Source organism: Corynebacterium matruchotii (assembly GCF_011612265.2).
In the GTDB taxonomy this organism is placed as follows: Bacteria; Actinomycetota; Actinomycetes; order Mycobacteriales; family Mycobacteriaceae; genus Corynebacterium; species Corynebacterium matruchotii.
In genome coordinates, this window is the sequence record NZ_CP050134.2 from 1,786,918 (window position 1) to 1,844,588 (window position 57,671).

Here is a 57,671-nt window from a genome sequence, read left to right on the forward strand (position 1 = left end):
CGTGGCCGGCGGCCCCGGAGCTGGTGATAAAGGCACCGGCTGGGGCAATAACCAGGTCGCCGGCAAGCACGGAGATAATGCGGTCGGGGGCGTTCACGATCGCGGTGCCACTATGGCACCAAAAGAGCGTGGATGTCACAGTGTTGGTCAGTGCTGAAGAATTCATAAGCTTATGGGTCGACCTTCCTCGAATTGAGCACACCCTAACTATGTACCTTGTGTGGTGCAGAATTTCAATCTCTTGGCATGTTGTAATCATCAATTCTAGCGAGGTACAAACGGGAAAATCCGCAACCAACTGGGATTGTTTCACACCCCTACCCCCGGCCACGTGTCGATCATCACATCATTTTATGCGTAAAAACCCGTTATTATTTCGCCACTTGGGGCCGCTGGGGTTCGGGGTATCGACCGCCTGCCTCGGACGAAATCAGACCCCACGCATGCGTAATGCCCGCCACCATTGCGAGCAAGAACAATGGTAACGGGCCTTATGCACAAACTGGGAAAGAAGGTTGTGAAGGCTTGTGGCCTTCACCTGTCAATGTCATTCGAAGATACTTTATTCGGCTTGGTGACCCTCGCCGCAAAATAATCGTGTTGGGGGTGATTATTTTGTGTTGGGACCGGGAAGGTCGTTATCCGATTAAAGAGAAAGAGAAGAAGAGAGAAGGAAAGGAAAAACTGAAGGAGAAAGAAGGAGAAAGATGGAGGAGAAGAATGCATTTAAAGAAAGTTGTTGGGGATTTTCTTTAAACGTCATCCTCTTTCAAGGAGAAACATGAATTTTTGGCTCTGTGATTTTAGCGGTGACGCACCCTCCCTGCTAGGTGTTCCGGAGCAGTCCCACGAGTGCGAGGCCGCAAGCTGGTGACCGTGTGCTCTACCACGCGCGGTTCGGATCGCTGTCGCACATAGAGGGAAGAACCGCTATCATAGGGGTTCATGTCGCCCAGGTAGTACACGTCAGCGGTGTCCAGGTCGCGGGAATAAAGGTCAACGGTTTCCAATTCCACGAAGGGATTGAAGATTGCTTCTGCGGTGAGAACGCTCATGGGATGCTCCTTGCTTGAAAGGGGGTCTGGCTTTCTTGTTCGTCACAACTTTTTCCGTCTCGCTGTAACTACTTAAGTAATGTAATGTTCCTTTCTGGAAGAGCGATATAGCCTACCTGTCAAGTCCCTGTGAGTTACCGTGTAGTTGCATGTGCATGGTAAAACCCAAGCTAAAAACCAACTTTTGGCTATAGTTCTAGTTGTAAAACTATTACGAGGTTTCCTCGAAAGCGTTAACCCACATAGTACGCTCATCAAAGCCCATGGTGAAAGCGTCATTTGGTGGTTTTAGCAGCGTCAAAGGTTAGGGCGTTGACCAGTACTTTTGGCTAACAGCATCTGTGCCTCACCGGCGCCAGAAACACGTCGACAAGCAAATATCCCCAGCCGACGCCGGGGATACCTTTATGCGCTATCAATGCCCCCAGTGGGACTCGAACCCACACTGAATTGATTTTAAGTCAACTGCCTCTGCCGATTGGGCTATGGGGGCAATGAGGACATTGTAATCGACGCTGGGGATAAAGCGAAACTGAAGCTGGACGATTGGCGATTTTTAGGGCATTACGCTGCGGAAATAGCCACTCTACCATTATCTACAATTCTCTATTTATTAGCCTAGTTCTTTTTAGATTCATCAATTAATTCTGCAACGATGCCATCAAGAATATCCATTTCGGAGATGACGATCTCCCGCACCTTGGTCTGCTCGGTAATCATGTCCACGATGCCATCAACCACCACTGCCCCACCGGCGATCACATCGGCGCGGCCAGGGTGAATCACCGGATTAGCGCGCCGCTCCGCGGAGGTAATCGAAATCAATTCGCGGGTGAGCGCCCGCAACCCATCAAACCGAAGATGACAGTCGTGAATGGCCTTGGGCTCGTATTTCTCCAGCCCCAACACCAGTGCGGCAATGGTAGTAAACGTGCCGGCACAACCCACAAACGTTTTCGCCGATGCGATCGGCACGATCTCTTGCACCTCTGCCAAGCGTTCCGCAACATACTGCCGCGCCGCCTCCACCTCTTCGGGGGTAGGCGGGTCGGATTGCATGATGCGTTCCGAAATCCGCACGCACCCCATCTGGGAGGAATAGGATCCCAAAAGCTGACCGCCGGCAACCCCCACCACAAACTCGGTGGAGCCGCCGCCCAGGTCAATGACACAAAACGGGCCCTGTTCCTTGCTGAGGTACGCCACCGCGCCGATAAAACTCAGTTTTGCTTCTTCCTCCCCGGTAATCACCTGGGCGCGCGCCCCCGGGCGGATCTGGCCCAATAGCTCGGCGGTCATAGCGAAAAACTCGTCCTTGTTGCGGGCATCACGGGTGGCGGAGGTAGCAACCATGCGCACATCCTGTACTCGCTCCTGCTGCATGAGGTCCACGTATTTGGTGAGCACCTTCCGGGTGCGCTCCAACGCCTCAGGGGCGAATTCGCCGGTGGCGTCCACGCCCTGACCCAGCCGCACGATCTCCATGAGCCGCACAATCTCCCTGGGGCGACCATGATTGTCTTCAGAGATCAGCAGTCGGAGTGAATTGGTACCGCAGTCGATTGCTGCATAACGGGCCATGAGTTATTTCCCCTTGGTAGTGTTTAGTGTTTTTGGCGCTTCGGCATTGCTGAAGTCGAAGTCGGACAGGGTGATTCCCAGCTCCGCGCAGGTGGGCCAGGTGGCGGGTATGGCGGTGCCACGCAGGTTCGCATGGTCAGCGGCAAGGGCGACGGCTTCGGTGCCGAGCCGGAAATGGTCCGGCCCTTCCGCCAAGGCGTAGGCGATGAGCACGTGCAGACATTTGACCCGGTCGGGCATGCCGCCGCCGGAGAAATCAGTGCCCAAATCCGCCAATGCGTTACGTTTGGCCAGATAGTAGTCGTGTGCGCGTTGGTAGTCGGCGCGGAGCTCCAAGTCGGTATTGAGCCGATCGGTCATCCAGTTCATGACGTGCGCGACCTCCAAGCGGGAGGCTTCCGCGGTGAGCCGGGGGTCGGTCAGGTAGTAGAGGGTGGGAAACGGCGTGCCGTCGGGCAGTCGGGGTGAGGTGGTGACCACACCGGGCACACCATCGGGACAGCGATAGGCTATGGCTATTACACCGCGGGGTTGGCGGCCCAGCTGGGCGGCAATAATAGTAAGGTCGTCGGAAGATACAGGTGATGGGGGTACCGGGGTTACGTCCATGGGGTTCATTGTCTCACGAACCCGCAAATTCCCAACCTCTGTGGCGCAATCCGACCCTATTCGGCGGCGGAATCCTCCGGGGCGAGGGGTTGCAGTGGCAGTTTGTCGTTTTTCGGCGTCGACTGTTCCGGTTCGGGGTTATCGGGAATAGTCAGCGAATCCCATATCGTGGTGTACCAGGCGGGGGTGGTCTCGGTGGCCTGCGGCGTCTCGGTGTGGTTTTTGGTCTCCGCATCGGGGTCAATGATGCGGAACGCAGTCTCCCCCGGTTCGATGACCCCCAGCCGCCGCCTGGCTTGTTCCTTAATATATTCCTTGGAGTGGTATTTTTCCAGGTCGGTTTCGATTTGGGTTTTCCGGTTTTGCAATTCGCTTATCGACGCATCCAGCCGGGCGATTTCCGCCCGCTGCTCCATATAGTTCCGCAGTGGGACGGTAATCATCACCAGCACCATGATGGTGACCGTGACGATAAACAGCAGCGGAACGTATCCGAGGTGCACCCGGGGTAGCCGCAGCTTGGCGGGTTTTTCGGTCTGCACACGGTTTTCGATGGGAACGCTTCGCCGAGTTTTCCTTGCCATAGGTGTTATATGGTAGCCAATAATTCGACGCAGTCTAGGCAGCCACTCGGTGTCAAACGTCGTGACATTGACTAAATTATCGGAAACACATTAACGCCGCATCACGTAGCTGGTGATGCGGCGTTAGGGAGATGTGACCCACTAGTTAGAAAGGAATCACAACGCTATTTTAGCCCTTGAACCGAGGGAAAGCGGAACGGCCGGCATAGACGGCGGCGGTGCCCAGCTCCAGTTCAATACGCAGCAACCGGTTGTACTTGGCCACCCGCTCGGACCGGGCCGGGGCGCCGGTCTTGATCTGGCCGCAGCCCAGGGCCACAGCGAGGTCGGCAATGGTGGTGTCCTCGGTCTCACCGGAACGGTGCGACATCATGGTACGGTAGCCGGCACGGTGTGCCAGGTCCACGGCGTCGAAGGTTTCGGTGAGGGTACCGATCTGGTTCACCTTCACCAAGAGGGCGTTGGCGGCCTTCTCCTCAATGCCCTTAGCCAGGCGGGCGGGGTTGGTGACGAAGAAGTCGTCGCCTACGATCTGCACCCGGTCGCCAATCTTGGCGGTCAGATTGGTGTAGCCTTCCCAGTCATCTTCCTGCAGCGGGTCCTCGATGGAGACGATCGGATAGCTGCTGATGAGGTCTTCATATACCTTCACCATTTCCTCGGCGGTATGCTCGCCGCCTTCGAAGTGGTACTTGCCATCCTTATAGAATTCGGAGGAGGCAACGTCGAGAGCGAGAGCAATGTCCTTGCCGGGCTCCAGGCCGGCCTTCTTGATGGCCTCAACAATCAGGTCGAGGGCTTCCTTGGTGGAGCCGACGGAGGGAGCGAAGCCGCCCTCGTCACCCAGGCCGGTGGACAGGCCCTTGGACTTCACCACGGACTTCAAGGAGTGGTACACCTCGGCGCCCAGGCGAAGAGCCTCAGCGAAGGTTTCGGCACCAATCGGGGCAATCATGAATTCCTGCACATCCACGCCGGAGTCGGCGTGTGCGCCACCGTTGACGATGTTCATCATGGGCACGGGCAGGAGGTGGGCATTCGGGCCACCAATGTAGCGATAGAGCGGCAGGTTGGAGGACTCGGCGGCTGCCTTGGCCACGGCCATGGACACGCCCAGGATGGCATTAGCGCCCAGCTTGGACTTGTTTTCCGTGCCATCGAGCTCAATCAGGGTTTGATCAATAACCCGCTGGTCGTCGGCTTCGAAGCCGACAATTTTATCGGCAATTTCGTTGTTGACGTGCTTCACGGCCTCTAGGACGCCCTTGCCTTGGTAGCGATCCCCACCGTCCCGAAGTTCGTGTGCCTCGTGAACACCGGTGGATGCACCCGAGGGAACACCGGCGATACCCACGGAGAAGTCATCTAGGTGAACTTCCGCTTCAACGGTGGGGTTACCACGGGAATCCAGGATCTCGCGGGCAAAAACGTGCATGATATCAGCCACAGTGAATCTCCTACCTGTATGAGGTGTGCTGTAAATACAATTTCAAGCGTAAAAATGTTTGGTTGTTTTTGATTCGACCAAAAACTCACGCCACACGTACAATTATGCCAACAAAAACACGCTCATGTGGGTGAGATATAGTGAACATTTACACAGGAGCACGTGACACATCACATCATTCCCCCCAAATGAGATTTTCACCACAGACTTGGGCGTCGTCAAGCAAGTTAAAACGCTGGCTGCCGCAGCGCATATGACGCCGCAGCGTTACGCACATTCGCTAAATATTCGTCGGAACTATTATACGAGCCTATTGCCTGCTTCCATCCCTCGGCAGTAGCAAGATCACGACCATCACATAGCAGGTTCGCTGCCGCTAGTGCTGCGTCATCAATCTGGTTCGGATCCGCCACCCCGTCACCATTGGCATCCCGACCGTATTTTTCCCACGACGTAGGGATAAACTGCATCGGCCCCACCGCTCGATCGTATTCCTTATCACCGTCCATCTTGCCCTGGTCCGTGTCTTTAATCTCGGCGAACCCCGGCGAACCATCCAACGGCACCCCAATGATCGCCGGGAGCACATACCCGTTGTCGTCAATCTTGCGGGCATTAAATAATGTACCCGTATAGGTGCCGTGCCGGGTTTCCACATACCCAATGCCCGCCAGGGTTCCCCACGACAGGTGGCATCCCGGCCACGACTGTGCCGCGATCAGCTCCGCATTCCCATACGCCTGCACCGCCGCTTCGCTTATCGACGTGTCTGCCGCAATCGGCGCCGCCCACTCGGCAAGCTGGTTCGAAGTCCTGCCAGCCGCATTCAGGTCGATCTGTGGGACCTCCGCGGCCCGAGCCGGTGGCACATCCCGGGGCACCGGTTTCAGCTCTCGAATCGGTGAGCTGCCCTCCAACAAAGACATGCTCCACCCCACAAACGCCACTACCATGATGACTGCCAACACGACGCCGCAACCACAACCAGCAACTCTGCGAACTCCACCTATTGAACCCATGGCGACTGATATTACCTAACTTTTCCTTAGGGCAAGCCAGGCTCAGGGTTATCCCCAACCCCATCCCCTACCGGCACTTACTGCCCCTTACTTACGCGTCGCCCCTCCACATGTTTACCCAATTCCCACAGTCGTTTCTGTTCCGATTGCGGCACCACCGAGGTAGTCCCATCAAATAAATAGGGGGAACGACGTCGCATTTTCCCAATGAAACTCCCCACCACATCACCGAAATCAAACGCGCCCCGGCGCGCCGCAATCTCCGCGTGAAACAGCACCTGGAGGAGCACATCCCCTAGCTCCGCCATGAGTTCCGCATCGTCGGCTCGGGTGGTGATGGCCTCGGCCAGCTCGGTGGTTTCCTCCCGCAAATAGGGAAGGAGGGTTTCGTGGGTTTGTTCCCGCTCCCACTCCCCCACCGTGAGGGCGCGCCGCATAATGTTTTGCGCCTGCCAGGTGGGGTCATCCCGGCTGGGGGCCCGAAAAATGCGGGTTGTGGTTTCCTCTGCGGTTTTGGCGGGTTCCGTCAGCCGCGGGTCGGCGTCATCGCTGGTGATAACGAGCCGCGCCACCGGCTGCGACAATGATGGTGCTGGTAGGGCAGCGAGCTGGTGGTAGTGGTCGCGGGCCGCGGCGGGAATGTCCGGGGTTACTTCCAGGCGGGATGACCCCACCCCATAAAGATAGGGGATGATCCCCAAGGGGATCTGGTCGGGCCATCGGGGATCAACGAGCACAATAATAGTGAGGGCGGTCATATGTGCCGATTATAATTTCCCCAATTTCCGGCCATGGTGCGTGCCGGGTTTACGCATAGTACCCCAAGCTCACGGCCATGATTCCGGTTTCCCGGGCGGGCCGTCAAGTGTGAATAGACTTGTGACTGACCGTACATTAGGGTTAATGCGGTGACGGCTAACTCCACTCCCCCACCCCCGACGGCAGATTCGACAGATTCGGCAGGTGCGCAGCGTCAACACACTGTGCGGGTCTGGACCCTGGTGGGCATTATTATTGGTTCCACCATTGGCTCCGGGATTTTTGCCCTGCCCCAGAATATTGCGTCTGCGGCCGGGCCGGGCGCCATGTTTATTGGTTGGTTCATTGCCGGGGTGGGCATGTTGTCCATTGCGTTTGTGTTCCAGATTTTGGCGTACCGCAAACCGCATCTTGATTCCGGGGTGTATGCGTATGTGCGGGCCGGGTTGGGTGACTACATTGGGTTTATCGCCGGCTTCGGCTACTGGTTGGGGTCGATCATCGCCCAGGTGGGGTACGCCACCCTGTTTTTCTCCACGTTGGGGCATTACCTGCCCATTTTTGACACGGAGCAGCACCGGTGGGCGCAGGCGCTGGCGGTGTCGGCGTTGACGTGGATTATTTTCGGGGTGCTCACCAGGGGAATCAAGCAGGCCAAGATCATGAATGCGATCACGACGGTGGCGAAGCTGGTGCCGATTCTCGCATTTGTGGTGTTAGTGGCGTTCCTAGGGTTTAATATCGACACGTTTACCATGGACTTTTGGGGCGAGTCCAGCGGTTTGTCGGTGATGGAACAGGTGCAGGGCATCATGCTGTTCACGGTGTGGGCGTTTATCGGTATCGAGGGGGCGTCCGTGTATTCGAAGCAGGCGCAAACCCGGTCGGATGTGGGCCGGGCCACGGTGTTGGGGTTCACCACGGTGTTGCTGCTGCTAGTTACGGTGTCTACGCTCAGCTATGGTGTGTTGAGCCAGGAAGAGTTGGCAGCGCTGCCGGATAACTCCCTGGCCGCGGTGCTGGAAGCGGTGGTGGGCCCCTGGGGTGGGGCGCTGATCTCGGTTGGGTTGTGCCTGTCCATGCTGGGGGCGTACGTGTCGTGGCAGATGTTGTGCGCGGAGCCGCTGGTCATGATGGCGTTCGACGGGTTGCTGCCGCGTCGGATTGGGGTGATTAATGCGGCGGGTTCCCCCTGGATGGCGCAGCTGATCTGCACGGTCCTCATCCAGGTGTGGATTGTGGTTTTCTATGTGAATGAGACCGCATACACGTCAATGGTGCAGCTGGCCACGATGCTGTATTTATCCCCCTATATTTTCTCGGCCCTGTACTTGATACTGCTGGTGGTACGGGGCCGGGGGTTCAACACCGCCGAGCTTGACGACGGCGTTCCGCAGGATAAGGCCAATAATCGGCGGCACCTCATTATCGGGCTGATCGCTTTTGTGTACTCCCTGTGGCTGGTGTATGCGGCCGACCCAAAGTATGTGCTGTTGGGGGCGTTAGCGACCTTCCCCAGCATCATCCCGTATGTGTGGTACCGCCACCACCTGGGGCGGCGGATCTTCACCATGTATGAGTGGGGTGTGGTGGTTGTCATCCTGGTTGGGGCGATCATTGCCGCGTGGGGGTTAGCGTCGGGGACGATCACCCTCTAGGAAACTCACCACGGACCGGCCGCCCACTGCGGGTTTTTCTTCCCCAATGTGGCCGCCGCGAACATCGACCTTGTCCAGGTTGAACATGGCGGACAGGAAGTCCGCCACCCATTGGATGAGGTCCACGTCCCGCAGTTTCGGGTCGGTGACGGTGGTTCCCGCCTTGGGGATAGACACCTGGATGGCTTTCGCCACCGCCCGGTAGGTGGCCCCGGGGAAGAGTCGCTTCAGCCGCACCTGTTGGGAGTCTAATAATTCCACCGGGTGGATTTTGATCCGATTCCCCTGCACCCCAATGTCGGTGATCCCCGCCTGGCGGGCCAGGTGCCGCAGCCGGGCCACCGCCAAGAGCCGGCTGGCTTCCTGGGGTATGGGGCCGTAGCGGTCCTCCATTTCCTCAACGATGAGCCGAATGTCCGTCTCTGAGGTGCTGGCCGCCAGTTTCTGGTACACCTCCAGGCGGAGCCGCTCCGCATTAATATAGGACTCCGGGATGTGGGCGTCGACCGGTAGGTCAATGCGGATTTCTTTCGGGGATTGATCGGTTCCGTCCACCGGTTTGCCGTCGGCAAGCGCCCGATAGGTGGCCACCGCCTCCCCCACCAGCCGCACGTACAGGTCAAACCCCACGCCAGCAATGTGCCCGGACTGTTGCGCACCCAGCACGTTGCCCGCGCCCCGCATCTCCAAGTCCTTCATGGCCACCGCCATGCCCGCACCTAAATCATTATTTTGCGCAATCGTGGCCAGGCGGTCGTACGACGTTTCGGTCAGGGTGGTCCCCTTCGGGTACAGGAAGTACGCGTAGCCCCGCGACCGGGAGCGGCCCACCCGACCCCGCAGCTGGTGGAGCTGCGACAGGCCCATGTGGTGCGCGTTCTCCACAATCAGGGTGTTAGCGTTAGCGATATCCAGGCCGGTTTCCACAATGGTGGTGCACACCAGCACATCGTATTCCCGATCCCAAAACCCCTGGACCGTGCGCTCCAACACTTCCTCACTCATTTGGCCGTGTGCCACCACAATCCGGGCCTCCGGCACCAGGTTCCGCAGCTCGCGGGCCTTCTTCTCAATATCCGACACCTTATTGTGCACAAAGAACACCTGGCCGTCCCGCAACAATTCGCGTCGAATAGCGGCAGCAATCTGCTTCTCCTCCTGCGCCCCCACATACGTCAAAATGGGGTGCCGGTCCTCCGGGGGCGTCAAAATCGTTGACATTTCCCGAATACCCGCCATCGACATTTCCAACGTGCGGGGAATCGGCGTCGCCGACATGGTGAGCACATCCACATGCGACCGCATGGCCTTAATGTGCTCCTTGTGCTCCACCCCGAACCGTTGCTCCTCATCCACCACCACCAGGCCCAACTGTTTCCACTGCACCCCGGTCTGCAACAGCCGGTGCGTGCCGATCACAATATCCACCGACCCGTCCCGCAGCCCGGACAGGATCTCCTTCGCATCCGACGCCGACGTGAACCGCGACAATCCCTTAATCGTTACCGGGAAACCCGCCATCCGCTCAGCGAACGTTGCTAAATGCTGCTGCGCCAATAATGTGGTGGGCACCAACACCGCCACCTGCTTGCCGTCCTGCACCGCCTTGAACGCGGCCCGCACCGCCACCTCGGTTTTGCCGTAGCCCACATCCCCCACGATCACCCGGTCCATGGGCACCGGCTGCTCCATGTCCTGTTTCACCGCCGCAATCGCCGCCATCTGGTCCTCGGTTTCCACGAACGGAAAATTATCCTCCAACTCCTGCTGCCACGGCGAATCCGGGGCAAATGCGTGGCCGGGGGCGGTCGCCCGCTTCGCATACAGCTCCACCAGCTCGCTGGCGATCTCCCGCACCGCCGCCCGAGCCTTCTTCTTGGTGTTCTTCCAATCCGAACCACCCATCTTCGACAGGGTGGGCTTCTCCCCACCCACATAGCGGGACAGCAAATCCAAACTATCCATAGGAACATATAATTGATCGGCGGGTTGGCCGCGGCGGGTCGGCGCATACTCCAACACAATATATTCCCGCCGGGAGGTTTCCTCCCCCATCGTGATCGTGCGCTCCGTCATGCGCACAAACCGGCCAATACCATGGGTTTCGTGCACCACATAGTCCCCGCTCTTCAACGCCAGCGGGTCCACCCGGTGCCGCCGGCGGGCCTGCCGACGCTTCGCCCCGGCAATATCCCCCACCCGGTTACCGGTCACATCCGTTTCCGTCACCACCACCAGCGGCAACGCCTCCGCCCCCGGCAGTTTCCGTACCTTCGGAAACACCAACCCCGCGTGGCTGAGCGCCTGATACAAAGTCACCTCACCGGGTTGCGGCTCGGCGCCGGGCTGCGCCACCGCCGCCGCAATGCCCTGCTCCCGAAACCGGTCGACCATGCGTTTTATCGCACCCGGGGCGGGGGCGATAAACGCCGCCCGGCCGCCGGCCATGGTGTGCGCCAACAGCAGCGACATCATTTCCCCGATCTGGGAAAGATCCCCCCGGGGCGTGGGGCCAGGCTCGAACTCCAGCGGCAGCGCATCCTCCCCACCCATACCCGGCGGGGTGACCGACCACCACGACTGGCCGGCCTTCGTCGCCCCCACCACCAGCGAATCGTAGGAGCGGTACGAGGATGCCGACAGGTCCAGGTCTCGGGAATCCACCGGTCCCGCAGCCCCCATGGCGGCTGCCTCCCACCCGGCGGCCAAAAACTCCGCATCCGTGGCCTGCAAATCCGCGATCCGGGTGCGGATTTTCTCCGGGTGCACCGCCACCACGTGGGTTCCCGCCGGCATGAGTTCCGGCAGGGTGCGCATGGGAGTAGCCGTCAGGTCAGCCAGCACCGGGATGAGAGCCTCCATGCCGTCAGCGGGAATCCGGTCGGCAACCTTGGTCAAAAGCTCCTGCAAAGTGGGGTTTTCCCGGTGGGCCACCGCAAGTTCGGCGGCGCGGCCGGCCACGTCGTCGGTGATGAGCAGTTCCCGCGCCGGGTAGACGTCCACGGCGGGATAGTCCAGGTCGGGGAAGGCCCGCTGGTCGGCGACGCTAAACGCCCGCAGGTCGGTGAGTTCGTCGCCCCAGAATTCGGCCCGGATGGGGTGCTCGCCGGTGGTGGGGAATATGTCGATGATGCCGCCGCGGGTGGCGAATTCGCCGCGCCGGGCCACGAGGTCAACGTGTTTGTAGGCTTTGAACACCAGGTGGTGGGTGAGGTCGGTGAAGTCGTAGTCGTGGCCGACAGTGAGGGTGAGTGGGTCGCGGCCGGGGTTGGTTTCGAGTATGGGTTGGCACACGCCCCGGGCGGCGGTCACCACGATACGCAGGTTTGCGAGGTTGTGGAGGATTTTCGCGCGGGTGCCGGCCACGTCGGCGGCGGGTGAGAGTCGTTCGTGGGGCAGGGTTTCCCAGGCTGGGAACCAGGCAACCTGGTCTCCCCACATGGCTTTGAGTTCGGCGGTGAGGTCTTCGGCTTCGCGGCCGGTGGCGGTGACCACCAGGAGGGGAGTGTGGTGGGCCAGGGCGCCAATGGCCCAGGGTCGGGCTTGGTCGATGGTGGCGATGCTCAGGGTGGGGTCACCGACGTGGCTGATGAGTCCTTTGAGCTTGGGGTCGGTGGCGGCGGTTTTCAGCAGTCCGGAAAGCATGGCTGGGGTGGTGGCTGCGGTTGGGGCGGCAGGCTGGGTGCTCACGGTTGGTTGATGCTCCTACTTGGTGGTGTTGTTGGTGCTGGTGGGGCTGGTGGCTTCGGGGTTAGCGCTGGTGGGGCTTGCGGCATCAGCGGCGCCGGCGTTGGGCTGTGGGGGTTTGTCGGATCCGAGCCGAAGCGGCGGGGCATCAATGCTGGTGAGGCGGGGGTTTTTCTCCATGCCGCCCAGGCCTTTCCAACACAAATTCACAATGTGGGCGGCCACGGTTTCCTTGCTGAAGGCATCGTCGTTTTCGCGTTGGTCGAGCCACCATTGGGCGGTCATGGACACCATGCCGACAAGGGCCTGACCATACAGTATGGCGGTGTCGGGGTCGAGGCCGGAGCGGGTGAAGGCGTGCCCGAGAAGATGAGAGACCTGAGCTACGGCGTCGTTAAGCAGGGTGGAGTAGCCGCGACCCACGCCGGGTTGGGTGTCGCGGACCAGTATTTGAAAACCGTCGGTTTCGTCCTCCACATATGTGAGCAGCGCGATGACGGCTTGCTCGACGCGGGCGCGGGATCTTCCGGTGCGGAGCGCCTCGGTAATGGTGTGCTCCAGGCGGGTCATTTCGCGGTCGATCACCACCGCATACAGGCCCTCTTTGCCACCAAAGTGTTCATACACAACAGGTTTGGAAACCCCTGCTCGCATGGCTATTTCTTCCACACTGGTGCCTTCGAAACCACGTTCTGCAAAGAGGCTGCGCCCAATGGCAATGAGTTGTTCTCGCCGCTGTTTTCCGGTCATGCGTTGCCGTACCATGCTTTTAGACTACGTGGTACCCCGCAAATTTAGCGATTTGATTTTTTGGGTGGTTTTTCGTGTATGATATTCATCATCGCATCACGCGGTAATGGCCTATGGTGTAATTGGCAACACAGCGGTTTTTGGTACCGCCATTCTAGGTTCGAGTCCTGGTAGGCCAGCGGTTCCCGTCAGCTTCGGCTGGCGGGTTTTGCTTTTGCTTGTCTTGCTTTACGACGCCCACCTCACGGCAGGTGGGCATTTCTCTATTCGGTTGGTTATTGGGAGGTGCCCACAATGGCCACGAGGGTTATTTGGTGCCGTATTCTGATTTCGATCACGTTCTTCACCGCGAGACCAACCTGGGCGCACACCCGACGGGCCATTTCTTCGGACAGGCGTGGGGCGCCCGGCACCAGGTATTCGTCCTGGGGAATCACCGGGCCATTATTCAGGTTTATGAGGAAATCAATGGAGTAGGTGCCGTCAGGGTGGCGTTTGCTCCGCTCCACCCGGCCAATGGACACCTCCGTGTCGGGATGTCCTTCGCTCGCAAATGCATGCTCTAGCGCATCAATGAATTCGTTTAAATCGGTGGTCAGGTCGGTGGTTAACAGTTTGCTGTTCTTATTAGTATTCATGCACAATCCTCCTAATCCACCTAAAAATACACCACCTAACCACCCAGGGAGCGTTTTGCCTCGGCAAATACCCCAGCAAACCCTATTTCGGGGTCATGGATGATTGCCCGGGTTGCCGTGGCGTGGATTCGAACCCCCAGGTCACCGGACCGGGTTGCCGCATCCACCAGGTCCAGGGCCGGGGTGTACCAGGCGGCAAGGCTGGCGAGGGCCCGGGCCAGGCTGGTTTTCACTTCCATGTTTCCCCTATCGAATTGGCTGACGAGGACATCTGCCAGTTCGGGTTCGGAACCTTCGGGAACGATGGCAACGGCCAGCCGCCATGCGACCCGGACCACCTCGTCGTCGTCATCGCGCAACATGTGGGGGAAGATCCACGGCCAGGCTTCGGGAACCCGAATTTTCGACAGGGTGTGGAGTGCTTGGCTGCGTGCCTGTGGGATCGGTGAGGCGAGTTCCGCCCGCACTGTAGGGATGGTGATGTCGCGGGGCAACCGGGTGATAGCCCACGTGAGCATGTCCCGAACATAAAAGTCCGGCTCATGGGAACATTGCGCGACCAGCACATCCAGTGCGGCATCATCAGGGTGAGTGCCGGCGGCTAGCACCGCCTTGAGTCGGACCGATGAGTCCGACTGCGTTAACGCATCGCGCAATTGTTGAATATCCATGCCTACAGGGTAGCCAAACGTTTATAACATGCTGCACTAACGAGCATTTGGGATGGACTGCCTGGCCAGGATTCATTGGCGGGGGTGGGGTGCCAGCGTAGGGAGGCTAGTCTTCTTCTGGGTAGGGCGACAACGTTTCCAGCATTGTGCGTGACCACTCATACAGGAATGCTTTCTGGCCTCGGCCGGGTGCGCTTTCTACCACCCGCATACCATCACGGCCGAATTGGTTAAATACCTCATAATTTGCGATAAAAGCGCCATATACTTCACCGTCGCTTTTATCCACAAGACTGTTCAATTCTGGTTCAGCCTGGGCAGGAATCGCCACTACAAGAAACTGTGTTGGGGACTCAAACCCCCACTTATCAAGGTCAGCCATACAAAGATTCAAACTCTCTGATGCGGCTACGGCCCTGCGGGCGTCGTCTAATGAGTTAATCAACATAGCAATAACCCCCTGTTAGTTACTCATTATCCATGGTCTCACTAACAGGGAGTAGTTCGTTAACTATCACACACAACCCAGGGATGTGCTAATCATCGTAAACAAGTTTTACCTTCATTCCCCGCAGCGATTCTAGGTCAACTACCGGGTCCATGGCTGCGAATTTGCGTGCGTCTGAATTGGTAAGAATCTCAATAGGGTCATCTAAATCAGGATCATCGAAACTTTCATCATTCACCCATAACGCTAAAAATGGCCTTTTGAGTTCCAGGTCAAGCCACGCACCAGACTCTACTAAATCATTCAAAAGCACCTCAGGAAAATAATCAGGTATCCCTGGATACCGCCCCAACACCGCAGGCGGACGGGCTTCATCAGCAACCCGCTGAAATATATCTTTAGCCATCACCATCACTACCTTGAATAATTCTTTAGTTGAAAACTATCAAATCATAGCACTTTTGGATCGAAGGCAAGACACAGGGGATACAGGAAGGGTAGTCTTCCTCGGGGTATGGTGGTAGTTCCTCTAGCGTTGTGCGGTGTGTGGGATTTGCTGTGGACACTGGTGGTAGATTCTCCCTTTACACCAGAACCATTCAAAGAAAAAGAGGCTTTGATCATGCCTCCAACCCCTTTAGCCTAAAATAGCTTGTGTGAATAAGCTACCCACATGGTGATCGAAGCCCGTAAAAACCCCGTCAACTAAACCAGGCACCATCAACTCAGATCACTAGCCAACTCGGTATTAATCACCACACATCACCGACCCTTTAAGTAAAAGCAAGACTGAAAAACACCAACGCATAAACACGTAACCACAGGTCAGTGATGCTAAACAGAATCCGGGCAACCCGGGCGAGAGATCATCACAACTCCGCCAAACTAACACCATTTTCAAAGAAGGCGTCGGCTTTTTCGCAGCAGGGTTACACTACCCTTTAGCTTCTAGGGTTAAATTCATCAACCATTATCAAGGATGAACACGGTATTCGACCGAACATGTACAGCGTTAAAAGACACAGCAGTGCAGGCTGCTCCATCAACCTACTACCCACACACAAAACCATCCACCCCCCCTTTTTTCAGCCAGGCAAATGCGTGATAACAAGCTGGAACAAGAAATCACCCATATCCACCACCATAACCAAGGGTGTCTAGAGGCATAAGGAAAATCTACCACCAACATTTTGCGTGAAGGATTTCGTATTGTGAGGCACAACGTTAATTTGGCTGATGCGAAAAACTAGAGTCCAAAAGGGTGTAAACCTGCGGGAAGACTCCACGAACGACCAGGCCAAAAGCAGAAACCATGCGCCCAACTGACCTAGTGAAACCGATACTTTATAGCCGGATATCCGAACCAGTTATAGATAGCTGAATATTATGAAGCTTATTCAGCATCCCCAAACATGACTAGTCTCTGTAAGTAAGGAAGACCAAGCTAGATAGCATGTTCTTTCTGAATTTCCACCTGTTGGCGTAGATGGATTTTCCCAGCTGCTGAATAAGCTTCTATGTATGTAAAAACCACCTGCCGGGTGGTTGCATTACGGATATTCTTTCAAGAATGAGATTACAGGGTGGCACACTCTCACACGCTTATATTCCAAGCTAATGGTAGATGCGTTGAATACGGGTGTTATTTCACCGAAAAACGTGTTGGTGATGATATGACAGGTATGGTGCACCATTCAGGCCGGGGTGTGCAGCATCCATAAGTGTTGTCTACACCATTCGTTTAGATGAGTATGCGTGGTGGCATCTATAAGGATCTAAAGGAGCATTCCTTGTGATAATGCCCTGGTGGAAGCACTAATACTTATTAGTACAAAGCAGAGCTCATCTATAACACAGATCACCCATGAAAAGACCTAGCCGAGGTAGAAGCAGCAACCACGGGGTACGAGTAAGTGGTTTAACACTAGGCGCCTACATGTCCGAGGCTTGACTGCCGCACCCCAGCCGAGGCAGAAGCCGAATGGAGGTGCCAGCATGAGCCGGTAGCTGTTTGTATAAAGCACCATAATTTTTTCTGCCTACAAGTGTCCACAAAACCTGACGCTTGACAGGCTAAAGAGGCTACTGAGATGTGTTCATTGCTGGTAGTTATCGGTCAGCATCATTGGGGTCGAAGAATTGGTACATTAACGCTTCCCCACGTGCGTCACCAATGCACACGCTTTCTGAAAGAAACAACTCTCCCGGGGTTTCACCTTGCACGGTGTCAGAAATATTTAGCGAATAGACCAATAACGCGCCAGCTGCTAGTACCTTAGCCTCAATGGGATCTGGATCATCATCCTGTTCCTGAATCATAAGTAAATAATCATCGAAAGATTCCGGGAAATCAGCAGCATCTGGGACTAAAACTTCCTTGGCTTTCTCGGGGAAATCAACCGTATCAGCCATGATGGCTAAACCATCAAACGAAATATCTGTGGAGTAGAACGCGCCACCAGGATCAATGTCAACATCTTTTCCATCGAATTCCACAAGCCCGTCAAACGAATAAGGGTCCAGAGCCTCAAAGGGGCCTGTGCCAGCGGCATTGACAGCCCATACGATGCGACCGTGATGATGCTCTTGTATCGCCTCGAATTCGGCATAGTTTTCCAAAGTAAGGAAGAGATAGACCTTCATGTTGGTGTTGTGGTGAATATACGAGGCCATTTGATCCAAGGACTTGGTTTTTTCCTTGGTATTTCGCAAAAAATTATATATTGAATATGTCATGGCTCCCCTAGAAGCTTATTCAGGCGTTTGAAATTACGACCCCCACCACCCTGGTGAACGATCACCCCCGAAAACATAGGAAAACGAGGCCGGTAGTGTACTTATAGTAAGTGTGAACAAAAACAAAATACCCTATCGACCCCGCACCGCTGATGACTTACACACTCACCACGGATAATCTCCTCAACCCTAACAAACATCATCACCACATCAGAGATACCACAACCACCCACCAAGCCTCGGAGTGTTCACCAGTGTGCAAATCACCATGCTCTACCTGCAAGAAAACCTAAGGCAACAAACATTAGCCAGTATCTTTGGCACGTCCCAACCCACTATCTCCAGGGCGATCAATAACGTACTCAATATCCTTGACATAGTGTTACCGCCACCGCCAAGGCCGAAAGACCTTATGTCCCAACGGCTATACGTGTTAGACGGCACGCTCGTACCATGCTGGTGGTGAAAAAACACTAGAAACTTTGTGCAGCAAGAAACACCACAGGGCAGGGCATAACCTGCAAGTTTTAACAGACCAGGCAGGCCAGATCTTTTATATTTCCGAACCATCACCAGGATCAACCCACGACATCACAGCTCATAAGAAACACCGGTTTATTCGGCCACATGCAACCCCGGCATCACGCTGCGGATAAAGGATATGTGGGTTTAGGGTGCGCATGCCTTTCAAAAGAAGACCCGGGAAACCCCTGTTAGAATGGCAAAAACAATTCAACAAGGGTATCAACGCTATCCGCTATGTGGTCAAACGATCCATAACCCACCTGAAAGTATGGCGGATACTATCCACCCCTAGCAGGCTCCCCCAACCCACAACCATCCAGGCAATCAACGCGATACGAAAAATAATGTTCTACCAACCACCAGCCGAACCCCATTCCCCCAGCAACTGAGTAGGCTTCATGCTTGATGATTTATAATTTTTTAATACTTTCAGTTATCCTATCGAAATCCCAATCGTTATTTACCGCATCACAACAGGCATTATAGGGAAACTCTTCAATGGGTGCTTTTAACCCATCATAAATGCCCTCCATAACAGAAATGTTTACTACCAGCGTAATCTCTGCTGGTTCGCGCCTTTCATCCGAGTAAGCATCTTCACTATATTTATCGGTTAGTTGCTCAACTTTCGCTATATATTGGGGATCGCTATAGGAGGATTCCGAAAGTTCCGCTAGGCAATCCCATACTTCGCCATCGTGCACACCACTTTCAGCCATGAAGTAAAACAAAAATTTTTTAGCGCATTCTATGGGCCCAAACTTAGCAGTGGCAGCATCAATTGCATCTTCGAGCTCTTGCGGGAAAACATAGTCAAACATAAATATTCACCTCAACCTTTCCTTAATTGTTCTTCCTTAGCCGGATTCCCACCAATCCGAAACTCATTCTGCTTATAAGCAAGAAACGGCTTCAAAGGCAAAACAGGCATAACAACAACCTTTATAAAAACAAAAGAAGAATAATAAGGAAAGAAAAGATAAAGAAGAAGATGCGCTACAACAAGCAAGGATGGGGCGTTTTACTCCGAAAGCCTTCGAACACCCATACTGGTGAAACCACAAGAAAATCTAGGGCACCACACCACAACAATCTGCCGGCACAGCATCACGAGCCTCCAAGGACAGGTCATTCAACCAAAGTTTCAAAGAATATTACGAAGTAAGATAGCAGGCCCATCACCCACCATTGCCGGCTAAAACCAACCTTGACGCGGTTACTAGCTTCCCATCAGGAAATAACTACATAAAACTCTCGGGGCACTCATACATTGCTCATTATTTGCTATATCATTATCAATAAGCATCAGACTTCTTATGTATGAAGATCCCCACATCAACCAGGTTTCATTCACCCCATACCGTCACCCCAAAAATATTAAAGATGTGACATTCATCATGTAGATGGTATGCAGCCCTAAAATGCTTCTTCCCGAACCGAAACACACCCCCACAAAACACACTCCCCCTTGCCTGAATCTCAGCGCTTTACCCTCCTACCAAGAAGCACGTCGAAAAGCGAAACTCAAGCACACCAACAACCCCAACGCACCTCAGCACTCCGCACAAACCTAGCGCATAAACCCACCCTCGGAATGAATCACCTGTCCGGTCACCCACCGGCCGTCCTCGGACACCAGCCACGCAACCAAACGCGCCGCATCATCAGGCAAACCCCATCGGCCGAACGGGAACAGGGGCACAAGCGCCTCCCGCATGCCGTCGGTCACATACGAATCCGAATCCACCGGCCCCGGGTTCACACAATTCACCGTAAACCCGCGCGGAGCCAGCTCGTACGCAATCGTCTTTGTGATGCTCGCCAGCGCGGCCTTCGATGCGCCATACGCGATCTCGCCCGGCAGCGGCCCCAAATCCTGCCCGGAAGTCATAAACACAATCCGGCCGGGAACCCTCGGGTCCCGCACCTGCGCCACCGCCGCAGCCAACATGATACTCGAACGTGTGTTCACAGCCCAGTGGTGGTCTAAATCTGCCACGGTTATCGAGTCCAACGATCCGTCGGAACCAGACATCGCATGGTTGGCAACCAGCACATCCACGTGCCCAAACTCCCGCATCCCAGCGTCCACCACCGCCTCCGGCGCGTCCGGCTGGGAAAAGTCCGCGCTCACATGCACCAACCTGCGGCCCGGCGCCAGGCAGGAACGAAGCTCGGAAACCACTAGGTCTATGTCGTCACTCCCCCACGGCTGGTCCGCATCGTGCGGCACCCAATGCTGAATAACCAGGTCAAAGCCGGCCTCCGCCAGCCGGCGGGCAATCGCAAACCCAATGCCACCCCGGCGCGACACCCCGGTGACCAACGCAACACTGTTCACGGCACTGGCGCCGCTCGCGGCATCAGCCTCCCCACCTTGTGCGGAACCGCCCAACCCCGCAGCCCCACCGCACGTGCCATCCCCTGCCGCACCTGCACCGCTGAAACCATCGTTACTCATATTGTGATTCACCTTCCGTGCTCGATTCCGTACTATCAACGCTGCCTGTATCATCCGAATGCCCGCCGTGCCCGCCATGGGCGGTGTAGTCGGTTTGCAGGTCGGGTTCCTCGCCTGGCTCCACCATCATGTACTGGCCCATCATGCCTTTGTCCTCGTGGAACAGCATGTGGCAGTGATACATGTAGGGGTAGTGGTTATTCCGGTATTGGCCGAACAGTACGCCCAGCTTCACCGTCACCCCGGGCGGGATTGTGACCGTGTCTTTCCACCCGTAGGCGTCAAATTGTATGTTCGTGTCGGAGACCTCCAGCACCTTGAACGCGCAGTTGTGGATGTGGAAGTTGTGGATCCAGTCGGAGTTGCCGTTGGTCACAATCCAGGTTTCCGGGTCCGAATGGTCGATCACCACATCGACCCGGTTCATGTCCATGCTTTTCCCATTGATCTGGAACGTATTGAGTTCGAATTTACGTTCGATTGTTGCGGTTTTGATGGGGGCCGCGGCCGCGGGGTCGAGCACGTCGGGGGCGGCCACGTTGACGGTGACGTCTTCCCCCTGGTCGGCCCGTTGGATGGTTCCCGGCGCGTTCCCCGGAACCGGCCCGCGGATGGTGAGCAGGTCTACTTGTTCCTGAAGCTTGAAGTCGAGGGAGTATTCATCTTGGGGCACCCCCAGGTTATCGGCGTAGCCGAGGCTGCGGAGTTTCATGGTGCCGGTCACGTCGGCGACGATTTCTGCGCGCTCCCCCGGGCCCAGCCGCACGCTGGTGACCTTGCGGGGTCTGTCGAGCAGGCCGGAGTCGGTGGCGATCACCTGGAATTCCCGACCGTCGTCAAATCCGAGGTTATGAAAGCGCATGTTCGAACCGTTGAGCAGCCGAAAGCGAGCCCGGGGTTTGGTGGCGGTGAATTCCGGGTTAGTGATGCCGTTCACGTGGGGCACCGCCCCTTGGAGACCAAGGTTGGGGTCGAAAGTTTCGTCCAGCTGGCCGTCGTCGGTGAAGTTAGCATCCATGATGACGATGGGAATGTCGTCGACCCCATAGTCGTGGGGGATGTCGAGTGCCTGTTCCACGTCGTCGTCGATGATAATCATGCCGGCTAGCCCACGGTAGGCCTGCACCCCGGTTTTACCGTGGGGGTGGGGGTGATACCAGGCGGTGAGTGCCGGCTGGTTGACGGTGAAGGAGGAGGTCCAGGTGGCACCGGGTTCGATGGTGGAGTGGGGGCCGCCGTCCATGTTGGCGGGGAGGAGGAGCCCGTGGCAGTGGACGGCGGTGGTTTCGGGGAGTTCGCTGGTGAATTCGAGGTCTACCGGGTGGTTTCTTGATGCGTGGATGGTGGGTCCGAGCATGGCGCCGTTGAACCCCCAGGTGGCGGTTTTGATTCCGGGGAGGATTTCGGTTTCGCCGGTTTGGGCGGTGAGTTTGTAGTAGTAGCGGCCGTCGGTTTCGTCGCCGTCGAGAAGCGGCGGTATGGGCAGGGGCCTGGGTTCCCCATCCCAACCGCGGGGGATAACGGGTTCGTTGCTTGTCGGGCCGTCGGGGTTGCTGGTTTTGGGTGCGCAGGCGGTGAGCCCCAGAGCAGCACACAGGGCGAGGAAGTGACGACGATTCATGTGGGTTTCCTTTGGTTTTGACTATTGGTTGGCTGAATTCCTGCTAATAATTCCCCCTGCCCTTAAACTTGGGGGAGCGTGTCTGTTGAGCGTGTTTGTTTTAGTCTATTTTTTCAAGGAGCACCCATTGAGTACACAACCGATTGCTGTTGTGGTGTTGGCCGCTGGGGCGGGAACTCGCATGAAATCTCATCTCCAGAAAACTCTGCATGTTATTGGGGGTCGCAGTTTATTATCGCACTCGTTGCATTCGGCGGCAGGAATTACCCCCCAGCAGATTGTGGCGGTCATTGGGCATCGTCGGGAGCAGGTGGGGCCGGCGGTGACTGAGGTTGCCAAGGAGCTGCCGGTGCCGGTGAGTACGGCCATTCAGGAGGAGCAGAACGGTACGGGTCATGCCATGCAGTGCGCCATGAATCAGTTGGCGGATTTTTCCGGCACGATTGTGGTGACGTATGCGGATGTGCCGCTCTTGCGGCCTGCTACTTTGCAGGGGCTTGTCGACGCCCACACGTCCGTGCCTACCGCGGTGACCGTGCTGACTTCGAATGTTGCCGACCCTACCGGCTATGGTCGGATTGTTCGCAACCGGGAGGGTGAGGTTGTGGCCATTGTGGAGCAGAAGGATGCGGATGAGAAAACGTTGGCGATCACCGAGGTGAATTCGGGCGTGTTTGCGTTTGACGCCGATGTGTTGCGTCAGGCATTGGGGCAGCTTGACGCTAATAATGCCCAGGGGGAGTTGTATTTGACGGATGTGTTGTCGATTGCTCGAAGCAGTGGGCATCCGGTGCGGGGGTTCCGAATTGCTGACGCCCAGGAGATTGCCGGGGTGAATGATCGAGTGCAGTTGGCGGAGGCCGCCCGGGAGTTGAATCATCGCACGGTGGAGGCCGCCATGGTGGATGGGGCGACGATCATTGATCCGGCCACCACGTGGATTGATGTGAATGTTCGGGTGGGTCAGGATGTGATTATTCACCCGAATACGCAGCTGCATGGTTCGACGGTGATTGCCGATAATGCGGTGATTGGCCCGGATACCACATTGACGAACATGGTTGTGGGGGAAGGCGCCCAGGTGGTGCGCACCCACGGGAGTGATTCGGAGATTGGGCCGCGGGCCACGGTGGGCCCGTTCACGTTTATCCGCCCGGGTACGGTGTTGGGTGAGCGGGGCAAGTTGGGTGGTTTCGTGGAGGCGAAGAACGCCCAGATTGGGGCCGGTTCAAAGGTGCCGCATTTGACCTATATTGGTGATGCCACGGTGGGTGAGGAATCCAACATTGGGGCGTCGAGCGTGTTTGTGAATTATGACGGGGTGAATAAACACCACACCACGGTGGGGTCACATGTGCGCACCGGCTCGGACACCATGTTTATTGCCCCCGTGACGGTTGGTGACGGGGCTTATTCCGGCGCGGGTACCGTGATTCGGGAGGATGTGCCGCCCGGGGCGTTGGCGATCTCTGGTGGGCGGCAGCGCAATATTGAGGGGTGGGTGCAGGCGAAACGTCCCGGTACGCCGGCCGCGTTGGCCGCGGAGGAGGCGTTAAAGAACCAATAGTTTTCCTCCATTTTGGGGTATTTTGGGGCGTGAATTATTGCCATGAATACCAATGGGTGGGGGTAATAGCAGTAGAATTTTTCTCGTACAGCCCGATCCCATCACGGAAGGTATATATGACTGACAGTAAGTGGAGCAACACTAAGAAGCATCTCATGTTGTTCTCTGGTCGCGCCCACCCTGAGCTTGGCAAAGCGGTTTCCCGGGAGCTTGGTGTCGAACTGGTACCAACGGTTGCCCGGGATTTTGCCAATGGTGAAATCTTTGTCCGATTCGAACAATCCGTCCGTGGTAGTGATGCTTTCGTCATCCAATCCCACACCCAGCCGCTGAATAAGTGGTTGATGGAGCAACTCATTATGATTGATGCGCTGAAGCGGGGTTCCGCAAAGCACATCACCGCTATTTTGCCGTTTTACCCGTATGCCCGGCAGGATAAGAAGCACCGGGGGCGGGAGCCGATTTCCGCCCGGTTGATTGCCGACCTGTTGAAGGCCGCCGGGGCGGATCGGATTGTGTCGGTGGATTTGCACACCGACCAAATCCAGGGCTTTTTTGATGGCCCGGTGGATCACATGCATGCCATGCCGATTCTGACGGATTATATTAAGGCCAATTATTCGCTGGAGAACATGGTGGTGGTTTCCCCCGATGCCGGCCGGGTGAAGGTGGCCGAGAAGTGGGCGAATATTTTGGGTGATTCCCCCTTGGCGTTTGTGCATAAGACCCGGTCGACCGAGGTCGCTAACCAGGTGGTGGCGAACCGCGTGGTGGGTGATGTTGCGGGGAAGACCGCGGTGTTGTTGGATGACATGATTGATACGGGCGGCACCATCGCGGGCGCGGTGGGTGTGCTGCGGGATGCTGGCGCCGAGGATGTGATTATTGCCTGCACGCATGGGGTGTTTTCCGGCCCGGCGCGGGAACGGTTGTCGCAGTGTGGGGCCAAGGAGGTCATCACGACGGACACGTTGCCGCAGGATACTGAGGGTTGGGATAATTTGACGGTGTTGTCGATTGCCCCGCTTTTGGCGAAGACCATTCATGAGATTTTCGAGAATGGTTCGGTCACTGATTTGTTTGAGGGGCAGGCATAATTACGCTGCGTTCCGAATTGGAGCGGTATGCCGATCCCGAGGTTGCCGCTGGTCAGAAAGCTTATATGCGGGGGAAGTTTGAGTTTTTGGGGGTGAAGACTCCTGACCGGCGGCGCGCGTCGAAAAGCTTTATTACCGCGCACGGCCCGCAGGTGGTACCGGATTTGTGGGCAGAGCCCGAGCGGGAATTCCAGTATGTGGGGGCTGACGTGTTGTGGGCAAAGGTGTCCCAGCTCAGTAGCACCGACGTGGAGTGGTTGGGCGGGTTTGTGCAGCAAAAATCGTGGTGGGATACCGTGGATGCGTTGGCGAAGACCATTGGGCAGGTTGCTACGGCGCAGCAGATGCTTGACTGGTCGGTGGCGGATAATCTGTGGTTGCGGCGGGTGGCGATTATTCACCAGTTGCGTCGAAAAGCGTCGACGGATGCGGACTTATTGGCGCGGATTATTGTCAATAATGTGGGCAGCACGGAGTTTTATATCAATAAGGCGATCGGGTGGGCACTCCGGGAATATAGCAAAACCGATGCTGATTGGGTGCGGGGGTTTGTTGCCACGCACGAGTTGTCGCGGCTGAGCCAGCGGGAGGCATTGAAGCGACTTGGTGGCTAATTTTTCCTTGTGGTAGCGTTAGACCGTCTCGGCGAGGGCCTTTGTGAGCCGTTATCGACGCGATCATATTCACCCTCCGTAGACATGTCTGAAATTTTCACGTTATGTAAAGGAGTTGTGATATGAGCGACGAAATCATTATTGCCGCCGAGCCGCGCGCCGAGTTTGGTAAGGGTTTTGCCCGCCGTCTGCGCGCCGCCGGTAAGGTTCCGGGTGTTATCTATTCGTCTTTCTTGGACACCCCCATTCACTTTGCGGCTTCCCGTATCGATATTCACGCGCTGCTGCGTAACCACGGCACCAACGCCGTGTTCGAACTGGATATCGAGGGCGATAAGCACTTGGTGATGGTCAAGCACGTGGATCAGAACGTTATCACCCTGAACGCCGACCACATTGACCTGCTCGCCATTAAGCGTGGCGAGAAAGTTGAGGTGGATGTGCCGGTGGTATTCGAAGGCGAGCCGACCCCGGGCACCATGCTGGTGCAGGATTCCGACACGGTGCTGGTTGAGGCCGACGTGCTGTCCATCCCCGAAGAGATCACCTTCAACATTGAGGGCCTGGACGTCGACTCCAAAGTGACCGCTGCTGACCTGGTGCTGCCGGCGAAGGTGACCCTGGTTGCCGACCCCGAGACCGTGCTGGCCACCATTAACCGTGAGGCCGTGGTGGAGGAAGAGCCGGCCGAGGAGGCTGCCGCCACCGACGAGGATTCCGAGTCCGAAGCCGAGTAATTGTTCCTCATTGTTGGCCTGGGTAATCCGGGCGCAAAATACGAACGCACCCGGCATAACAGTGGGGTTATGGCCCTCACTGAGTTGGCGGGTGCTGTCGCTTTTCGACGCCGGGGCTCGGCACTGGTAACCGAGTCGTGGTTAGCTGACCACCGGGTGGTGTTTGCGATCCCGCAGCGGTTCATGAATGTGTCCGGGGGTCCGGTCAAGGAGGTGGCGGGGTTTTTCAAGATTCCGCCCCAGCGCACCATTGTGCTTTTCGACGACCTTGAGTTGGAGTTCGGCACCATTCGGCTTCCGGTGTTGGGGGATCATGGCCATAATGGTCTGCGGTCGATAACAAAGGTGTTTGGCGCGGATTATGTTCGGGCCGGCCTGGGTATTGGCCGGCCGCCAGGCCGGATGCCAGTGGCGGATTTCGTGTTGAAGCCGTTCACCAAGGCTGAGCGGCCCCAATTGCCCATTATGTGGGCGGACATGGCCGACGAGGTCACCCGGTTTATCACCACATCCGGGACTTGAGCAGGGCGGCTTTGAGCGCTGCGTCGTCAAGCTGGAGGGCGTTTTGTTTGGCCAGCCGGTGCATGACGGTGGGGCATTTTTTACACCGAGGTTTGGAGCGGCAGCATTTGCGCTTCACCTTGGTAGTTTCGGCTAGTTGGCGGCGAAGTTTCGCCTCGCTGGTGGTGGGGGGTGTGGTACCGAGGGCGGTCATGACCGCTGCCTCTATGAGTTCGGCTGCCTGCGCTTTGGTGGATTTTCGGGCGGCATCGGCAAAAACAACATCCAGGCTCATGCAGAAAAACATAACACAGGCTTAGCTAAATCTTCGAAGTATCGCTTATTTACCCCCATGTGGTGGCACAATGATACAGGTGAGACTCTTCCGTAAATACGTCACCCCCAAACCGGCATCCTGGCTTGTTATTGGGCTTGGCAACCCGGGAAACCAGTACGTTGCCACGAGGCATAATGTGGGCTACCGGGTGGTTGATCGGCTCCTTAAGGACACTCCCCTACACCCGATAAAGGGTATCCCCGCGACCGCCGCGAACGTGGGCGACATGTTATTGGTGCGGTCCACCACCTACATGAACGACTCCGGGCGGGCCATCGCTCCCCTTGCCGACGCCTTCGCTATGGATCTCGACCACATTATCGTCATCCACGACGAGCTGGACTTGCCGCTCGGCACGGTGCGCATCAAACGGGGCGGCAATGAAAACGGTCATAACGGCCTGAAATCCGCCACAGCGGAGCTGGGCTCCCGGGACTACATTCGGGTTCGGGTGGGGATTTCCCGGCCACCACAGGGCACACCAGTGGTAGATTATGTGCTCTCGGCGCTACCGGAGGGGCCGGACACGGATGATGCTCTTGCCCGCGCCGCCCAGGCGGTAACGTTGATCACCACCAAGGGGGTCAGTGCAGCGCAGAATCAGATTCACTAAGCTCAAATCCATGAGAACAATCGTGATCACCGGTGCGTCGTCCGGGATTGGTGCGCAGGCCGCCCGCCATCTCGCCCACAGCCATCCCGAAGACCGACTCATCCTGATCGGCCGCAACCCAGACCGCACCAAACGAGTCGCCGCCGAGGTGGGCGCCGACTATTTTTTTGCCGACTATTCCCGCCTGGCAGATGTGCGTCGGCTGGCCGTGAAACTTCGTGACACCACCGACCGCATCGACGTGCTGGCCAATAATGCCGGCGGCCTCTTCAACGGCCCCAGCCTCACCCAGGATGGGTTCGAACTCACCTTCCAAACCAACCATTTGGCCCCCATGTTGCTCACCCATGAGCTGCTCCCCATGCTGCAACAGTCCCGGGCCACCGTTGTTGCCACCGCCTCCATGGCGAACCTCATGGCCCGCCCGGATCTCACCGATTTAAACGGCCTGCGGGAGTTCCACGCATTCCGCAACTATGCCAACAGTAAGCTCGCCAATATCCTGTTTACCCAGGAGTTATTCGCGCGATTCCCCGAACTGAACCCGGTAGCGTTCCATCCCGGTGTGGTGCACACCAATTTCAGCCTCGACACGAGGTCCCTGGCGAAATACCTGTATAAAATCCCACTCGCCCGGTTCTACACCATCGACGACACCGAGGGTGGTAAACACCTCACCTACTTCATCACCGGCACCCCCGGCATCATGTGGGAGCCCGGTCACTACTATGACGGGCCCAGCCGCACCCCGGGTCGCATCAATAAGCACGCCACCGCGCCCGGTTTCGCCGCCCGACACTTCGACCTGTCGAGCGACATGCTGGGCATCGACTGGCAGAAAAACTAGTGCGTATCCTGGTACTGCTTGGCCGCCAGGTCAATGTGCAGCACCAGGTCCCGTACTCGGGAAATGTCGTGGACGACACCACTGTCGAGCCGCTGCACTAGCGACGCCAGCTCGCTAATAGCCGTGGCGGCGCCATCGGCGGAATTGCTCACCGTGTGCACCAACTCTTCCGTAGCCGAGGTGAACGCCCGGGACCGGGTTTCCCGTGCCCAGTCCACAATCAGGGAATACGGCACCTCCATGATGGATTTCACCGACCGGATGCGGTTACTCACCCGGTTCTTCACCCGGTTGTACTCAAACGCCTGATCGTCGAGCTCCCGCAGCGTCTGCCGCAGGGCGGAACACAGATCCCGAATCGCCGGGGCCGAATGCGTTGACATCGGGGTGTCGATAAGCTCCGCCGCAAACATTGCCACCATCGTCGTGTGCAACCGCGCCAACGCCACATGGAACCGAGTCTTCGAACCCGCATTCGCCAGCTTGGGCAGCAGCTCCCGCAGCTCCTCCAGGTAGTCGTTGGCCAGGCTGTGCATGTTCATCCACACCCGCAGCGGGATGAGCAGCACCTCCCGCTCCGGACCGGTCACATCCAACGTGTTCATCCGGCCCGACACCGACACAGCCGCCTGGATTTCCTCATGCAGTCGCTGGTCGGTCATGGCCAGGGAGGAAATCAAATCCACGATCGTGTCCTGCTCCCGCATCCACGCATTCAACTCGTTATAGGTCGCATGCGTTGCCCGCAGAATATCGTCCAGCAACCCGGTAGCGTTCGGCCGCTGCGGCAACCCGGAGCTCCGGGCCTCCCGGGCCGCCACCTCATCGGGCAGCTGAGACCATTGCAAATGCTCATAGTCCTCGATACCTAACTGGTTGAGCAGTTCCGTCAAATGCTCCGCACCCTGGCTGGCCGCCGTCCGACGGTTATAGCCGCTGTCCTTGAGCTGCTTCTCGTAATCCGACAAGGTGGTGTAAATCCCCTGCGCTAAGGCCCAGTTTTCGTCTACCGACGGGGTGATCCGCACCGACAGGTAGCCGCCGTTCTCCAGCTTCGTCACCGTCGCATACACATCATAAAACCCACCGTCGGCGGTCGCGTTGCGCATATACCCGGCAAACGGAATCCCTTGCTCCAGGGCCGACCACATGGTGTGGAATAGTGCGCCCGGAATGTCCGGGTGGCGAATAATATTATGCGGCGCCCCAATGAGTTCGGCGCGGCTATAGTGCGACAAGTCGACGAACACATTATTGGCCTCTTGGATCACGCCACGGGCATCCGTGGTGGAGAAAAACACCTCGTCGGGCTGCACCTTCCGGCGCGGCGCCACCCACGGCATGCCGCTATCATCAATGTGGGCGTTTGTGGGTGGGGTGGGCTCGTAGTCAATAGTAACCGGGGCATCCACCGGCACCATCGCGGTATTTGCCATGGCCGGCACCTGCGGCTGCGCTGGCTGAGCTGCTGGTTGGGCCGCCCCCTTGCGAGCGGCAAGCTTCGCGGCGAGGAAATCCACCAACTCCGGGTCGGCGCTTTGCAGATCGGAGGCCAAAAGGTCACGGATGGCGGAAACTAGCTCATCGTTTTGTGCGGAGCTTTGGCTGGCAGAAGCGAAATAATCGTTCTCATAGTTGGCTTTTGACAATTTTTTCAACCCTGTAATCACGTGGGACGGTGGTTGAGCCACGTTAAAGTTGAAAACTGGCTCACCTTTGGCAAACACTTCAAAAAACTCACCATTGCCCAAAATGCCGTAGTCGGCGCCCAGGGCATGGATGGCACGAACAAGCTGATCGCGCCGCATGGAACTCAAGGAATGCTGGATGGATTCACACAGCACTAATATTCGAAAATCACTGCCATCAACGATGGCGAAGTCGACGGATTCCCCATTACCGACAGGATATTCCGGCCGAACCTCCCGGGGGTCAGAAACGTCGTAACCAAGAACATTATTGACAAAAGGCATGAGGAACGTGGTCTTAGTTGCCACTGTGGAGTCGATGAACGGTTTCAGTTCCCGAACTTTTTCAGCCTGTTTCGATAACGCTTGTTCGATCGCCATTTTGAAATCCTTCTGCTCTTTAGATCTTGTAATGGTACCTTTTATTTTCCTTAAAAGGTAGTACGGAAGGGTGAGACACGGTGGGACACAACCTTACAATGGAAAATCTAATTTAACACCCATGTTTATCTAAGAGTAGCTTATTACAGTCGGTGGTAGTCATGTCAATATTGGCCACCCCTACAACACACCCAGACCCGTGTTACGCTCCCGATGACTTGTAGCAAAACCCAAAAAATAATTATCACTAAAACTCAAAAATGCCGTGGAAGATTCCTCACCAAAAATACCCAAACATAAAACAATTATAGCCTAAAATTAGATTCTTTTAATATTTTTCTGGCGATTCTTGGATTTTTTACCTGGGATTATCCCGGGATAGCCCATGGGTTTCCATTAGCAAGCTATAAGGATAACCACATGAGCTAAGGTTTTATGGAATGTCAACTCCCACAGCGAAAGGAAATCAGAAAGCAATAATGTCCACACTCACCGAAGCGCATCGCCGCCGCACCTTCGCGGTCATCGCCCACCCCGACGCCGGCAAATCCACGCTCACGGAAGCACTAGCCCTACACGCCCACGTCATTTCCGAGGCCGGGGCGGTACACGGCAAGGCCGGCCGAAAGGCCACGGTATCCGACTGGATGGAAATGGAAAAAGACCGGGGTATTTCCATCGCATCATCGGCGCTGCAATTCGAATACGCACCCACCGGCCACACCGGGGAACCCTACACGATTAACTTGGTGGATACGCCAGGCCACGCCGACTTCTCCGAAGACACCTACCGGGTACTCACCGCGGTGGACGCCGCAGTCATGCTCATTGACGCCGCCAAAGGTTTGGAACCGCAAACCCTCAAACTCTTTCGGGTCTGCAAAGCCCGCGGACTACCAATCGTCACTGTGATTAATAAATGGGACCGCCCAGGACGCACACCATTAGAGCTGGTAGACGAGATCGTTTCCGAAATCGGGCTGCAACCTACCCCCCTCTACTGGCCGGTAGGGGCGGCAGGTGACTTCCGGGGGCTCGCCCGCATCACCGACGATGGTTCAGCAGAGGAATATATCCACTTCATGCGCACCGCCGGAGGCTCCACCATCGCCCCCGAAGAACACTACGACCCCACCGCGGCGGCGGACCGGGAAGGCGAAGCATGGGACACCGCGGCGGAAGAAGTCGAACTCCTTGCCGCCGACGGTGCCGTGCATGACCAAGAACTCTTCCTCAACTGCATCACCTCCCCGGTGATCTTCGCCTCGGCAATGCTGAACTTTGGGGTGCACCAAATCCTCGACGCCCTCTGCGAACTCGCACCCCAGCCGGCGGGTCGGGCCACGGTAGACGGCGCGTTTCGGGAGGTCGAATCGGATTTCTCCGGGGTGGTGTTCAAGGTGCAGGCAGGCATGGACAAAAACCACCGCGATTCCCTGGCGTTTATGCGCATCGTCTCCGGCGAATTCGACCGCGGTATGCAGGTCACACACGCCCAATCCGGCCGGAGCTTTTCGACGAAATACGCCCTGACGGTCTTCGGCCGCACCCGATCCACCGTGGAAACCGCCTACCCGGGCGATATTGTGGGCCTCGTCAATGCCGGATCCTTAGCGCCGGGGGACACGATCTACACCGGGAAAAAGATCCAATTCCCCCCAATGCCCCAATTCGCCCCCGAACATTTCCGCACGCTTCGGGCCAAGAGCCTGGGCAAATATAAGCAGTTCCGCAAGGCCCTCGATCAATTGGCTGCCGAGGGAGTGGTGCAAATCCTGCGGAACGACGCCCGGGGCGACGCCGCACCGGTAATGGCGGCGGTGGGGCCAATGCAGTTCGAAGTGATGATGGCCCGCATGGAAAACGAATACAACGTGGAAACCGTGGCCGAACCTATCCCCTATTCGGTGGCCCGCCGCACCACGTCACAAAGCGCCCCGGAATTAGCGAAACAGCGAGGCGTGGAAATCTTTACTCGCGCAACGGATGGCGAACTCATCGCACTGTTTGGCGATAAGTGGAAATTGGCGTTTATCGAACGAGAGCACCCGGAATTCGAGCTCTTCCCCATGGTGGCTGATTAATTCAGGAAGTATTCCACCAAAAAAATCGTGCTGTGCTTCGTGGCGGTGGCCACCCCGAAGGGGCGACCATCGGGGGAATAGTTGGCAGTTCCCCCCAACCATTTGATGTGTTCCTCCGCGCCGGCAAGGTCAAACCGGTAGATATTTCCGGTGCCCTCATCCAAGTGGTTATTACCTTTACCCGAACCCCCATAGAATTCCACCTTGCCGTCGGCGGCCTGATCCGCCCACTCGCGGGCGATCTTGGTGGCTTTGGGATCTAAGTGGTGGCCGGATTGGGTCAGATGCTTTTCGGTTGCCTGTTTGAGCCTGCCCCGAATATCGGCATTATGGGTGGATTGGAAACGCTCCGGCACTAAAACACCATAACGGTTCGCCAGTGACACCACCTCGTTAGGCAGGACAAATTGCGCGGATGGCCTCGCTTGATCGGCGAAAGCAGTGCTGGCTTCCGTCAACATCATAAGAGGTATCGAAATTGCAGCTACGGCTAGGAAACGGCGTTTCATGAATCTAACTTTGTCACACATAACGCTATCGTCACCAATCTGAAAAACAAAATTTATAAGATTGTTATATTACGAGGTAGGAATAACAAAATCGCTACCCCATTGGGGTATTCGGGGGTAGCGATATAGCTATTTTTAATGTGAATTTGGCAACACTTTCTAATAGGGCCGCTAAAACCACTGGTCACAACGTCGTAAAGCGATTTTTACACATGCATAATTCCTATCACAATAAGGACCACGGCGACAAGATAGCCACCGACCGCATTTGCCTGTTCCTTATGCGCCCGCAGCCAAGCAAAAAACCGGCCCGCCAGACTCTCTGGATATAACCGGACAGCGCCCACCAAGAGCGCGCTCAACACCGGCAACGAGAGCGCCAGGCTTGCATACGCCACCATGCCCACGTACCGAATCATGACGGAAAACCCGCCGGCGCTCAACACCGCAATGCCCGCATAAAACGGCACCGACGTCGCCGACTGCACCACTCCCAACACCAACCCGGTGGCAAACGTCTTGAACGAAGGATATTGCAGCGACGGCAAAATCTTCGCCATCATTTTCGATGTGTCCCCACCGCGCCACGTCAGGATCGCACTCAATACGCCCACCGCAATCAAAATAATGCCGAATATCGACGATTCCACCAGCCGCTTAATCGGAGCGCCAATGCCGTCAAACACCAGCATGCACACCAGCGCGTAAAGAAAAACCCCCAACCAGTCGCCAGCGATCAAGAGGGTAGCAATGCGGTTATAACGCGACCTGGGCGGCAGAAGCACGCCGATAACCACCAACACCCCAATGAGTAACACATTGATGGCATCGGTCAATGCGTATGTAACAGCAAGCAGCATGCGGGCCACAAATCCTTCTACTTCGGAATCAAACACATCTAGTCTAAACCTCGATTGTAAGCCCCCCTGAAATAGGGTAAACTTTCCTTAATTTCCAACATAGATAGCCTTGACTGAATTAGTATCTTGGGGGTGTGGATCGCCCCAAAAAGTCGCCTCACACCCTATCTGCCCGTACTTTTGCTCTAAGGACACACCCAGCCATGGCTCCAGATTGGAATACTAAACTCACCTCCGCGCAGGAAATGCTCCCCCTGCTCTACAACCTGCATCACAATAACAACATCATTACCTCGATCTTTGGCCGGATCCTCATGGGTGTCACCGATATCGACATCGTCAAAGCCCACCGCTATAGTCGACTCGCCACTGACACCGAGCTCACCCCCGCACAGACCCTCCCCATCGTCCAGGCACTGGCCACCCTCAACCCCACCTCCGCATCCATCGACATCGGCACCCTGGCGGTCCGCTACGCGGAACATCACAGCGACAACCATGGCGAGCCCGAGGATCTTGTGGCATTCCTCCGCACCGAACTCGCGGAGGTTCTCCCCGCCGATGACGCAGGCGACCACGAAAACCCGGTATCGGCCACCCCACCCCGGGACATTGTGCTCTACGGTTTCGGCCGCATCGGTAGGCTTTTGGCCCGCATTCTCATTTCCCGCGAGGCCGCCTTCGGTTCGGTCAAGCTGCGGGCCGTTGTGGTGCGGAAAAACGGCGACAACGACCTGCAAAAGCGCGCCTCATTGCTGCGCCGGGACTCCGTGCACGGCGCCTTTAACGGCACTATCACCGTCGATGAGGAACACAACGTCATTTGGGCCAACGGCACCAAAATCCAAATCATTTACTCCAACGACCCGGCCAGCGTCGACTACACCAACTATGGCATCACCGACGCCATCGTGGTCGACAACACCGGTCGGTGGCGGGACGAGGCCGGGTTGCAGCAGCATCTCAAGGCCACGGGGTGTTCCCGTGTCGTGCTCACCGCGCCCGGCAAGGGTGACCTCAAAAACGTGGTCTATGGCATCAATCACACCGACATCACCCCTGACGATGCCATTGTCACCGCCGCATCCTGCACCACCAATGCCATCACCCCAGTGCTCAAAGTTATCAATGACCACTATGGCATCCAGGGTGGACACGTGGAAACTGTGCATTCGTTCACCAATGACCAGAACTTGATTGATAATTTCCATCGGGGCTCCCGCCGGGGTCGCGCCGCCGGTTTAAACATGGTGCTCACCGAAACCGGGGCTGCTAAGGCGGTCGCCAAGGCCCTGCCGGAGCTCGCCGGAAAGCTCACCGGCAACGCCATTCGGGTGCCCACGCCCGACGTGTCCATGGCGGTCCTGAACCTCACGCTCGACAAGGAAGTCACCCGCGAGGAGGTCAACGATCTCATGGATCGGGTGGCCCTGTATTCGGATCTCCGGCAACAAATTGCCTATATTCATTCGCCGGAGGTTGTCTCTACCGACTTCGTGGGCACCACGCACGCTGGGATTATCGACGGTTTGGCCACCATCGCCAATGGCAACCATCTCGTGCTCTATGTGTGGTACGACAATGAATTCGGCTATTCCAATCAGGTCATCCGAATCGTAGAGGAATTGGCGCAAGCCCGCCCCTTGGTCCTGCCCCGACGCATCAATCAAGCGGAACTTTAACGAACTTCGACTGACCCCTTTCGGCGACAGTCGATTCCCTCTTATAATCCTTAATTGTTGTGGTTTTACTGCCCCCTAAACGGGGCAGTCCCGCCCCCACAGCCTTCCCCACAAGTAAATATTCCCATTCCTTATTAATTGGAGTTTTCATGACCGACGCATACACCCCGTTGCCTAATTCCTCCGACCTAGACAAAGCCGCCGAAGCCGCCGTCATTCGGGCCAAGGAATGGTTGGCTTTGACCAACAATGCCGCATCCAAGAAGGAAGCCGCATCCACGGAACAGCTGGCCGCCCTGGTGCGCGACGACGATGGTATCCGATTCACCATGGGTTTCGTGGACCGAGTCGCCCGGCCCACCGATAATAAGGTGGCAGCCCACGAGCTCTCCAGCTTGGCGAATCCATTCAAAACCGCCATTCCCAGCTTTATTGGCGCCGTGGACAAGGGCTTGGTGAGCGTGGGCGCCGTCGCCGCCCCCATCTTCCCCTCGCTCGTCATGCCCTTGGCCCGGAAGCGACTTCGCCAAATGGTGAGCCACCTGGTGCTTGACGCCGAGGGTAAGGCGCTCAACGCGAAACTTACCGAGGCCAAGGAGCAGGGCTATCAGCTCAACCTCAACCTGCTTGGTGAAGCCGTCTTGGGCGAGGCCGAGGCAAAGTCCCGCCTGGAGCGCACCCGGCAAATGCTGCAAAACCCGCTGGTCACCTACGCCTCCATCAAGGCATCTTCCGTGTGCGCCCAGCTGAACCCGTGGGATATTCAGGGCAATATTGAACGCCTGAAGGACAGGCTGCGACCCTTGTACCGGGAGGCGATGAAACGCAGCCCCCACGCCTTCATCAACATGGACATGGAGGAATATAAGGATCTGCGGCTGACCATCGACCTGTTCAAGGACCTGCTCAGCGAGGACGAATTCATGCCGTTAGAGGCCGGCATTGTGTTGCAGGCCTACCTGCCGGACACGTTCGACGCCCTGGTGGAATTGGCCGAGTTCGCCAAGGAACGCCGCGCCAAGGGCGGTGCGAAGATTAAGATTCGCCTGGTAAAGGGCGCTAACCTGTCCATGGAGCGGGTTGAGGCACAGCTGCATGATTGGGCCCAGGCCCCGTATTTGAGCAAGGAGGATGTGGACGCCAACTACTACCGGTTGATGGACTACATTTTCCAACCGGAGCACGCCGACAATGTGCGCATCGGCATCGCATCGCACAACCTGTTCACGGTGGCCTTGGCAACCAAGCTCGTGGAGCTGCGTGGGGTGCAGCACCAATTGGATGTGGAGATGCTGCAGGGCATGGCGCCCGCCCAGGCCCGGGCCGTGCACGAAGTAGTGGGCGGCCTGATTTTGTACACCCCGGTGGTACACGCCGAAGACTTCGATGTGGCCGTCTCCTACCTGGTGCGTCGCCTGGAGGAAAACGGGGAAAAGCATAACTTCCTCCATGCCCTCTTCGCCCACGATCCCCAGCCCATGGAGGATCAGGAGCAGCACTTCCTGAATGCGGTGCGGGATCGGTGGGATACGTTTGCCGGCCCCCGGCGCACCCAGGATCGCATCACGGACAAGGGGTTGCAGTCCGGCACGGTGCCGGGGCATTTCTTGGGCGAGCCGGACACCGACCCGTCGCTGCCGCAGAACCGTGATTGGGCGCTTGCGCTGCTTAAGAAGGATCCGGGCAAGGTGGAGTCGCCGAAGGTGACCGATCCAGCACAGATTGACAAGGTGGTGGCCACCGCCCAGAAGCAGAGCGCCGCTTGGGCGAAGTTGAGCGGCAAGGAGCGCGCCGAGGTGCTGACCAGCATTGCCACGGAGCTAGCTAATGCTCGGGGCGATCTGATTAATGTGATGACACACGAGTCCGGCAAGACCGTGGGCGAGTCCGATCCGGAAATTTCCGAGGCCATCGACTTCGCCATGTATTATGCCGAGTCGGCCCGGCAGTTGGATGTGGCCCGGTCGAAGTTCACGCCGTTTAAGGTGGTGTTGGTGACCCCGCCGTGGAACTTCCCGGTGGCCATTCCCATGGGTGGCGTGTTTGCAGCATTGGCCGCCGGTGCCGCCGTGATTATCAAGCCGGCGCCGCAGGTGGTGCGGTGCGCCGAGGTGGCAATCAAGGCCGTGCACAAGGCGCTCAAGGGTGCGGGCGTGGATCCCGCATTGGTGCAGTTGGTCAATGCCGACGAGGCGGAGGCAGGCAAGCACCTGGTGTCGCACAAGGATGTGGATTCGGTGATTTTGACCGGCGCCTCCGATACGGCCCGGCTGTTCCGTTCCTGGAAGCCGAAGATGGTGCTCAATGCGGAAACGTCCGGGAAGAATGCGATCATTGTGACGCCTTCGGCGGACCCGGATTTGGCGGTGGCCGATGTGTATAAGTCCGCGTTCGGCCATGCGGGTCAGAAGTGTTCCGCGGCCTCCCTGGTGATCCTGGTTGGTTCGGTGGGTAAGTCCGAGCGGTTTATCAACCAGCTTGTCGACGCCACCCGATCGTTGAAGGTCGGCAAGGGCACGGAGATCGACACCACCATGAACGGCATCATTGAGGCCCCCGGTGAGAAGCTGATGCGGGGCTTGACCCAATTGGAGCCGGGTGAGCAGTGGCTGGTCAAGCCGGAAAAGCTCAACGAGGAGGGCACACTGTGGTCGCCGGGTATCCGAGACAATGTCAAGCCCGGTTCCTGGTATCACACCCATGAGTGCTTCGGCCCGGTGCTAGGCATCATGCGGGCCGACACCTTGGAGGAGGCCATCAAGCTGCAGAACTCCACCGGCTTTGGCCTGACCGGCGGTATTCATTCCCTGGATCAGGACGAGATTGATTATTGGCGCGAAAACGTTGAGGTGGGCAATGCCTACGTCAACCGGGGTATCACCGGCGCCATTGTGGAACGGCAGTCGTTCGGCGGGTGGAAGGATTCGGCCATCGGTTCCGGCGCTAAGGCCGGCGGGCCGAACTATGTGGCACAGCAGGGCGTGTGGGCCGATGGTGACCTGTCGCAGGTGCCGAGCGTAAGCCTGGACCCGGCCATTAACCGGGCGCTGCGTGACATTCTCAGCACTGTCGAACTTAGTGACGAGGACCGCGAGTGGTTGCAGAAGGCTGCTCATTTGGATGCCCTGGCCTGGCGGGAAGAATTCAATGTTGAGCACGACCGTACCGCACTCCTGTGCGAAACGAACGTGTTCCGGTATCGTCCGCTGTTGCAGCCCCTCCAGGTGCGCATCGGGGCCGACTTTAAGCTGCGGGATGTGCTCCGGCTTCAGTTGGCCGCCCTCATCACCGAATCCCCGGTGCGGTTCAGCGCCAACCAGGATACCGCCGTGGCCCTGGCCAAGGCCGGTATCAAGGTGGATGTGGTTTCCGACGCTGATTTCGCCGCGGAGATTCGGAAGGATTCCGGCGTGCGGATCCGCACCGTGGGGAAGGTTTCCGATGACCTCTACCCCGCCGCCGCGGAGTCTTCCTCCGTGGTGTTGGATCAGCCAGTCTTGGCCGATGGTCGCCGGGAACTGTTGCCGTTCCTGCTGGAGCAAGCAGTGGCCACCACCCAGCACCGGTTCGGTGTGATTGGTAAGAAGATCTAAGCCTCAAAAAGCCTGATCGTTTTCAGCCGTGCCCAGGCAGCAATCGCCGGGGCACGGTTTTGGTTTTAGGCGGCGGGGATGATAACGGCAACGATCACGCCGAGCACTACCAGCATGAAGGCTTGGGACTGCCATCTGGCCCAGTTGAAATCTAGCCCCACCCCGAACCGATCGTTGACCAGCACCCGCATGTCGGTGGGGTTATAGTAGAACATTCCCAGGATGTAGAACTTTTTGTCATCGTCGTCAAGCTGGTCGGGGAAGAGTTCCCGAGCGGCATGCTCGTATCTTCCGGTTTGGAGTATCACGTAGCACAGGCCGCCCACGAACATGATGACGCAGGCGACCAGGGAACTAATGCTCACCGGTTTTTCGTAATCATGCAGAGTAGGCAGGAGGTAAGCGACCTGGTTGTAGGCGAAGCTTAGGGTGATGAGGCATTGCAACCAGGAGAGCGCATGAATGGCGGTGGCGAGGGTGGCCACGTGGGAGGTGCGGAAAGCCTTGCCCCTGGTGAAGGAGGGCAGCCGAATAAACAGGCAGATCAGTAAAAACACCAGGCTGAGGGCCAGGCCCAGGAAGGTGAGGAAGTAGACGGATCCGCCGTTTCGGGGCGCCCACGTGTCGGTCTTGAACCCGGGATCAAAGTGAATTGGGATCTGCACCGGCATGCTATCCCAGCTGGTATCCAGGTAGATTGCGGCCAGGAGCAGCGCCAGCCAGCCGCCGGTGTAGAGGTAGAGCGGGAGGGTGAGGACGGGAAGCATGAACGAGTGGCCGGCCTCACGCACTTTAGTTTCTTCGTCGTCAAGCCACCCGTTGGCGAGTTTCCGGTGACGCACGCTGCGGCGGGCCACGAACCAGTTCACCGCATGCAGGGCAATAAATATGATGGGGGTGGCCAGCTTGCCGGGGAACGGAATGAGGGTCACGCACACAGCGGCGATGACAGCAATGATGACACCTGCCGCACGGTATCGAAGTTTAATGTCGACAATTTGTGCGATATGCTCGTGGTCGAGTCGGAGCCCAAACGATGATGGCAACAAGAGAATGGGTGGTAGACAAAGGATGATGGTGATCAGAATCGAAATCATGCTTCCCTTTCCACAATTTTCTTATACATGCCCTTATTTCCCGAACCTTATGTTACTCCACCCCATTAGTGGGTAGACGCCCCCGGTGTTTTTTCCAATATTTTTCTTTCATCATAGAGAAGTAACACCCGCGATTATGGGCACGACAAGCAGGTAGGAGGTCATTATTGTGGGCGAAGTTCGGCAAGCAAAAAAGGCCGCAACCCGGCGCGCCTTGGCCCGGGCGACCGCCGCACTGGCCCGTGATCGGGGTGCGGATGTCGTGAGTATTGCGGAGATTACCACCGCGGTGGGGGTGTCGCAGCGTACCTTCCATAACTATTTCGATTCGAAAGAAGATGCGATTATGGAGTTTGCGGTGTTTTGTGTGGATAATCTCATTGATACTATGGAGATGTTGCCGCCGGGGGCGAACACTAGTGTGATTGCCGCGGTGGAGCAGGCAGTGATTATGCACCTGGATGTGCCGGATGCAGAGCTGGAGTCGTTTTATTCGTTTCGGCTGTTGCGGCAGCAGTTTGATACCCGCAGCCATGAGAAATATAACGAATTGCGGGAGGATTTGAAGGTGCGGGTGCTAGCGAGGGTTCGGGCCTTATATCCTGAGCTTAGTGACTGGGCCGTTCAGGTTCAGTTAGCATGTGCCGCTACAGCGGCTAAACTAGCCCTTGACCGTTATTACTCTTATTGTCACACCGCGGCGGATGATGCGGATAGTAAGAGTGCAGGTAACGGGGATGCCATCTTACTCGTGCATGAGGCGTTCGCCCAGTTGAAGCGCTAAATTATGTCCAGATCAAGAAAGGTTATGGTGGTACCAAAGTGTTTTTGACTGCGCCGCTGTCGCTGAGCGATGTTGTAGCTGATGGTTTTCTCACCCAGGCTGGGTTTGATGATGCGTTGAAGCAGCGTGGCACGGTGACGAAGACCGAGTTTAATCCTCGCCTCGATGGTTATGAGGTGGTGTTGACCACGGATGACAGTAAGACTCATGTGTTTTCGTCGCATACTGTGGCCTATATTGATCAGGGGCGGACCACGTGGAAGTGGAAGGATGAGCCGCAGTTTCGGTTTTTGGGGACGTGGCCGAGCGATGACATGATTAAGGCGGCGCGGACGTTGGCGGGGAATGGTCCGTGTTTTTTGGTGCCACAGCCGGATGGTTCGTTTGATGTGGCGGTTCTTGATGCGGATCAGTTGCCGAAGTTGCATGTGCATACGGCGCTGTGCGTGGGGTTGGCAAATATGCCGGCAACCATGGAGTTGGAGCGGGCGCTGACGGCGTTTGGGGCGACGAATAATATTGGCATGACCACCACCGATGATAAAGTGACGTTTGATGAGGGGACGGTGGTGGATTTAGCGACCCGACGAGTGGTGAGTTCGCTCACGTTTGCGAATGTGGTGGCGGATGCGTTTTATTTTTCCACGGAGCATCAAATGTATTTTGAGGGCCGGTATCCGGGGGCGCCGGTGATGTTTAATCCGGTGACGAATAGCGTGATTGTGGCTGATTCGTTTGCGGCGCATGGGCTCATAGTGGGCCGGATTAAGGATGGGGTGTGGCAGTGGGAGCATAATGCGAGCTTGCGGAAGTTTGCGTTGGATTATGCGATCCTGGAGTTTTTGCGGGATCGGACGCCGGTGGCGGAGGCCGCTGCCCGGGGGTTTGATTGTGCGACGAAGCGGATTTTAAAGCATTGGACGCATGTGTTTGTGCGGTTGGATGATGATACGACCGCGTTGGTGATTATGGATGCGCACCAGTTGCGGTTGCCGCCGGCTTCCCCGGAGGCGACGTTGGCGGTGATGGCGACGCCGCTGCCGGAGGGTGTGGATAAGCAGCGGGCGAAGATTAGTTACCATCAGCTGCGGAATAGCTGAGGATTTTCCGGTAGGGGGCCGGGTCGACGTCGGCGAAGGTTTTTGGTTGGAATTGTGCGTCGGGTCGCTTGTCGACGAGTACCGCACGCACGCCTTCCGCGAAGTCGGGTTGCCTGCGGATGTATTCGCCGAATGGAATTTCGAGCGCGAGTTCGTGGCGGATGTCGGTCTTGGTGCCGGCGGCGGTGATGAGTTCGAGGGCGGCCACGATGGCGGAGGGGCTGGCGTGGGCGATGTGTTGGTGGACGAGGTCGCGGAGTTCCCCGGTGAGGCGGTGGTCGATTTCGTCCCAGGTGGGGTGGCCGAAGGCGGCCTCGATATCGTCAATATAGGTTTTGAGCTGTGGGTTTTCCGGCGAGGTTTCTTGGTATGTGGCGAGTGCCTTGTCAACGCCGTATTCGATGATGTCGCGGTGGAGGGCGTCAAGGTTTTGACGAGAAACGTAGTGGGTGGCGAGGCCGGTGTAGAGCATGTCGGCGGGATCGAGCCGGTAGCCAGTGATGGCGAGGAACCGGGCCACGGCCGGGGATTTTCGACCATATGTTCCTACCATGTGTTGCATCATGTAGGACATGCCCACATCAGGCATGAATCCGATGGCCATTTCGGGCATGGCGGCCAGGGCGTTTTCCGTGACGATGCGGTGGCTGCCGTGGACGGAGATGCCGAGGCCACCGCCCATGGCGATTCCGTCGATAAGCGCAATGTAGGGTTTGGGGAAGTGGGCGATATTGCCGTTCATGACGTATTCGGCGGCGAAGAATTCGTCGGCGCGTTCGGGCGTGCCAGCAAGCAGGTATTCCCGGGCGAGCCGCACGTCGCCGCCGGCGCAGAAGGCTTTGGGCGAATTGGAGTAAATGAGTACCTGGGTGATCTGCGGGTCCGTCGCCCATTCGGCCAGGTGTTGGTCGATGATGCGCACCATATCGGAGGTGAGGGAATTGAGCGCCCGGGGCCGGTTGAGTTCGAGAACCCCGGTGGTGTGTTCCTGCCGGGCGATAACAAGTTGGTCGGTCATGGTACCAGTGTTCCACAGTGGTCGCCGCGGCGGGGCGCGTGTGGAAAAAATATGCACAGACCAAATGCTTTATGGAAAAAGTTATTTTGCCGTACACTTCAAAGGATTGGTTATTGAAAGGTTTAGTTAATGCAATTTCGGTTAATTACCTGCGACATGGACGGAACCCTGCTCGACAATGCGAAAAACATCTCCGATGATTTCTGGCCACTGCTGGGCCGGCTTCAGGAGCAGGGCATTATTTTTGCCCCCGCCTCCGGGCGGCAGCTGGAGACAATACTCGACATGTTCGAAAAGGCACCGAACCCGGTGTCGGTCATCGCGGAAAACGGGGCCCTGGTGTACCACGATGGTGAGATTGTTTCTCTGACCACCATTGACAAAACCGCAACCATGCGGGTGCTGGATGCCATCGCCGAACACCCGGAGGTCGGGTGGGAGGTCACGCTCTGCCGCGCCGATGGGGCCTTCGTGGGCCACACCAATGAAGAATTCGCCCGGCTCACCGCCATGTATTACCACAAGCTCAACGTGGTCGACGATGTGCGGGACTACGTCAACGATGACGTGATTAAGCTGGCCCTCTTCACCCGAGGCGACCCGGAAGAAGTAGCAGAAACCGTCCTGAAGGATGCCACCGGCGACGACCTGGCCGTCGTCGTGTCCGGAACCCAAAGCATTGATGTCATCCACCAAGACATCAACAAGGGCATAGGCCTTCAGGAGCTGGCTGCCAAGGTGGGAGTGCCGTTATCCCAAACCCTAGCGTTCGGCGACTACCTCAACGACGCCGAACTCCTGGCCGCCGCCGGTACTTCCTACGCCATGGCCAACGGGCACCCCCAGCTGAAGGCCGCCGCCGACCACATCGCCCCCTCGAACGAAGAAAACGGCGTCGTGCGGGTGCTCCAGCAACTCCTGGACTCCTAGCCGTTTTTCTTCTGCCTGGTGCGTTCCAACTGGGTGGCCACATCCGGCACATAGCGGAAATCCGACCGGGGTGGCCGCTCATACCCCTCGGACTGCGGCCGTTCGGGAATATCCGGCAAGGGCGTGTCAATCTTCTCGTAGGGGATTGTCGACAGCAGGTGGGCGATCACATTAATCCGGGACCGCTTCTTATCCTCCGACTCCACCGTGTACCAAGGGGCGGAGGGAATATCCGTGTGGATAAACATTTCATCCTTCGCCCGGGAATAATCCTCCCACCGGGTGATCGACTGCAAATCCATGGGCGACAGCTTCCACCTACGCAATGGATCATTCCGGCGGGACTTAAACCGGGCAATCTGCTCGTCATCCGACACTGAGAACCAATATTTGCGCAGCATAATACCGTCCTCAACCAGCAGCCGTTCGAAAATGGGGGCCTGGTGTAAAAACCTGCGGTACTCCTCAGAGGTGCAGAACCCCATGACCCGCTCCACCCCGGCGCGGTTATACCACGACCGGTCAAAAATGACTATTTCCCCTTTTGTCGGCAGTTTCTCCACATAGCGTTGGAAATACCACTGACCACGCTCCCGGGTTCCCGGCGCGGGCAGGGCCTCCACCCGGCAGGTGCGGGGGTTGAGATATTGGGTGATGCGTTTAATCGCGGAACCTTTCCCGGCGGCGTCACGGCCCTCCATGAGCACCACAACCCGGGCACCGGTCTCCACCACCCACCGTTGCATTTCCACCAATTCGGCCTGAAGCCGTTTCAGCTCGGCCTCGTAGGCTTCCTTCGACAGTTTGGCGGGCTTTTTCCGTTTACGTTTCGTCATACCTTCAATCTAGTTTTTTACCTGAAATTCCGCCATGCGGTCCCACACGGTTTTCCCCGCAATGAGCGTGTTAATGATTTCGGGGGTCTCCACCAGGTAGCCGGGCAGTTCCCGGCAGGCGCGCTGGAAATGCTCCGAATTCACGTGGGGTTCGGCGGCGTCATCGTGGAAGCCTTCGACGAGGATGAATTCTCCCGGGTCGGCGGGTGATTGGTACCAGTCAAAAAACAGGTTGCCTGGTTCCGCCCGGGTGGCGGTGGTGAACCAGTCGATGTCGGTGAGGAAGGTGGCAGTATGCTCCGGTTTGACCCGGAATTTCACGTTGATAAGGATCATGGTTACCGAGACTACCCTTCCAACTGCTCCCCCAGCTCCAGCCACCGGGTCTCCAGCTCGTCTAGCTGGTGTTTCAGCTCATCCGCCTGGGCGCCCAGGGTCACAAGTTGGTCCATGTCGGTGGCGTACGCCGCCATGTCAGCCTCCACCGCGGCCAGCTGGTCGCGGGTCTTCGCTATTTTCCGCTCCACCGCGGCCATTTCCTTTGACAGCCGGCGCATTTCGCTGCCAGACCGGGGTTTTTCTGACTCCGGTTTGGGTTCCGGCGCCGGCGTGCGGGCGGCGATTGCGTGACGACGCTTCAAATAGTCGTCGATGCCCCCGGGCAGGTTCGTGAGCTTCCCGTCCCCGAAGAGCGCCCAGGTGGAGTCTGCAATGCGTTCGATCAAATACCGGTCGTGGGAAATCACCACTAGGGTGCCGGCCCAATTATCCAGCAGGGATTCCAGCTCCTGAAGCGTGTCAATGTCCAGGTCGTTCGTCGGCTCGTCCAACAGCAGCACATTCGGTTCGGACATGAGCACCCGGGTGAGCTGCAACCTGCGCCGCTCCCCACCGGACAGGTCTTTGATGGGGGTGCGCTGCCGTTTCGGGCTGAACCCGAGGCGTTCCGCCAGTTGGGCGGCGCTTAATTCCTTCTTCCCCAACTGCACATAGCTGGCCACTTCCTCCACCGCATCGAGAAGTCGCATGTCGGGGTCTAGGTCGTCGAGTTCCTGCCGCAACCACCCCAGACGGACGGTACGGCCTTCGATGCGGCGGCCGGCCGCCAGGGGGTATTCCCCGGCGAGGGCGCGCAGCAGGGTGGTTTTGCCCGACCCATTGACCCCCACCAGGCCGATGCGCTCCCCGGGGCCGAGACGCCACGTGAGGTCGTCGACAAGCGGGCGACCGTCGGGGGTGTCAATGCGGGCATCCTCCAGCTCCACCACGATGCGGCCCTGGCGCTGCCGCGAAAACGCCATGAGCTCCACCTTGTCCCGAGGCGGCGGCACGGCGGCAATCAGGGCCTCCGCCGCATCAATCCGGTAGCGGGGCTTCGACGTGCGGGCCGGCGCGCCCCGGCGCAGCCACGCCAGTTCTTTCCGCGCCAGATTCTGCCGCCGCTGCTCCATGGCATCCGCCTGCCGGGACCGCTCCGCCCTGGCGAAGATCCAATCGTTATAGCCGCCCTCGTACGCATCCACCTGGCCGTCGTGCACCTCCCACGTGCGGGTCGCCACGGTATCCAGGAACCACCGGTCGTGCGTCACCACCACAACCGAAAGTTTGCGCGATAGCAAATGGTCCGCAAGCCACTGCACCCCCTCAATGTCCAGGTGGTTCGTGGGTTCGTCCAACACCACCAGGTCCAGCTCCCGCACCAGTGCCGCCGCCAGGTTCACCCGGCGCTGTTCCCCGCCCGACAGCTGCCCCACCTGGGTATCCAACCCCAGTCGCTCAATGCCCAAGCCGTGAAGCACTTCCCGCACCCGGGCGTTTGACGCCCACTCGTAGGTTTGCAACCCCAATGGCGCCACCACCACATCCGCGATGGTGTCCGTGCCGGTGAGCTGCATGCGCTGCGTCACCACCGCCATGCGCAGCGACGAGTTGTGGCTCACCCGGCCCGCATCCGGTTGTTCCACCCCGGTCAGCACCTCGATCAGGGTGGTTTTCCCGCCGCCGTTGATCCCCACCACCCCAATGCGGTCACCGGATTGCACCCCCAGGCTCACCTTGTGCAGCAGGGTTTTCAGCCCGAAAGATTTGTCTACGTTCTCCAAATTGATGAGGTTAACCACTTATTCTCCTTTGAGGTGGGCGCCGCGCGCCGGGCCGGATGTGACGGCGGTGTTTCCGCTGAGCGATAGTTCCGCCGCGACTTCCCGGGCGGCGCGAGCGTCTTCGCATAGGAATGCGCAGGTGGGGCCCGACCCGGAAACAATGCCGGCGAGCGCCCCGGCGGCCATGCCGGTGTTGAGGGTTGTGCGTAGCTGTGGTTGCAGCGATAGGGCGGCGGCCTGCATGTCGTTATGCAGCAGGGGGGCGACTTGGTGTGGGTTCCCGGTGCGCAGCGCCCGGCTCAGCGCGGTCACATCTAGGTGGGGGGTGCGGTCAAGTTCGTCGAGTTTGCGGAACACGGCCGGGGTGGCGAGGCCGGTGCGAGAGAAGGCAAGAGCCCAGTGGTAGGTGCCCTTTGAGAGGGTGGGAACTAAATGTTCCCCCCGGCCGGTGCCCAATGCGGTGCCCCCCACCAGGGTGAAGGGCACATCACTGCCGAGGTCTGCTGCTATGTCTAATAATTCCCCCAATTCGAACTCGTTATCGAGTATTTTATTGGCGGCGATGAGGGCGGCCGCGGCGTCGGCGCTTCCCCCGGCCATGCCGCCGGCGGTGGGTATTCCCTTGGCAAGGGTGATGCGTACCGCCGGCGGTTGCTGCGTGGATCGCCCAAACACGATGTCGACGGCCCGCCAGGCGAGGTTGGTGTTGTCCGTGGGCACCCCGGCGGTGGCGCATTCGAGCTCAACCACCCGGCCGGCCACCCCGGTGTTGGGACTCGCCTCGGTGAGGGTTACGACGTCTCGAAGTTCGAGGGATTGGAATATGCTGACGAGTTCATGGTAACCGTCGTCTCGAAGCGCCCCCACCCCTAAATGTAGATTGACTTTCCCGTGGGCAATCGCCGTAACTTCTCGCATCATTATTCTTATCCTAGCGGACACCATCATTATGACGAATACCATGTTTCATCGCTATTGATTAGGGATTATGACGCCGCCAAGCACGAGCAATCCGGGCTGCCTCGATCCCGCAACCGTCCCTGGCGCATACTGCCAGGGGCGGGCCTCGTATCTTGCGGTTATGCCTAAAATCCTGGGTGGGAAGGTAGATTATCTATCCATGACTACTGCACGTCTGCTGGGACCGGCTGATATCCGCACACTCGCCAGCGAACTCGACATTACCCCCACGAAAAAGCTGGGCCAGAACTTCCTGCATGACCCCAATACGGTCCGCATGATTGTCACGACCGCCCAGTTCACGGACGTCACTAACCGGCATGTTCTTGAGGTGGGCCCGGGGTTGGGGTCGCTTACTCTGGGGCTTGTGACCGCCTGCGAAAAGGTCACCGCGATCGAGATTGATCCCCGGTTGGCGGCCCGGCTCCCCCGTACCATCGCTGAATTCGCCCCCGACTATGCGGATCGGCTCACCGTCAGCAATCGGGATGCCCTGACGGTTTCCCCCCAGGATATTGACATGTCGACGCCGCCAACGGCATTGGTGGCAAACCTGCCCTATAACGTGTCGGTGCCGATCCTTTTACACCTTCTCGCGGAATTCCCCAGCATTGCGCGGGTTGTGGTCATGGTGCAGGCGGAGGTTGCCGACCGGTTGGCGGCCCGGCCCGGCACGAAAATTTATGGGGTTCCCAGCGTCAAGGCCGCATTTTATGGGCAGGTGCGGCGGGCCGGAACGATTGGTAAAAATGTTTTTTGGCCTGCGCCGAAAATTGATTCTGGCCTCGTGTCGATTGATTGCACACATCCTTATTCGTCGTCGCTGCGTGACACGGTGTTCCCCCTGATTGATGCCGCATTTCTTCAGCGTCGTAAAACATTGCGCGCAGCATTATCTGGTGTGTATGGTTCGGCAAGTCAGGCGGAGGAAGCGCTACGACGCGCCCAGATCGACCCCACGCTTCGGGGCGAAAAACTCGACATTTCGGACTTCATCCGTCTGGCCACCAGCGGGCAATCATCGCGGTAGCGTCACAGTTGGGCAATGGCCGCCCGCAACGGTGCGTAATGATTCTGCACAGCCTCCCGGTATGCTGCGGAATCCTTATTTCGTAGCGCCCGCACGATGCTCTCATGGTTTTTGATGGTGCGTTCCGCATCAACGGTGATGGGGATCTCGCAAATGTCGATGAGCTGCGCATACACCTGCCACATGGCCCCGGCGAGTTCCCGCATTAATGCATTGGACACCGGGCTGAGTAGCGCCGCATGGAATTGTTGATCCTCGTCCATGAAACTGCCGTACTCGCTAAACGATGTGCGCATATTCGATGCCAATTGGTTCAGGGAATCCAGAGATTCCTTGGTGTGGGCGGACATGAGCTCGTCAACAACCGACAACTCCAAAAATTCTCGGGTGGCGATAACCTCGTGCAGGTGGGCGGCGGTATGGTCCGGGTCTAAGGTGGCACGCAGCACCATTCCCTGCACCATGGGCGATAGGGTCATGCCGGCCACGAAGGTTCCCTGACCGCGTCGCACCTCCACCACATCCAAAGATTGCAGCGTGCGCATGGCTTCACGCACGGATGATCGGGAGCAATTGAGTTCGTCGCATAATTCAGTTTCGCTGGGGAGGATGTCACCAGAGGTGAGGCTGTGATCCCGAATATATTGTTGAATTCCTTCAATAGCCGCTTGGGTGGCACTGAGCGTGATCGGTTTCATCATGGTATTGATCCTCCAACGGTGTGAAGCAGCGTAGGGCTTAGGTGCGGTGAGAACAGTATTCATGGTTGCTGATTCCTCGGTTCAGGTGGTACACGCGCACCGGCTGTGGGACGTCCGGCCTGGCGTGCGATTCATGAATGTAAGTACAGGGAGCGGAAATTTGTTCCCCACACCATCAACCTGGAGTTTTACTATTACCCCCGCAAGCCGACGTCGAGGAAGGACAGCCCGGTTAAAGCAATCGGTTCGAAACCTGTTAATACATCCGCATCCCAGGCGGAGGGGTTTTTCCGGTGAAATAGGGGATATAGTGGTACTTCGGTGGATAATAGGTCGAAAATTTCGTGCCACAGGTTTTCCTGTTCCTCACCGGTGGCACGGGCGGCCTGGTCGAGGAGTTCTTGGATCCTGGCGTAAGATTCGGTGCCTTTCCAATGCATGCGGGTGTCGGTCCACCGGTCGGTGGCATACCACCAGCGCAACAACAGGTCGGCGTCGTTGCCGAACACTGACGGGTCCCCCGGGGCAACCACAATGTCCCAATCATTGGAGTGTTCAATGTAGTCGTATAATTTGGCGGATTTTTGGGCTTCAAACGTCACGGTCAACCCCAGATCAGTGAGGGATTCCCGCATGATATCGGCGCAGGGTTTCACCCAGTCGTGGCTGGTGGACAGCATTTTGAGTTTTTTCACACCGGTGTCGGCAAACAGCTGGGTGGCCTTGGCCTTGTCCAGGGTATACACCGTGGCAGCCTTGTGATAGGAATCGTGTTGTTCTTGGACGAAGCAGGTGGCGGCGGTGGCCTGCCCCAGCATGCCGGTTTTAATGATTTTGTCGATGTCGCAGGAATACATCACACCGTGCCGGTTTTTCACGTCCCGCATCGCGGAACCGTCACCCTGATTAAACATGACAAAGAGCAGGCCAAACCCCTGGACGGAGTCCACATCGGCGCTGGCCTGAACCTGGTCGATGGAAAGGTAGGGGACGGAGTCAATGGCGTCCACCGCTTTGGATTCGATGGCGTGGGTGCGGGTGGAGGCGTTGGGCAAAATCCGCCATGACATGCGGCTGGCCTGGGCCGGCTTCGGACCGGTATAATGCGGATTCTTTTCGAACACAAGTGCTGATGATGCTGCGCCGTTGTCCACTAATTTCCACGGTCCGGTGCCGATGGGCAGTGCGTCAAAATCCTTCCGGTTACGCTCCACCTCTGCCTTGGGCACGATCTTAATGGTTGCCAACCGCTCTTTCAACAGGTTAAAAGGGTATTTGAGGCGGAAAATGACGGTGGTGGGATCCTTAACCTCCACAGCGTCAATGACGGAAATGAAGGCGGCGTACTGTGAATCGTTCTCCGGGTCCCGAACCCGTTCGAATGAAAAAACTACATCGTCGGCAGTCACAGCCTTGCCGGTATGAAACGCGGCCCCCTCACGCAGGCTTACTTCATAGGTGACATCGTCCACATGGCGTGGTTCGTCGGCGGCAAGCGCGGTGTACACGCTCCGATCCGGGGTGGGGCTAATCTCATAAAGTCCTTCCATGGTGTGCCAATTCGCGGCGATAGTGAGCGCCGATGTAGCGGTCATGGGATCGTACCCACTGGTCCCCAGCTCATAGGATATGGCGGCGGTGATTTCGTCACGGTTACGGCCGTCGGCGCCTTTGGTGGCGAGGGCGGCCGTTTTTCTATCTATGTTGCTACAGGCGCTGAGCGTGGCGGTTATTCCGGCTGCGGCCCCGATAAGTTTGAAAAAACTGCGCCGACTTATGGTCATAATACGGCCTCCTTGGTTCGATAATTCACAATACACTTGCTTATCGACGCCCACCCATGCGGGAAGAATCCATTGTGGTGATGGCCACAATGAAATACCTAACCTGCTGAACAAAACTAAACTAAATTATTAAGCAAAACCGCATCCGAACGATAGGCTAGGTTGTTCGAATGCGGTTTTGTGGGTTTGTGGCCGGCAACGTATGCACGTCGTCAAGCAAAAACGTGATTACCGTAACCCCATCTTTGCCGTACATGCTGGCCACGCGCCCCACCCCTGGGATGCTTGCACCTTCTGCGCCACCGCGATTTGCTCCTCGCGGGTCGCCTGGTATGCGTAGGGCGCATATTCGCCACCACCATAGGCCAACCATGTCTGGGGTGTAAACTGCAACCCACCATGGAACCCATTACCGGTATTGATCGCCCAATTCCCAGTAGATTCACACTGCGCCAGCCGATCCCACACGGAACCATCCGGCACAGTGGGAACCCTAGAAACCTTTGTGCCCCGCGAAATGGTCGCCTTCTTCGCCGGCACCAGCACATTCTGCGACACAACATCATTCGCAGATTCGACCCCGTTCACCTTGGTGATCCGCCGGGTGACTTCCCGCTCACCCGGCGAACCCGCCTCAACCACGGACTCGACCCCCTGCATGGCATCGGGGTTATCTACAAAGGTTGGCTCTTCATCATAGGCTTCTTTCACCTGCACATCATCCACGGTCACCCGATCAATATTGATCTTCATATTGCCGGATACCGCCGACGTCAACTCCGGGGTGACTCTATCGTGTGGGCCAAGTTCAATGCCGCGAGCGGCCAGCGCATCCTTTACCGTCGCCGCGGCAAGCGACACGTAGCTGGTCTTTCCCCCATCAGTGATGGACACGATCTTCGGGGTGACCACATCAACGCTCATACCCGACTTCTGCAATTTCGTGTCGACGGGAGTGCTCAACCCCAAGGCTTTAATCGCCGCTCCAATGGAATCAAGCTGTGAAACCATTTCCCCCACGGTCGTGGCGTTCGTCTTCACAACCTTCTTCTGGCCGTCAACAACGACCGCCACGTCTTTGACCGTTCGAACCGTGATCTTTTCGTCATTACCCAACTTAGCATCGGCGGCCGGCTGCACGATATCGCCGTCGGCCACCTCAATGCCGGCGGAACGCAACGCTCCACCCACATCCTGCGACAGCGTGGCCAACGCTAACTGGTCGCCGTTGAGATCAATAACAACGTCTTTTTTATTAGCTGCAACCGCCACACCACCAACCACGAGTGTTGCCAAAACACCGCTGGTGGCCAACCGGAGCGGAACCGAACGTGACGAGTTCAAGCGGCTCAATCGAGATTTCTGATGGTGACTCATTTATTCACTTTCAATAACGATATCTAAGCTTCCTAAGCTTCACTGTCTACAACAATGTTTATAACAATACGGCAACAAATTAAGTTTGTCGAGATTTTCTCCGGGAAGCTCCGCCCATATTGGCGTACAATATCCCAATTTTACCACTATAACTTAAATTTTTTTAGGCAAGTCATTCGGGAAAATCTCAGCGACCGGCACAAAAATTACAAGACTTTACTTATTGAAACTTCGTGGATCACCTCACTCATGGTTTCGCTATCTGGTAAACCCGATCGAAGTTCGCGGCCACCACCTCCGCCAACTTCGCCACCGGCATGGAACGTGCCACAGCCACGCATAAAGCGGTGTGTCCTATGAATGCGGGCTCATTTTTCGCCCCCCGATACGGGACCGGGGTCATAAACGGCGCGTCCGTCTCTATCAGGAGTTGGTCGATCGGCACCATAGCCGCGATCTGCCGGAGCTCCTCGTTGTTTTTAAAGGTCACGTTGCCGGCAAAGCTGAGCACATAGCCGCGGGCGATCGCCTCTTTGGCTACCGCCGTGGGGGAAGAAAAACAATGCAAAATGGTGTATTTCGGACTGGGGGCGTCCCCTAAAACCCGCAGCAGGTCCGTGTCTGCCTCCCGGTTGTGGATCATTAACGCTTTCTCCGCCGCGACCGCCACATCAATGTGAAACCGGAGTGCCTCCTCCTGCACGGCCAGAGGGGCGGTATCGTCCGGCCGGTGGCGAATCCAATAGGTGTCTAATCCGGTTTCCCCGATGGCCACGCATTTCGGGTGGGCGGCCATCTCACGCAGGCGGGCGCGCGCGGCATCATCTAACTCCCGGGCCTTGGTGGGGTGGATGGCGCAGGCAGCCACCACATCTGGGTGCGATTCGGCCGCAGCCAGCGCCAACTCGGCCTCCACGAGACCATCGCCGACGGTACAGATGCGCTCCACCCCGGCCGCGTGGGCCCGCGTCACAAACTCGGCGACCGTGGCCGCATCCCGCGCACCGCAGGAGGCAAGGTGGGTGTGCGCATCAGTGAGGTGCGCAATATATTCGGCCGGTTCCGGCACTGGGCGGGACTTCTTCGACATAACTCTGAAGTGTACAACCCGCCCCGCCGGAACAGAACTATGCCCTCCCCGATACTGGGGCCCACTCGGGCCCGGTCTCCCCTAATTCTGGATCCAACTTGGCAATGAGTGGCTTCGGTTTCTGCAACGCTACGCCGGGTTCGACGGAGGTTCGCCGCCAAACCGCCTGCTGGTTGCCGTAATCCCCCATGATGACCGGGTAGGTGCGGCCGGCCTGGGGCACGCCCACCCCCACCACGTCCACAGGCATGCCGTCGGTCACCTCCACCACCTGGGGGTGGGCCGCCCACACCCCCGTCCGACCCAGGGTTTCGTGCACCTGCTGGGCAATGTTCGGAATGTAGGGAGTGAGCAGCGTGTTTGCGTCCGATACTACCTGCAGGGCGACCCACAGCACAGTGGCCAAGCGGTCTTCGAGTGCTGCCACATCCGCCGCATTGGTCGCGGAATCTGTCTCCACCCCGGCCTTGGCAGTTTTTATGGCCTTGGCCAACTTCCAGGGCTGCATCTCGGCGACATAGGCGTTGGCCTCCCCCACCACGTGCATGGCGTGAGTGATCCCCTGCTTAAACCGGGAGTGCTGCAACGCCTCCCCCACCACGTCGAATGCTTGTTCGGCAAGGTCGAGGATTTTTTGGTCGGCTTCGGTCAGTTCCCCGGGAGTGGGTACCTTCCCAAAATTGTTGGCGGCCATGGACACGACCCGGTTAACCAGGTTGCCCCACCCGTTGGCGAGCTCGTTATTGATGCGGCGAACGAACTCGTCCCAGGTGAAATCTGTGTCTTGGTTTTCCGGACCGGCAACCGCAATGAAATAGCGAAGGGGGTCCGGACCGAACTCCTTGAGGAAGTCCTTCACATAGATCACCACGCCCTTGGATGAGGAGAACTTGGACCCAGACATGGTGAGGAATTCCGAGGACACCACCTCGGTTGGCAGGTTAAGCGCCCCCAGTCGGTGCAGGGTTCCACCCTTGGCACCTTTCCCTTGGTAGCCGAGCAATTCACCGGGCCAGATTTGGGAGTGGAAGGTGATATTGTCCTTACCCATGAAGTAGTAGGAGGTGGCGGCCGGGTCGGTCCAGAAATCCCGCCAGGCGTCGGGGTTGCCGCTGCGGTGCGCCCATTCGATAGAGGCAGATAGGTAGCCCACGACGGCGTCGAACCACACGTAGAGTTTCTTCCCTGGATTATCCTCCCAGCCCTCCACGGGGATGGGAATGCCCCAGTCAATGTCGCGGCTCATGGCGCGGGGACGAATATCGGACAGCAGGTTGAGGGAGAATTTGAGAACGTTGGGTCGCCAATCGTTCCGGGTCTGCAACCATGCGGTGAGTTCTTCCGCGAGCGCAGGCAGGTCGAGAAGGAAATGCTCGGTTTCTACAAACTTTGGGGTTTCCCCATTGATTTTAGAGACCGGGTTAATGAGATCCGCCGGGTCGAGTTGGTTGCCACAGTTGTCGCACTGGTCGCCGCGGGCCCCATCAGCACCGCAGATGGGACAGGTGCCCTCAATATAGCGGTCGGGCAGCGTGCGGCCGGTGGAGGGCGAAATGGCCCCCATGGTGGTTTCTTTCAGCATGTAGCCGTTATCGTACAGGCCCCGGAATAATTCCTGAACAATGGCGTAGTGGTTACGGGTGGTGGTGCGGGTAAAGAGATCGTAACTTAGCCCCAGGCCAGCCAGGTCTTCGACGATCTGGCGGTTATAGCGGTCGGCGAGTTCCGTCACGGAGACGCCTTCCTTGTCGGCCTGAACCAAAAGCGGGGTGCCGTGCTCGTCGGTGCCGGAAACCATGAGCACATTTGCCCCGGTCATGCGTTGGTAGCGGGCGAAGACATCAGAGGGCACGCCAAAACCAGCCACGTGTCCAATATGACGGGGACCGTTGGCATAGGGCCAGGCCACGTTGACAAGCACATTATTCATGGTTTTCTAGCTTATCAGGCCTATCACCGGTTATTGGCGGGACCGCAAAACCGCGTCGTAAAGCTCTTTCTTGCTGACTTTATGGGCGGCGGCAACGGTGGCACACGCGGTTTTCAGCCGCTCCCCACCCGCCACGAGTTCGTTCACCTGTGCGATAAGTTCGGGGAGTTCAATGGTGCGGGTTTCCGGCAGCGCACCCTCGATGACGCAGGTAATTTCGCCCTTGATGCCCCCGGCCGTCCAGTCGGCGAGTTCGGCCAGGGTGCCGCGGCGGACCTCCTCGTAGATTTTTGTGAGCTCGCGGGCCACGACGGCGCGCCGATTGGGTCCTAGAATCTCGACCGCCTCGGCCAGGGTAGCGGCAATCCGATGCGGTGATTCAAAAAAACAAACGGCCCGCTCCTCAGTGATAAGCGACTCCAACCAGGCGCGGCGGGCGCCGGACTTGCGGGGCGCAAACCCATCGAAAGCAAACTTACCCACATGCAGACCGGACAGTGCGATAGCGACGGGAACGGCGGAGGGGCCGGGAAAACATGTGATGGGCACGCCCGCATCATGGGCCGCAGCAACAAGGGGAAACCCCGGGTCGGACACGATGGGCATGCCAGCATCGGTCACCACAACAACGGTGGCGGTACGAGCGTGGTGAATTAACTGTTCCACCCGGTCCTGCTCATTGTGGTCGAAATTGGACAGAACCTGACCCCGCAACTCCACACCAAGGGCCTGCGCCAGATTCCGGGTGCGGCGGGTATCTTCGGCGGCAATATAGTCCGCCTCGGCGAGGGCCTGCCGCAGCCGGGGGGTGGCGTCGTCGATATTGCCGAGGGGGGTGGCGGCGAGAATAATTCCGCGGGGTAAGGGGGTCATGCCCTCATGCTAGCTTTTCGACGAATCCAGGCCCAATTCCTCTTTGACTTCCTCCTGCATGGTTTCGGCAATATCAGTATCTTCCACATTGGATTCAGTTTCATACCGGGCCAGCCGCCGACGCTGCTTCGAGCTAAACCGTTTGGTCGGATCAAGCTTGCGGCGCAGTAGCTCACGCATGTTTTCCCGGCGGGTGGATTCCTCCCGAATCTGGGAGAACGACCGCACCCACCCGACGAGAAACACAAGAAACAGCAAAACCCCCATATAACCCAGGATGGGAAAGAGGGTAGCGACCAGGGTTTTAAACCCTAGGAAGCTCACGGCAAAGGCCACGAGCGAACTCACGACGAAAGCCGGGTAGAACCGGGTGGGATGCTTGGCGGTGATGCGTCTGCCAAAGGCATAGAGCATACCGATAACCGTATTGAAAATCATGCCGAGGATGGCGATGGACATGCCGAAACCCAACCAGGGATGAATCTGGTTGACGATGGTGAGCATGGGCACATCGTCGGCGGCCACCTGGTCGGCCCGCAGGTAGAGGGACCAGGTGGCGAAGGTGAGCATGAGCCCGAAAATAATGCCACCGATCATGCCACCCAGGCCGGCGGCACGCGGATCGGTGTTATTACCGCCAATGATGATGGCCATGGATGCGCCGATCATGAGGTTGAGGCCCACATAATTCATGGTGGCG

The 57,671-nt window shown here is 57.6% G+C and carries 52 protein-coding genes, 2 tRNA genes and 1 pseudogene (2 of these 55 only partly in view); 19 read left to right on the forward strand and 36 right to left on the reverse strand.

The features are described 5' to 3' along the window. Positions 1-166 carry the beginning of an AraC family transcriptional regulator gene (locus HBA49_RS07970; protein ID WP_005527073.1) on the reverse strand. 866 nt of this gene lie to the left of the window's left edge, so the window shows 166 of its 1,032 coding nt (coding positions 1-166); its start codon is at positions 164-166; its stop codon lies beyond the left edge, outside the window. Positions 167-450: 284 nt separating this feature from the next. On the opposite strand from HBA49_RS07970, the gene HBA49_RS07975 reads away from it, so the two are divergent. Beyond that, positions 451-756: a hypothetical protein gene (locus tag HBA49_RS07975; protein WP_146743676.1), complete on the forward strand. Its 306-nt coding sequence runs from the start codon at positions 451-453 to the stop codon at positions 754-756. A gap of 47 nt (positions 757-803) precedes the next feature. On the opposite strand, the gene HBA49_RS07980 is transcribed toward HBA49_RS07975, so the two are convergent. The 8 genes from HBA49_RS07980 to HBA49_RS08015 form a co-directional block, all read right to left on the reverse strand. Next, positions 804-1,055, reverse strand: coding sequence for a hypothetical protein (locus tag HBA49_RS07980; RefSeq protein ID WP_005523576.1), 252 nt, complete (start codon positions 1,053-1,055; stop codon positions 804-806). Between the two features lie 419 nt (positions 1,056-1,474). Beyond that, positions 1,475-1,548, reverse strand: a tRNA-Leu gene (locus tag HBA49_RS07985). Between the two features lie 125 nt (positions 1,549-1,673). Next, positions 1,674-2,636, reverse strand: a complete 963-nt coding sequence (locus HBA49_RS07990; RefSeq protein ID WP_005527548.1) for a Ppx/GppA phosphatase family protein — start codon at positions 2,634-2,636, stop codon at positions 1,674-1,676. A 3-nt stretch (positions 2,637-2,639) separates the two neighbouring features. Next, positions 2,640-3,245: a DUF501 domain-containing protein gene (locus HBA49_RS07995; RefSeq protein ID WP_034996141.1), complete on the reverse strand. Its 606-nt coding sequence runs from the start codon at positions 3,243-3,245 to the stop codon at positions 2,640-2,642. A gap of 56 nt (positions 3,246-3,301) precedes the next feature. Then, positions 3,302-3,829: an FtsB family cell division protein gene (locus tag HBA49_RS08000; protein WP_005523583.1), complete on the reverse strand. Its 528-nt coding sequence runs from the start codon at positions 3,827-3,829 to the stop codon at positions 3,302-3,304. A 169-nt stretch (positions 3,830-3,998) separates the two neighbouring features. Then, the gene (gene eno, locus HBA49_RS08005) at positions 3,999-5,276 is read right to left on the reverse strand and encodes a phosphopyruvate hydratase (protein WP_005527313.1); all 1,278 of its coding nucleotides are present in this window, start codon (positions 5,274-5,276) and stop codon (positions 3,999-4,001) included. A gap of 227 nt (positions 5,277-5,503) precedes the next feature. Continuing rightward, a complete protein-coding gene (locus HBA49_RS08010; protein ID WP_034996146.1) occupies positions 5,504-6,295 on the reverse strand; it encodes a lytic transglycosylase domain-containing protein in 792 nt (263 codons plus the stop codon). Between the two features lie 77 nt (positions 6,296-6,372). Next, positions 6,373-7,053 (reverse strand): MazG nucleotide pyrophosphohydrolase domain-containing protein, encoded by a 681-nt coding sequence (locus HBA49_RS08015; RefSeq protein ID WP_005527088.1) that lies wholly within the window; start codon positions 7,051-7,053, stop codon positions 6,373-6,375. A gap of 150 nt (positions 7,054-7,203) precedes the next feature. Between HBA49_RS08015 and HBA49_RS08020 the strand changes: the two genes are divergently transcribed. Then, entirely contained in the window at positions 7,204-8,712 is a 1,509-nt protein-coding gene (locus HBA49_RS08020; protein ID WP_005527350.1) for an amino acid permease, read from the forward strand. On the opposite strand, the gene mfd is transcribed toward HBA49_RS08020, so the two are convergent. Continuing rightward, positions 8,686-12,357, reverse strand: coding sequence for a transcription-repair coupling factor (gene mfd / locus HBA49_RS08025; RefSeq protein ID WP_151505515.1), 3,672 nt, complete (start codon positions 12,355-12,357; stop codon positions 8,686-8,688). The two genes, HBA49_RS08020 and mfd, sit on opposite strands and share 27 nt — an antisense overlap. Positions 12,358-12,417: 60 nt before the next feature. Continuing rightward, positions 12,418-13,164, reverse strand: a complete 747-nt coding sequence (locus HBA49_RS08030; RefSeq protein ID WP_005527516.1) for a TetR/AcrR family transcriptional regulator — start codon at positions 13,162-13,164, stop codon at positions 12,418-12,420. A gap of 92 nt (positions 13,165-13,256) precedes the next feature. Here HBA49_RS08030 and HBA49_RS08035 point away from each other — a divergent pair. Beyond that, positions 13,257-13,328 (forward strand) — tRNA-Gln (locus HBA49_RS08035). 96 nt (positions 13,329-13,424) lie between these two features. On the opposite strand, the gene HBA49_RS08040 is transcribed toward HBA49_RS08035, so the two are convergent. The 5 genes from HBA49_RS08040 to HBA49_RS08060 all read right to left on the reverse strand — a co-directional run bounded on the left by HBA49_RS08040 (position 13,425) and on the right by HBA49_RS08060 (position 17,642). Further along, positions 13,425-13,787 carry a hypothetical protein gene (locus HBA49_RS08040; RefSeq protein ID WP_005523599.1) on the reverse strand — a complete coding sequence of 121 codons (363 nt, stop codon included), beginning with the start codon at positions 13,785-13,787 and terminating at the stop codon, positions 13,425-13,427. 35 nt (positions 13,788-13,822) lie between these two features. Then, complete coding sequence (locus HBA49_RS08045; protein WP_005527509.1) at positions 13,823-14,458, reverse strand: HEAT repeat domain-containing protein; 636 nt, start codon at positions 14,456-14,458, stop codon at positions 13,823-13,825. A 106-nt stretch (positions 14,459-14,564) separates the two neighbouring features. Next, a complete protein-coding gene (locus tag HBA49_RS08050) occupies positions 14,565-14,840 on the reverse strand; it encodes a hypothetical protein (protein WP_005527001.1) in 276 nt (91 codons plus the stop codon). Between the two features lie 154 nt (positions 14,841-14,994). Further along, positions 14,995-15,312, reverse strand: a complete 318-nt coding sequence (locus HBA49_RS08055; RefSeq protein ID WP_005526997.1) for a hypothetical protein — start codon at positions 15,310-15,312, stop codon at positions 14,995-14,997. A gap of 1,703 nt (positions 15,313-17,015) precedes the next feature. Continuing rightward, positions 17,016-17,642, reverse strand: coding sequence for a hypothetical protein (locus HBA49_RS08060; protein ID WP_005527316.1), 627 nt, complete (start codon positions 17,640-17,642; stop codon positions 17,016-17,018). Between the two features lie 268 nt (positions 17,643-17,910). Between HBA49_RS08060 and HBA49_RS13005 the strand changes: the two genes are divergently transcribed. Both HBA49_RS13005 and HBA49_RS13245 read left to right on the forward strand, forming a co-directional pair. Continuing rightward, the gene (locus HBA49_RS13005) at positions 17,911-18,108 is read left to right on the forward strand and encodes a transposase family protein (RefSeq protein ID WP_225866001.1); all 198 of its coding nucleotides are present in this window, start codon (positions 17,911-17,913) and stop codon (positions 18,106-18,108) included. Positions 18,109-18,124: 16 nt separating this feature from the next. Then, positions 18,125-18,556 (forward strand): annotated as a pseudogene (locus HBA49_RS13245) (transposase family protein). A gap of 21 nt (positions 18,557-18,577) precedes the next feature. On the opposite strand, the gene HBA49_RS08070 reads toward HBA49_RS13245, so the two are convergent. From HBA49_RS08070 to HBA49_RS08080, 3 genes are all read right to left on the reverse strand, one after another. Further along, the gene (locus tag HBA49_RS08070; protein ID WP_005526951.1) at positions 18,578-18,988 is read right to left on the reverse strand and encodes a hypothetical protein; all 411 of its coding nucleotides are present in this window, start codon (positions 18,986-18,988) and stop codon (positions 18,578-18,580) included. Positions 18,989-19,737: 749 nt separating this feature from the next. Then, positions 19,738-20,628 (reverse strand): SDR family oxidoreductase, encoded by an 891-nt coding sequence (locus HBA49_RS08075; protein WP_005527164.1) that lies wholly within the window; start codon positions 20,626-20,628, stop codon positions 19,738-19,740. Beyond that, positions 20,621-22,249, reverse strand: a complete 1,629-nt coding sequence (locus HBA49_RS08080) for a multicopper oxidase family protein (RefSeq protein WP_005527409.1) — start codon at positions 22,247-22,249, stop codon at positions 20,621-20,623. The genes HBA49_RS08075 and HBA49_RS08080 overlap by 8 nt, the downstream gene beginning before the upstream one ends. Positions 22,250-22,376: 127 nt before the next feature. Here HBA49_RS08080 and glmU point away from each other — a divergent pair, with 127 nt between their 5' ends. The 5 genes from glmU to pth (HBA49_RS08105) all read left to right on the forward strand — a co-directional run bounded on the left by glmU (position 22,377) and on the right by pth (HBA49_RS08105) (position 26,786). Continuing rightward, positions 22,377-23,816, forward strand: a complete 1,440-nt coding sequence (glmU, locus tag HBA49_RS08085; RefSeq protein WP_040432347.1) for a bifunctional UDP-N-acetylglucosamine diphosphorylase/glucosamine-1-phosphate N-acetyltransferase GlmU — start codon at positions 22,377-22,379, stop codon at positions 23,814-23,816. A gap of 116 nt (positions 23,817-23,932) precedes the next feature. Then, a complete protein-coding gene (locus HBA49_RS08090; protein WP_040432262.1) occupies positions 23,933-24,913 on the forward strand; it encodes a ribose-phosphate diphosphokinase in 981 nt (326 codons plus the stop codon). 17 nt (positions 24,914-24,930) lie between these two features. Next, positions 24,931-25,527 (forward strand): DNA alkylation repair protein, encoded by a 597-nt coding sequence (locus HBA49_RS08095; RefSeq protein WP_005527018.1) that lies wholly within the window; start codon positions 24,931-24,933, stop codon positions 25,525-25,527. 122 nt (positions 25,528-25,649) lie between these two features. Continuing rightward, positions 25,650-26,264 carry a 50S ribosomal protein L25/general stress protein Ctc gene (locus tag HBA49_RS08100; RefSeq protein WP_005527464.1) on the forward strand — a complete coding sequence of 205 codons (615 nt, stop codon included), beginning with the start codon at positions 25,650-25,652 and terminating at the stop codon, positions 26,262-26,264. Then, positions 26,265-26,786, forward strand: coding sequence for an aminoacyl-tRNA hydrolase (pth, locus tag HBA49_RS08105; RefSeq protein WP_005527356.1), 522 nt, complete (start codon positions 26,265-26,267; stop codon positions 26,784-26,786). It abuts the gene before it with no gap. Here the strand turns inward: pth (HBA49_RS08105) and HBA49_RS08110 are convergent. Continuing rightward, complete coding sequence (locus HBA49_RS08110; protein WP_126298576.1) at positions 26,767-27,060, reverse strand: hypothetical protein; 294 nt, start codon at positions 27,058-27,060, stop codon at positions 26,767-26,769. The two genes, pth (HBA49_RS08105) and HBA49_RS08110, sit on opposite strands and share 20 nt — an antisense overlap. A 70-nt stretch (positions 27,061-27,130) precedes the next feature. Here HBA49_RS08110 and pth (HBA49_RS08115) point away from each other — a divergent pair, with 70 nt between their 5' ends. Both pth (HBA49_RS08115) and HBA49_RS08120 read left to right on the forward strand, forming a co-directional pair. Next, positions 27,131-27,715, forward strand: a complete 585-nt coding sequence (gene pth / locus HBA49_RS08115; RefSeq protein ID WP_005527199.1) for an aminoacyl-tRNA hydrolase — start codon at positions 27,131-27,133, stop codon at positions 27,713-27,715. A 10-nt stretch (positions 27,716-27,725) separates the two neighbouring features. After that, entirely contained in the window at positions 27,726-28,562 is an 837-nt protein-coding gene (locus tag HBA49_RS08120) for an SDR family NAD(P)-dependent oxidoreductase (protein WP_040432267.1), read from the forward strand. On the opposite strand, the gene HBA49_RS08125 is transcribed toward HBA49_RS08120, so the two are convergent. After that, positions 28,559-30,631 carry a PAS domain-containing protein gene (locus tag HBA49_RS08125; protein WP_005523638.1) on the reverse strand — a complete coding sequence of 691 codons (2,073 nt, stop codon included), beginning with the start codon at positions 30,629-30,631 and terminating at the stop codon, positions 28,559-28,561. The genes HBA49_RS08120 and HBA49_RS08125 overlap by 4 nt on opposite strands. A 479-nt stretch (positions 30,632-31,110) precedes the next feature. On the opposite strand from HBA49_RS08125, the gene HBA49_RS08130 reads away from it, so the two are divergent. Next, entirely contained in the window at positions 31,111-32,715 is a 1,605-nt protein-coding gene (locus HBA49_RS08130; RefSeq protein ID WP_040432270.1) for a peptide chain release factor 3, read from the forward strand. On the opposite strand, the gene HBA49_RS08135 is transcribed toward HBA49_RS08130, so the two are convergent. Together HBA49_RS08135 and HBA49_RS08140 are read right to left on the reverse strand one after the other, a co-directional pair. Further along, a complete protein-coding gene (locus HBA49_RS08135; protein ID WP_112767238.1) occupies positions 32,712-33,179 on the reverse strand; it encodes a hypothetical protein in 468 nt (155 codons plus the stop codon). The genes HBA49_RS08130 and HBA49_RS08135 overlap by 4 nt on opposite strands. A 251-nt stretch (positions 33,180-33,430) precedes the next feature. Continuing rightward, positions 33,431-34,084, reverse strand: a complete 654-nt coding sequence (locus HBA49_RS08140; RefSeq protein ID WP_005523642.1) for a hypothetical protein — start codon at positions 34,082-34,084, stop codon at positions 33,431-33,433. Between the two features lie 203 nt (positions 34,085-34,287). On the opposite strand from HBA49_RS08140, the gene HBA49_RS08145 reads away from it, so the two are divergent. Both HBA49_RS08145 and HBA49_RS08150 read left to right on the forward strand, forming a co-directional pair. Next, a complete protein-coding gene (locus HBA49_RS08145) occupies positions 34,288-35,766 on the forward strand; it encodes a glyceraldehyde-3-phosphate dehydrogenase (protein WP_005527317.1) in 1,479 nt (492 codons plus the stop codon). 149 nt (positions 35,767-35,915) lie between these two features. After that, the gene (locus tag HBA49_RS08150) at positions 35,916-39,359 is read left to right on the forward strand and encodes a proline dehydrogenase family protein (RefSeq protein ID WP_005527028.1); all 3,444 of its coding nucleotides are present in this window, start codon (positions 35,916-35,918) and stop codon (positions 39,357-39,359) included. A gap of 65 nt (positions 39,360-39,424) precedes the next feature. Here HBA49_RS08150 and HBA49_RS08155 read toward each other — a convergent pair whose 3' ends face one another. Beyond that, complete coding sequence (locus HBA49_RS08155; RefSeq protein ID WP_005527451.1) at positions 39,425-40,456, reverse strand: hypothetical protein; 1,032 nt, start codon at positions 40,454-40,456, stop codon at positions 39,425-39,427. A gap of 169 nt (positions 40,457-40,625) precedes the next feature. Here HBA49_RS08155 and HBA49_RS08160 point away from each other — a divergent pair, with 169 nt between their 5' ends. Next, positions 40,626-41,240, forward strand: a complete 615-nt coding sequence (locus tag HBA49_RS08160; RefSeq protein ID WP_005527250.1) for a TetR/AcrR family transcriptional regulator — start codon at positions 40,626-40,628, stop codon at positions 41,238-41,240. 38 nt (positions 41,241-41,278) lie between these two features. After that, positions 41,279-42,340 carry a DUF6882 domain-containing protein gene (locus HBA49_RS08165; protein WP_005527015.1) on the forward strand — a complete coding sequence of 354 codons (1,062 nt, stop codon included), beginning with the start codon at positions 41,279-41,281 and terminating at the stop codon, positions 42,338-42,340. On the opposite strand, the gene HBA49_RS08170 is transcribed toward HBA49_RS08165, so the two are convergent. Next, positions 42,312-43,358 (reverse strand): 3-hydroxyisobutyryl-CoA hydrolase, encoded by a 1,047-nt coding sequence (locus tag HBA49_RS08170; RefSeq protein WP_005527050.1) that lies wholly within the window; start codon positions 43,356-43,358, stop codon positions 42,312-42,314. The two genes, HBA49_RS08165 and HBA49_RS08170, sit on opposite strands and share 29 nt — an antisense overlap. Before the next feature lie 129 nt (positions 43,359-43,487). Here HBA49_RS08170 and HBA49_RS08175 point away from each other — a divergent pair, with 129 nt between their 5' ends. Continuing rightward, positions 43,488-44,288 (forward strand): Cof-type HAD-IIB family hydrolase, encoded by an 801-nt coding sequence (locus tag HBA49_RS08175; RefSeq protein WP_005527146.1) that lies wholly within the window; start codon positions 43,488-43,490, stop codon positions 44,286-44,288. Here HBA49_RS08175 and ppk2 read toward each other — a convergent pair. Genes ppk2 through HBA49_RS08195 form a run of 4 tightly spaced genes read right to left on the reverse strand, consistent with a single transcriptional unit; the run spans position 44,285 to position 48,147 of the window. Next, positions 44,285-45,124: a polyphosphate kinase 2 gene (ppk2, locus tag HBA49_RS08180; protein WP_005527276.1), complete on the reverse strand. Its 840-nt coding sequence runs from the start codon at positions 45,122-45,124 to the stop codon at positions 44,285-44,287. The genes HBA49_RS08175 and ppk2 overlap by 4 nt on opposite strands. 9 nt (positions 45,125-45,133) lie before the next feature. Further along, a complete protein-coding gene (locus HBA49_RS08185; RefSeq protein ID WP_005527034.1) occupies positions 45,134-45,460 on the reverse strand; it encodes a putative quinol monooxygenase in 327 nt (108 codons plus the stop codon). Between the two features lie 11 nt (positions 45,461-45,471). After that, positions 45,472-47,244 carry an ABC-F family ATP-binding cassette domain-containing protein gene (locus HBA49_RS08190; RefSeq protein WP_005527302.1) on the reverse strand — a complete coding sequence of 591 codons (1,773 nt, stop codon included), beginning with the start codon at positions 47,242-47,244 and terminating at the stop codon, positions 45,472-45,474. After that, positions 47,245-48,147, reverse strand: coding sequence for a 4-(cytidine 5'-diphospho)-2-C-methyl-D-erythritol kinase (locus HBA49_RS08195; protein WP_005527066.1), 903 nt, complete (start codon positions 48,145-48,147; stop codon positions 47,245-47,247). A 199-nt stretch (positions 48,148-48,346) separates the two neighbouring features. Between HBA49_RS08195 and rsmA the strand changes: the two genes are divergently transcribed. Continuing rightward, complete coding sequence (gene rsmA, locus HBA49_RS08200; RefSeq protein ID WP_005527232.1) at positions 48,347-49,216, forward strand: 16S rRNA (adenine(1518)-N(6)/adenine(1519)-N(6))-dimethyltransferase RsmA; 870 nt, start codon at positions 48,347-48,349, stop codon at positions 49,214-49,216. Positions 49,217-49,218: 2 nt separating this feature from the next. Here rsmA and HBA49_RS08205 read toward each other — a convergent pair whose 3' ends face one another. From HBA49_RS08205 to HBA49_RS08235, 7 genes are all read right to left on the reverse strand, one after another. Continuing rightward, positions 49,219-49,917 (reverse strand): FadR/GntR family transcriptional regulator, encoded by a 699-nt coding sequence (locus HBA49_RS08205; protein ID WP_005523675.1) that lies wholly within the window; start codon positions 49,915-49,917, stop codon positions 49,219-49,221. Between the two features lie 194 nt (positions 49,918-50,111). Beyond that, positions 50,112-51,701: an ABC transporter substrate-binding protein gene (locus HBA49_RS08210; protein ID WP_040432273.1), complete on the reverse strand. Its 1,590-nt coding sequence runs from the start codon at positions 51,699-51,701 to the stop codon at positions 50,112-50,114. Between the two features lie 228 nt (positions 51,702-51,929). Continuing rightward, on the reverse strand, positions 51,930-53,078 hold the full coding sequence (locus HBA49_RS08215) for a resuscitation-promoting factor (protein WP_005527274.1): 1,149 nt from the start codon (positions 53,076-53,078) through the stop codon (positions 51,930-51,932). A 247-nt stretch (positions 53,079-53,325) separates the two neighbouring features. Next, positions 53,326-54,168 carry a TatD family hydrolase gene (locus HBA49_RS08220; RefSeq protein WP_005527416.1) on the reverse strand — a complete coding sequence of 281 codons (843 nt, stop codon included), beginning with the start codon at positions 54,166-54,168 and terminating at the stop codon, positions 53,326-53,328. 37 nt (positions 54,169-54,205) lie between these two features. Continuing rightward, the gene (metG, locus tag HBA49_RS08225; RefSeq protein WP_005527052.1) at positions 54,206-56,098 is read right to left on the reverse strand and encodes a methionine--tRNA ligase; all 1,893 of its coding nucleotides are present in this window, start codon (positions 56,096-56,098) and stop codon (positions 54,206-54,208) included. Positions 56,099-56,128: 30 nt separating this feature from the next. Further along, positions 56,129-56,971: a 16S rRNA (cytidine(1402)-2'-O)-methyltransferase gene (rsmI, locus tag HBA49_RS08230; protein WP_005527191.1), complete on the reverse strand. Its 843-nt coding sequence runs from the start codon at positions 56,969-56,971 to the stop codon at positions 56,129-56,131. Between the two features lie 9 nt (positions 56,972-56,980). Next, positions 56,981-57,671, reverse strand: partial view of a YkvI family membrane protein gene (locus HBA49_RS08235; protein ID WP_005523682.1) — the 3' portion only. 557 nt of this gene lie beyond the right edge of the window; only the last 691 of its 1,248 coding nucleotides appear in the window; the start codon falls outside the window, past its right edge; it ends in the stop codon at positions 56,981-56,983.

Bases quoted from the DNA above. Each gene is read 5' to 3' on its own strand.
- HBA49_RS07975 (WP_146743676.1), top strand. From the start codon at position 451: ATGCCCGCCACCATTGCGAGCAAGAACAATGGTAACGGGCCTTATGCA.
- HBA49_RS07980 (WP_005523576.1), bottom strand. From the start codon at position 1,055: ATGAGCGTTCTCACCGCAGAAGCAATCTTCAATCCCTTCGTGGAATTG.
- HBA49_RS07990 (WP_005527548.1), bottom strand. From the start codon at position 2,636: ATGGCCCGTTATGCAGCAATCGACTGCGGTACCAATTCACTCCGACTG.
- HBA49_RS07995 (WP_034996141.1), bottom strand. From the start codon at position 3,245: ATGGACGTAACCCCGGTACCCCCATCACCTGTATCTTCCGACGACCTT.
- HBA49_RS08000 (WP_005523583.1), bottom strand. From the start codon at position 3,829: ATGGCAAGGAAAACTCGGCGAAGCGTTCCCATCGAAAACCGTGTGCAG.
- HBA49_RS08010 (WP_034996146.1), bottom strand. From the start codon at position 6,295: ATGGGTTCAATAGGTGGAGTTCGCAGAGTTGCTGGTTGTGGTTGCGGC.
- HBA49_RS08015 (WP_005527088.1), bottom strand. From the start codon at position 7,053: ATGACCGCCCTCACTATTATTGTGCTCGTTGATCCCCGATGGCCCGAC.
- mfd (WP_151505515.1), bottom strand. From the start codon at position 12,357: ATGCTTTCCGGACTGCTGAAAACCGCCGCCACCGACCCCAAGCTCAAA.
- HBA49_RS08030 (WP_005527516.1), bottom strand. From the start codon at position 13,164: ATGGTACGGCAACGCATGACCGGAAAACAGCGGCGAGAACAACTCATT.
- HBA49_RS08040 (WP_005523599.1), bottom strand. From the start codon at position 13,787: ATGAATACTAATAAGAACAGCAAACTGTTAACCACCGACCTGACCACC.
- HBA49_RS08045 (WP_005527509.1), bottom strand. From the start codon at position 14,458: ATGGATATTCAACAATTGCGCGATGCGTTAACGCAGTCGGACTCATCG.
- HBA49_RS08050 (WP_005527001.1), bottom strand. From the start codon at position 14,840: ATGGCTGACCTTGATAAGTGGGGGTTTGAGTCCCCAACACAGTTTCTT.
- HBA49_RS08055 (WP_005526997.1), bottom strand. From the start codon at position 15,312: ATGGCTAAAGATATATTTCAGCGGGTTGCTGATGAAGCCCGTCCGCCT.
- HBA49_RS08060 (WP_005527316.1), bottom strand. From the start codon at position 17,642: ATGACATATTCAATATATAATTTTTTGCGAAATACCAAGGAAAAAACC.
- HBA49_RS13005 (WP_225866001.1), top strand. From the start codon at position 17,911: ATGCTCTACCTGCAAGAAAACCTAAGGCAACAAACATTAGCCAGTATC.
- HBA49_RS08070 (WP_005526951.1), bottom strand. From the start codon at position 18,988: ATGTTTGACTATGTTTTCCCGCAAGAGCTCGAAGATGCAATTGATGCT.
- HBA49_RS08075 (WP_005527164.1), bottom strand. From the start codon at position 20,628: ATGAGTAACGATGGTTTCAGCGGTGCAGGTGCGGCAGGGGATGGCACG.
- HBA49_RS08080 (WP_005527409.1), bottom strand. From the start codon at position 22,249: ATGAATCGTCGTCACTTCCTCGCCCTGTGTGCTGCTCTGGGGCTCACC.
- HBA49_RS08090 (WP_040432262.1), top strand. From the start codon at position 23,933: ATGACTGACAGTAAGTGGAGCAACACTAAGAAGCATCTCATGTTGTTC.
- HBA49_RS08100 (WP_005527464.1), top strand. From the start codon at position 25,650: ATGAGCGACGAAATCATTATTGCCGCCGAGCCGCGCGCCGAGTTTGGT.
- HBA49_RS08110 (WP_126298576.1), bottom strand. From the start codon at position 27,060: ATGAGCCTGGATGTTGTTTTTGCCGATGCCGCCCGAAAATCCACCAAA.
- pth (WP_005527199.1), top strand. From the start codon at position 27,131: ATGATACAGGTGAGACTCTTCCGTAAATACGTCACCCCCAAACCGGCA.
- HBA49_RS08120 (WP_040432267.1), top strand. From the start codon at position 27,726: ATGAGAACAATCGTGATCACCGGTGCGTCGTCCGGGATTGGTGCGCAG.
- HBA49_RS08125 (WP_005523638.1), bottom strand. From the start codon at position 30,631: ATGGCGATCGAACAAGCGTTATCGAAACAGGCTGAAAAAGTTCGGGAA.
- HBA49_RS08130 (WP_040432270.1), top strand. From the start codon at position 31,111: ATGTCCACACTCACCGAAGCGCATCGCCGCCGCACCTTCGCGGTCATC.
- HBA49_RS08135 (WP_112767238.1), bottom strand. From the start codon at position 33,179: ATGATGTTGACGGAAGCCAGCACTGCTTTCGCCGATCAAGCGAGGCCA.
- HBA49_RS08140 (WP_005523642.1), bottom strand. From the start codon at position 34,084: ATGCTGCTTGCTGTTACATACGCATTGACCGATGCCATCAATGTGTTA.
- HBA49_RS08145 (WP_005527317.1), top strand. From the start codon at position 34,288: ATGGCTCCAGATTGGAATACTAAACTCACCTCCGCGCAGGAAATGCTC.
- HBA49_RS08150 (WP_005527028.1), top strand. From the start codon at position 35,916: ATGACCGACGCATACACCCCGTTGCCTAATTCCTCCGACCTAGACAAA.
- HBA49_RS08155 (WP_005527451.1), bottom strand. From the start codon at position 40,456: ATGATTTCGATTCTGATCACCATCATCCTTTGTCTACCACCCATTCTC.
- HBA49_RS08170 (WP_005527050.1), bottom strand. From the start codon at position 43,358: ATGACCGACCAACTTGTTATCGCCCGGCAGGAACACACCACCGGGGTT.
- HBA49_RS08175 (WP_005527146.1), top strand. From the start codon at position 43,488: ATGCAATTTCGGTTAATTACCTGCGACATGGACGGAACCCTGCTCGAC.
- ppk2 (WP_005527276.1), bottom strand. From the start codon at position 45,124: ATGACGAAACGTAAACGGAAAAAGCCCGCCAAACTGTCGAAGGAAGCC.
- HBA49_RS08185 (WP_005527034.1), bottom strand. From the start codon at position 45,460: ATGATCCTTATCAACGTGAAATTCCGGGTCAAACCGGAGCATACTGCC.
- HBA49_RS08195 (WP_005527066.1), bottom strand. From the start codon at position 48,147: ATGATGCGAGAAGTTACGGCGATTGCCCACGGGAAAGTCAATCTACAT.
- rsmA (WP_005527232.1), top strand. From the start codon at position 48,347: ATGACTACTGCACGTCTGCTGGGACCGGCTGATATCCGCACACTCGCC.
- HBA49_RS08205 (WP_005523675.1), bottom strand. From the start codon at position 49,917: ATGATGAAACCGATCACGCTCAGTGCCACCCAAGCGGCTATTGAAGGA.
- HBA49_RS08210 (WP_040432273.1), bottom strand. From the start codon at position 51,701: ATGACCATAAGTCGGCGCAGTTTTTTCAAACTTATCGGGGCCGCAGCC.
- HBA49_RS08215 (WP_005527274.1), bottom strand. From the start codon at position 53,078: ATGAGTCACCATCAGAAATCTCGATTGAGCCGCTTGAACTCGTCACGT.
- HBA49_RS08220 (WP_005527416.1), bottom strand. From the start codon at position 54,168: ATGTCGAAGAAGTCCCGCCCAGTGCCGGAACCGGCCGAATATATTGCG.
- metG (WP_005527052.1), bottom strand. From the start codon at position 56,098: ATGAATAATGTGCTTGTCAACGTGGCCTGGCCCTATGCCAACGGTCCC.
- rsmI (WP_005527191.1), bottom strand. From the start codon at position 56,971: ATGACCCCCTTACCCCGCGGAATTATTCTCGCCGCCACCCCCCTCGGC.